Below are 57,671 nucleotides of genomic sequence, written 5' to 3' on the forward strand. Positions count from 1 at the left end.
CATCGTGTTTTACGGCAGAGCTGTATCATACCTTGAAAGTCACACACAATTAAGCCGACCAGTTGGTCGGCTATAATTTATTCCATTTCACTATCTAGAAATCAATCTTCGAAGTAAGTATAACCTTCAAGTCCGGCGTTTAACTCTTGTAAATACTGAGCTTTAATTGACTCTGGCAACGACAACGCCGCGACTTGCTGTGCATAGTTCTCAGATAGTACCGCTTTGTCATAATGAACAAAGCGCAGTACATCTTCAACACTGTCGCCCTTGATGGCATTAGTGAGTTTATAACCCTCATCACAAAGCTCAACGTGTACTGAGTCTGTGTCACCAAATAAGTTATGTAAATCACCCAATATTTCTTGATAGGCTCCCACCAAGAACATCGCAACGTGATATTGCTCTCCCGGCACATACTCAGGAATGGGTAAACTTGACTCGATACCCGCGCCCTCAACATAACTGTTGATTTGACCGTCCGAATCACAGGTAATGTCCTGAATAATCGCTCTTTGCGTCAACGGCTGATTGAGCTTGTCGATAGGCATCACCGGAAATAGCTGGTCAATACCCCACACATCCGGCAGTGATTGGAACAACGAGAAGTTCACAAACAGTTTATCTGCCAGCTTTTCATTGAGGTCGTCTAGTACTTCTCGGTGTGCTCTCGCATTCTCATTTAAGCACTCACGCACTTTATGAAGTGTCGTGAAGTATAGCTGTTCAAGCTGCGCCCACTCTTGCATGCTGATCAAACCATGCACGTATTGGTCGTGTGCGTCGCTGAACAAATGCATAGCGTCATGATAAGTTTCTAAAGCCATGCGAGGGGTTAGTTGTGACAACGAATGCCATAACTCTTGCAACACCAATGGGCTGGTATCTAGTGGTTGCACCGGTTCGACTTGATTTGGCGCTTTTTCTACGTCAATCACATCCGTGATCAGCATCGCGTGATGGGCAGTTAATGCTCGGCCAGATTCAGTAATAATATCCGGATGCGGAATGTTATTAAGCTCCGCAATATCATGAAAAGCATGCACCACATTTTTCGCGTATTCCGCCACCGTATAATTCATAGAGCATGAACTACGAGAACCTGAGCCTTCGTAGTCCACTCCGAGGCCACCGCCAACATCAACGATACGCAGCGGAACACCTAGTTGGTATAGCTCAGCATAGTGACGCGCACACTCTTTAAGCGCACGTTGAATATCGCGAATATTGGCAACTTGCGAGCCGATATGGAAGTGTACCAACTGCATTAAGTGCAAACGATTATGCGACTTAAGTAGCTCAACCGCTTGCAGCACTTGGCTAGCAGTAAGACCAAACTTGCCTTTTTCACCACCGGTATTTTGCCACTTGCCCTTACCAACTGAATTAAGACGAATACGAATACCAATCGACGGTTCAATGCCTAAATCGTCGATTTCCTGTAATAAGGTATCCAGTTCAGAGAGCTTTTCAACGACTATGTTTACTTGATGGCCCATCGCTTGACCAATGCAAGCTAAGCGCAAGAACTCACTGTCTTTGTAGCCGTTACAGACAATGGTAATAGGTTGGTGTGCCACACCCAAAATTGCCATCAACTCAGGCTTAGAACCGGCTTCAAGACCAACAAGACCGCTCGGGTGAGCCAATAACTTACTGACAACCGAGCGCTGCTGATTCACTTTTATTGGGTAAACACAGGTGTACTGGCCTTGGTAATCACGTTGAGTTCGTGCGGCAGTAAATGCTTGAGTCAAGGTATCGACACGATGTTTTAAAATGTCGGTAAAACGTACCAAAACCGGCAAAGTTAGCCCCTGCGCTTTAAATTGCTCAGTTAACTCTGAAAGAAGAATTGGTGGCTTAGTGCGATCACCATCAGGAAACGCCACTAACTGGCCCTGTTCATTGATATCAAAATAGCCGTCACTCCAGTGAGTAACGTTATAGATAGAACGTGCTGTTTGCAGACCCCAAGTCATTGCTGCTCTCAATTAATTCTTTATAAAGCTTCATTCTAATACGCGAGGCAAGTCAATGCGACCTAAAGTTGCGTTTTCATTAGCTTACAAACCTTATAAATCGGCCATGGTTGATTAGAACTAATATGAGGCAAAGTACAAAATGTTGACTAAAATTGATTGAGCAAAGGCGCAAGCACTGGCAGAATTGCCTTAATTTTTATCAAGTGTGAACACAATCATGGCAAACTTAGAAGCAAACCGTTGGTTTACAGAAATTAGCGACCGCGATGGCAGCGCTTTTTCACTTAGAGTCAACAAAAAATTAGACGAAATCCAATCACCTTTTCAAAAAGTAGAAATGTTTGAAACGACGGATTTTGGTAACCTGATGATCATTGACGGTTGCACTATGGTGAGCACGCGTGAAAACTTTTTCTATCACGAAATGATGAGTCACCCGGCGCTATTCTCGCACCCAGCACCTACAAATGTTGTGATCATTGGCGGCGGCGACTGTGGCACATTGCGTGAAGTATTAAAGCACCCTGGCGTTGAAAAAGTAACTCAGATTGATATCGACGAAGTTGTGACGCAAATGTCTTTGAAATACTTCCCTGAGCTTTGTGAGTCTAATAACGATCCTCGCGCAACTGTAATGTTTGATGATGGCATCAAATTTATGCGTGAAGCCGAAGCAGAGTCTATCGACGTTATCATCGTTGATGGCACCGATCCTGTAGGCCCTGGTGAAGGTTTATTCAACCACGCATTCTACAAGAGCTGTTTAGCAGCGCTTCGCACTGGTGGTATCATGATCCAGCAAAGTGAATCACCACTGATGCACATGCCGTTGCTACTAGAAATGCGCGATGCAATGTTGGAAGTAGGCTTTGTTGATCTGCAAACCCTGCCTTTCCCACAGCCGATCTACCCAAGCGGTCTGTGGTCAGCAACGATGGCGCGTAAAGATGAAAAGTTTGCCGGATTCCGCGAGCAAGATGTTGATAACGCAACATTTGATACTGAGTACTACAACACAGGTATTCATAAAGGAGCATTAGCAACACCTAACTTTATGAAGCGTGCTTTCGAAAAGTAGACCGAATCAAAACATAAACTTAATTGTTAAAGTGTAGTAGCTCATATCTGCTCCTACAGCCTTGATGGTTCGGTTAATATTTCACCTGACCTGAAGTTATGAGCGAACAACAGACGTTCGCTCTAGCTCGTTTTTGGACAAAAACGTTTTCGGTCGCCGGCTGTATTAGATGACTTTCGCATAAAAATTTCTATGGGCTAGCGCCGCCAGCACGCGCGGCTTTGTAGTGAAGGTGAAGCCGCAACAGAAAAGCCGTCGCTGTGCCTGACCTTGTTATGACTACTTCGCTCGCTTGATGACACATGTTTCAGACCTAACAACGACATTGGTAGCTCGTTTTGCCATAACTGCTCAAATATATCTTTTTGCAAAGGCAACAACTTTAGAGCGCCTTGCCCAGAGATGAGCCAATAATTACTCCAAAACTCATGATAAGAGCTGCCGCAACAAATGCCGCTAACACAATCAGGCCCGTTTTCTGGGCTTTTGGTACTGAGCTCCACCAATTTTTAATTTCATTAATCATAAATCTTCCTTAAAACAACCGCACGCGAAGTTACTTAGCCTTAACATTTTAGTATTTATGCGACACGCAGTTTGTGTTGCATAATCACTTGTTGGACTGAGCCGCTACCTGCTCGGTGTGACAGAGTTGGTGTTGTTTATGCTATAGCTTACTTAGAAAAAATAGGCTTTTTGGAGGCTCTCACTTTCCTAGCTAGTGTTATGTAAGCTTTCCCTGCATTGCTCAGCGCTTATTATGTATTCATTACACCTAAATTTGCCTTAATAAGCAATTATATTTTTTACTCGTACAGAGGCAGCTAGCCTGAGCAATTAAGCAGGTTAACTAATTGATTTTGAGCAGCTATCGAGCTGCTAACTCGTTCGGTCTACTTTGGTCGTTGTTGCATCTAACTTGAATGCGCCAATTAGCCGCAAGATACCTGCTCGACAATGCTGCAAGGCCAATGCTGTATCAGCGTCACGTTTTCTGTCTTCGCCTTCTCAACTTCACCTGTGTGTGATTCTTGTGACTTTATTAATGCTAACTTTCGCTTGCGACATGCATTAGCTACTCATTTACTACAAAGTGGTGCAGATATTAGAACCGTGCAAGCTCAACTTGGTCATTCCGATGTGAAGACAACGCAAATATATACTCATGTTTTACAGCAAGGCGCAAACGGTGTTGTTAGCCCTTTGAGCAAAATTTTCTAGCTTGTTTTGGTGTAAATCGCTGAGGTGTAAATCGCTGACACCCACCACTAATTTGCACCTTCCAAATATACCGCCTACGCTTTAATTCTGCACTCAAAGGATTGAGGAAACCAAACTATGGCAACTGCCCGTAAAAGACAAATCAGTTTAACCGACACCAAATACTACCACTGTATCTCCCGTTGCGTAAGGCGTGCGTTTCTGTGCGGTGAAGATAAATTTACCGGAAAATCATACGAACACCGTCGTGATTGGGCTGAAGAAAAGCTATTGATGTTGGGGTCTGTGTTTTGTATTGATGTCTGTGCTTATGCGGTGATGAGTAATCACACTCACATTGTTTTATATGTTGATGATAAAAAAGCTAAGCGCCTGTCGGATAAAGCGATTGTAATACGGTGGCACAAGTTGTTTAAGGGCAATTGGATAAGCCAAAAGTTTACTGAAGGTGAGCCACTCAATGAGTCGGAGCAGTTGATACTCAATGAGCATGTCGCCAAATACAGAGAAAGGCTCGCAGACATTAGCTGGTTTATGCGAGTACTCAACGAAGATATCGCCCGCCGAGCAAATAAAGAAGATAATTGCGCAGGTCGATTTTGGGAAGGAAGATTTAAATCCCAAGCATTACTGGATGAAGCCGCACTGGCTGCTTGTCTCGCTTACGTAGACTTAAACCCCATTAGAGCCAAAATCGCCGCAACGCCTGAAACCTCAGACCACACCAGCATCAAAAAGCGCATCGACCACGCTAAACGGGGTAATCAACCAAAAAGTCTACTACGTTTTGCTGGCAGCCCACGAAAACGTATGCCTAAAGGCCTGCCTTTTGAGCTCAAGTCTTATATCGAATTGGTTGAACTCACAGGCCAATGTATTCGCGCCGACAAACGAGGCTATATTTTTGAGTCACAACCCATACTCACTCGACTCAATATAGAGCCTGAGAACTGGATAAAACTCACTACGCAGTTTTCTCGGGTATTTCACGGTGCCGTTGGTCGAGAGCGAACAATAACCGCTTACTGCGAAACACTGCAAAAACGACGACGGACAAACCTAACAAACTGCGAGCGCTTGTTGGCTTAGCAAAACTCACATTCTCAATTCTAGAATTTCTTACTGTTGTATTTGCAGCGCGTTGTCGTGCGCGATAACCCAGTTTTAGTGTAGAGATACGCTTGAGCGCTAAAAAATAACCTATCGATAAACGTTTTTGACCAAAATTATTGGAGTGTTTACATGCTTTTTTACTTCACTTCCTCAACTTTGATGTTAATAGTGATGGGTGTCGCTTATTTTCCTAGGTTGTCGAATATCTCGACTACCTTGTACTTAAACGTAATGTGTCGCCTAAAACACAAGCGACAGCGTTAAATGCATTATCTTTTCTGTATAAGCAAATAATTAAACAGGATTTGTGTCCTAATCTTGTAAATCGCTGACACCCAACACTAACTTGCAATGGAAGTGCTTTCATACTTTTTTACTTCATCTCCTCAGCTGTGGTGTTAATAGCGATAGGTGTCACTTGTTTTTCTTGTTTTCATCACTACAACACAAGTATTCATAAGGGGGCATTAACGACACCTAACTTTATGAAGCGTGCTTTCGAAAAGTAACGCACTGCCGAGGAGCATATTTTGCTCCTCAGTAATTTTATTTCCTTGCTCCGCAAAGCTATATTTATCTTCTAATTTAAAAGGGAGATTTAATATGCAGATAGGACTAAGAACATTCATACTTTCGTTTGCCTTGATCACGCCAGCCGCTCACAGCAAACCTCAAGTGGAAAGCCCAGCGCCAACCAAAGAAGAGCTCATATTCAATTCAGGCCATATAACTTCAGTGGATCAGATGAGCCCTAATCACGCCAAAATCACATATAAATTAGCAAAGCAACTCATCGCCAATCCAAACATTTCTAAAACTGAGGAACTGATTAGGCTCTCTGAAAAAGTCTCATTGACTGAGAAAAAGATAGCAGAAGAATCCATCAAGATATGTCAAGACCTCATCGACTATGACATTTCCGATACGCGCGCTGCAGTTTATGCGTTTTTCTCCAAATTCGAACGCTTAGAAACGTTTAAAAGTCGTATGTATATCGAAGCATTGCAAGGGGAGAGCAAAGCCGTTCTTAATATGGTAGAAAACTCCCACCACAAAGAGTTTGTTATATTAACTCCCGAAGTAATCTTAGATGATTCACCCACGTCATGGTTGCTTGACCATAAGAACTTTTGCCGTAGCAAAATTATAACGATGAAACAAAACCTAACAACGCATTGATAAAGGGCTTAATTGCCCTTTATTTTTTCTAAAAACAACCGTTTTTGTTCTGGGGTTGCTTGATGCCACCAATAGTCCAACATGCCAACCACATCTGGGTGTGCTGACTTAGGCGCCGCTGGCGTTACGGCTCTTGTGGCAGTGCTTGGCGTTGAATAACGTGGTGCAGTGGGTGTTGATGGCTCACTTGCTATCGCTGTCGCTACTCTTGGTCTTTCTTGCGTCACCACCAGTGTTGTCGCTAACGATTCATTGGGTGCTTGCAACATAATCAACGGCTGATCTGCAAATGCCTTTGCCGCAACCACATTGTCAGGTCGGTTAAATTCAACCTGATACTCGCCGTCTTGATCGATACTTATTTTTGCCCAAAATGGCTTCGACTCTATGGTTTCGTGGTCGTCATAGCCCACTTCATACAAATCGGTATAACGCATTTTGACCGCATACTCCCCTTTTGCTAAGTCCAGCTCTCGTACTTTGGAGAAGAATGAGTGTTCAATGGTTTTATCATCAACTTGCAAGGGAATAATTTCTTCAGGAAAACTTAGCAACGCAGCCTGTGAAAGCGGTGACAACAGTAAAACAGCGGTCGCAAGCGTATATTTTAAGCGCATCTATTCACTCCTTCGTGAGTACCAAATCATTTTATACCAATTGTATTAAGTAAATGAGCTATTTTGAAGCGGGGAAATAGCTTTAGTAGCAAGGCAAAAATTTTGCTATTTAGTTGTTCTAAATGAGAAATTTTTAACGAAGCTAATATGATATTTCACCCTTCAAATTGATTGAAGAATTAATTCAATTGGTATTACTTTCATGAGATTACTGCATACCTGCGTATATCTCTACCCTTTTAATTGATGTGCAGTGGGATAACGCATTAAATCTATTGAGTCTCCTTGAGAGTTAGCTATGCTAGAGCAATTCAATATGCCAGATAAGGAAGGACCATGAGTTCAGAAACTATTTTTACCAAAATTATTAATCGAGAGATCCCAGCAGACATCATTTACGAAGATGAACAAGCACTCGCGTTTAGAGACATTAATCCACAAGCGCCATTTCACGTCTTAATTATTCCTAAAACAGCAATTGCGACCATCAACGACGTAACGGAAGAAAATGCTCACCTTGTTGGTCATTTATATGTTGTTGCCGCCAAATTAGCGAAAGAGCACGGCTTTGCGGAAGATGGATATCGCGTGGTGATGAACTGTAATGATCATGGTGGTCAAACTGTCTATCACCTTCACCTACATGTATTAGCTGGAAAAGAAATGGGCTGGCCGCCTTATCAAAATACGAAAAAAGTACCAGTTTAGATTATTCTCTGTTAAGCAATGTAAATAAGTAAGTTATTAACAGCAATTGTTAAAAGCTTACTTATTTCAACAAATTACATTTAAATACATATTCTGTACATAATTTCGATTTATTATTTCACTTTGTTATATAGCGGATTTCTCTATCTTGTACTAAAAATTCTAATACAAAAGGTCTGAATCCCATGTTAGCATTGAGAAATCGGAAAAATTAGAGTGTGTCCAAAAATGAGCAGTAGTGCTTTTTTGTTATTAGATAAAGAACCGGTTAACACCATTGGTATCAATGTGTTACAACCTTTGTTAAAAACCCAAGGGTTGGATGTTACTATCGGAACTGATATCTCAGATGTGCCTGAAGGCACTCGATTACTTTTCATCGAAACCGCAGTGAACGATTCTTGGGGTCAATTAAAAGAACAACTAGTCAACCTCAAAGTTAAATGCGATATCGTGCTATTCAACTTAGATGAAAACCCGGAGCTTGCCAATCGTGCGCTGCTAAGCGGTATTCGTGGTGTATTTTACACGACAGACAACGCCGACGTGCTAATGAAAGGGATCCGTTTGTTGCTTGAAGATCAACTGTGGTATCGCCGTGACGTGATGTGTAATGTGTTAAATCGCATGTTGCAATTCAATAAGGATGCATTACATAAACTAACCGAAGGTGATATCGAACCTGTTAAGCTCACTAAGCGAGAAAAAGCAATTATCGCGCTAATGAGTAAAGGCGCGAAAAACAAAGAGATCGCTGAAGAGCTAAATATCAGTCCACATACGGTGAAAACGCATCTGTACAGTGCATTTCGTAAGACCAAATGTCGTAACCGTATCGAACTCCTTTCATGGGCTCAGCAGAATATTCCTGACGAAATTCGCTAAGCTTCATATGTCTTTAACCTGCTGACGCAAGTCGGCGGGGGAAGACAGCGCTGACATCGTGATATCGAAGCTTCTGTTTCATACGGGCTTTACTGCCTCAACGAATACCTCTATGCTAAGTTTTTTCGCAACAAAAAGCAGTTTTAGGTAAATGCTCGACCCAAAAACCCTCTACCTAACCAGCCTCGTCATGACGGCAATGATGGCACTCCTTACCTTTTTAACGTGGCGAGCGAATAAAAGCACTCCCGGAACGCTGCTCTATATTTTTTACCCTCTGGTTTTGCTTTGTGCGATTTCTTCCTTTGCACTACACGGCTATTTTGACAATTGGGAAACCATTCCCATTGCTAATACCTTGCTATTCACGGCCTCCATCATCCACTGTATGGCGATAAGGCAGTTTTTAGGGGTTAAAGGCCCATCCTTTAAAGTGTTTCTCGGCGTTACAGCAGGGCTTTTCATCTTGTTGATGTACAGCAGTATTTTCTCTCCTAGCCTGAGAGACAGGATCCTTATCTCAGACTTACAACACTTAGTTGAAGCGACACTCCTGCTCTATTTCTTTATCCGCTTTGCACGAAATAAATACCCTAACGGCAGCATAGTCTATATCACCATTCTACTTATTATATTGGTGATATTTACCGGCAGAACCCTATTAATGGGAGAAGTGACGCATTTCACGCTTTTCAAAGAGAACTGGTTTACCATCACTATTTTCTTCAATGGCGTCCTTGCTCCTATTTTTTATGCCACCGGCATGGCGCTGTTATGTAACGAGCAAAGAGAACAAAACCTTAATAAACTTGCATTAAAGGCACAACAAGACCTTGAGCTGCGCGGTATGTTTTTATCAACGATCAGTCATGAGATACGAACTCCGCTTAACGGTATCTTGGGCAGCGCCCAACTTGTATTGGGACGCACCAGAGATAGTCGCAACAAGGCCTACTGTGAGGCTATCGTAAACTCTGCAGAGTCGCTAAATTTACTGATTGATAAAGTACTAGACTACGCCAGTTTGGAGCAAAGTGATGAAGCCTTGTACGAAGAGGATGTTGAGCTTAGAAGTTGGCTACAAAACCTTTGCTTATTGCTCAGCCCGCTTGCAGAGCAAAAGAGACTACACTTTGAACTGGTGTACGAACTGCCCGATCAGGTGTGCTATTACTTTGACCAACAAAAGCTGAGGCAAATTCTTATTAACCTTGTTGGTAATGCCATTAAGTTCACCGACAAAGGGGAAGTAAAGCTCAAAGTTGAGATTTTAAAAGACCAACAAATTGAGCATAAAGTGCGCTTTAGTATCACGGACTCAGGGCCAGGTATTGATAGTGAAGATATTAATAAGCTGACCGAGCCATACGTACAAAGTAGTGCAGGTAAAGTTAAGGGTGGTACGGGCTTGGGGCTTGCCATTACCAGTCGCCTACTCAACCGTCTGAATTCGCAGCTAGATATTCAAAGCGAGCTTAACAAAGGCAGTACATTCAGTTTTGATTTACTACTAAACATTGGTGAACTGAGCTTAGTAGAGCAGCGCCCGCAGCACGATAACTGTATCACCGGTCTGAAAGTACTGTTGGTAGAAGACCTGGATCTCAACCAAAAAATCGCTATTGAGTTTATGGCAGAAGATGAGCATAAGGTTAAATTGGCAACCAATGGTAAAAGCGCCATCGAGATGCTAATACAGCACCATTTCGATGTGGTGTTGTTAGACATGAACTTACCCGATCTTTCCGGGCAAGAAGTATTAAAGCAGCTACAAAATTGTGAGCATAAAAACAAACGAACCCCTTTCCTAGCCTTTACTGCTAGCCTCAGTCCAGATGAGGTAAAAGAATACTTGGCACTCGGCATTCGCGATATTGTTGGCAAACCGATAAAGCAAGAGAAATTACGCCAAGCGCTTAGCGAGTCTCAGTCTCCCAAAAAAGCCAATGTCAGCGTCGAGTTGCCCGATATCCTATACGATGAAACGGCTGTAAATGCCCTAAAGTCTGGATTTAGTGAAGATGAAGTCTCTTCGATTTACAACGAGTTTGTGTTGTCGGCTCGTAATAAACTCATCCATATTCAGCAGCTATTAGAGCAAGACGAAGATCAATGTATTAGACAGCTTCATCGTCAAGCCAGCACCGCGTTACAACTCGGGTTTAACCGCTATGGTTCAAATTTGAAAAAAGCAGAGCGCCGCTTATTGGATGGCAAATCCTGCCATGATGAACTCACAGAAGCCATGACGCTATGGCAAGACAGTCTCGCTGCATATCTCCACTTTGTTCGTAAAGAGGCGATAGGTTAAGCGTCATTAAACGCATGTTGTTCGACATCATAATAAAACTTGTTCATGCTTAGTAAGCATATACATTAACGCTAATTTAACCGAGGCAAACTGCTCGCCTTGGGCAATAACTATAAAATTAAGGGAACATCTATGTCATTTTTTAAATCACCATTAGCCATTGCTATTGGTGCTGCTGTGATTGGTTTGGCTCAGCCAGCCAGCGCTGATGATGCCGTTACAGCCACGCAAAAAGAAGAGAAGTCAACCAAAGGCTGGGATGTGCTCAACCCACCAGGTGAAAAGCAAACCATCACCATCGATACCAACGAAACCACATGGAGTAACTTAGATGTTAGCCCTGATGGTAAAAGCATCGTCTTTGATATGCTTGGCGACCTTTACATCATGCCAATTGGCGGTGGTAAAGCAACAGCCTTAACATCCGACATGGGCTGGAACATTCAACCTAAGTTTTCGCCTGATGGCAAGCACATCGCATTTATCTCCGATCGCGCAGGTGGCGATAACCTGTGGGTGATGGACGTAGATGGCAAAAACCTGCGTCAGGTATCAAAAGAAGTGAATAATATTGTTCACAACCCTGCATGGTCGCCTGATGGTCAATACATTGCAGTTAAACAAGGTCAAGTAACGGGGCGTACCATTCCAGGTGGCTCTATTCGTATGTATCACATCAGCGGCGGTAAAGGCGTGTTGGTTCGCGAGCGTCTACATGGTGCAAAATCGCAAAAGAACGTTGCAGAGCCCGCTTTTTCTCACGATGGCAAGAAAATCTATTACTCAGTTGATGCGACCTCTGGCGTGCGCTGGGAATATAACAAAAACTCGCTCGACGCTGTATTCGAAATTCGTAGTTGGGATTTAGCAACCGGTGAAGAAGAGACAGTGATCCGTGGTGCTGGCGGTGCTATTCGTCCAACCGTCAGTCCTGATGGTAAATCTATTGCGTTTGTTAAACGCGAAGATAACGGCAACGAAATGATCGGTTCCTTATATATTAAAGATTTACACTCTGGCGTCGAAACTCGTGTTTATGCCGGCCTTGATCGCGATTTACAAGAAGCCAATGGCGCACATGGTAACACACCTTCTTTTGCTTACACGCCGGATGGTAAATCCCTCGTTTTTTGGGCGAAAGGGGTATTCAACCGCGTCAATATCGCATCGCACGAGGTCAACGTCATCCCTACTCGCGTTGTCGCTGAAAAACAAATCACACCGGCGCTACGCTTTGCGGTAGATGTCGCGCCTGACACTTTTAAAGTCAAACTTGCACGCTGGTCTCAAATTTCTCCTGATGGTGAAACTGCACTATTCCAAGCGCTTGGCTACCTTTACGTAAAAGACATTGCGTCAGGCAAAGTAAAACGCCTCACTAAGCAAACCGACCACTTTGAGTTCTACCCAAGCTACTCTCGCGATGGCAAGTCTATCGTTTACACAACTTGGAGTGATAAAGACTTAGGCGCAATACGTGTTGTGTCTGCAAACGGTGGTAAAGGTAAAGTGATCACCCAAGAACCTGGTCACTATATCTCACCTAGCTTTTCACCAAATGGCAAAAACGTGCTATTTAAAAAGGTAACTGGTGGCTACTTGCTAAGCGGTGACTGGTCAATGCATCCAGGGATTTATCTAGTTAATGCCAACGGCGGTGAAGCAAAACGCATCATTAAACGCGGCGACAATCCGCACTTTGGAGCCGACTCTGAGCGCATTTACTTCTCCACCATGAGTGATGAAACACATCGCGAACTAAAAAGTGTTAACCTCAATGGTCAAGAAGAACGTAGCCACTTCAAAGGTGATTACGTCTTTGACTTTAAGGTCTCTCCAAATGGCCAATATGTTGCATTTATCGAGCATTTCAATACGTTTGTTGCACCTTTTACCAGTACAGGTAAGACCTTATCCATTAACAAGGGTGAGAAAGCTTTCCCAGTTAAGCAAGTGTCAAAGTACTCTGGTGATTTCCTAAATTGGAAAGCGGACAGCAGCGCGCTAACTTGGGCATTTGGTCCCACACTTTATCAGCGCAAACTGACTGACACTTTCGCTTTCGTCGATGGTGCATCTGACAACACCGACGAGCTAACCGCTGAAGGTATCGACTTGAGTTTTGAGCAAAAAGCAGATAAGCCTGAAGGTATGATTGCGTTAGTCGGCGGTAAAGTAGTGACTATGCGTAACGCTGAGAACGAACAAGAAATCATCGACAATGGTGTGATCCTAATCAAAGAGAATCGCATCGTTGCAGTCGGTAAGCAAGGTGAGCTAGACGTTCCTAGCACAGCTAAAGTAATGGATATTAGCGGTAAAACCGTGATCCCAGGCCTTATCGATGCCCACGCACATGGCAGTTACGGTAGCTATAACCTACAGCCACAGCAAAACTGGAACCAGTATTCTAATCTTAGCTTTGGTGTGACGACTATCCATGACCCATCAAATAACTCTGCCGAGGTATTTTCTATGGCAGAACTACAAAGAACGGGTTTAACGGTCGCGCCACGCACCTATTCTGTTGGACGTATTTTATATGCTGGCCACGCGCCGGGTTATAAAACACCAATCAGTAACCTTGAAGACGCAGAGTTCCACGTTAAACGCCTAAAAGACGCTGGCGCTATTTCAGTGAAGAGTTACAACCACCCTCGCCGTGAGACACGTCAGCAAGTATTGGAAGCGGCGAAGAACATGGAAATCATGGTTGTGCCTGAAGGTGGTTCAAAATTCCAACACAACATGAACATGATAGTCGATGGTCATACTGGTGTTGAACATGCCCTACCGATCCCGAATATTTACTCTGATATCGAACAAATGTGGGGACAAACAAATGTTGGCTTTACGCCAACTTTCGTTGTTGCCTATGGCGGTATCTCTGGCGAAGAATACTGGTATCAACACACTAATGTGTGGGAAAACGAGCGCTTAATGAGCTTCGTTCCTGAGTATGTGGTAAAGCCAAGATCAATTCGTCCAAGCAAAGCACCTGAACGTCACTATAACCATATCAATGTCGCCAAAACCGCAAAACAGCTTCGCGATAAGGGTGTGACTGTGCACATTGGTGCTCACGGCCAGCGTGAAGGTCTAGCTGCACATTGGGAATTATGGTCTATGGCACAAGGCGGATTTACACCTTGGCAGGCGCTTCGCAGCGGTACAATCGACGGTGCAAGATATCTAGGTATGGACCGTGACCTTGGTACGATCGAACAGGGAAAACTCGCCGATCTTGCCATCATAGATGGTGATGTGCTGTCTAACATCCGTGATTCAGAGAAAGTTGCCTACACCGTGATCAATGGCCGTATCTACGATGCGGCCACCATGAATGAAATCGGCAACTATGACAATAAACGTCAGCCTTTCTTCTTTGAAAATGGCGCACAAACCCAAATGCATCCAGCAACTGCTGAGTATATGGAAGAAAAGGCCCATACCTATCATTGGAAACACTAATACGTAGCACGATTGAAGCGTGAAACGTTAAGTTCACAAGCCCGGCTATCTAGATAGCCGGGTTTTTTATTTTTTGTCTAGATCTTAATCAATACTGTTCTATGCTGTTATAGGTACTTCCATAGCAACAAGGAATTAGGTTATGTCTGGGTTTTCGCAATTTTTTAACTCTCTTAATTTAACTAAAAAGCTGATTTTTGCATTTCTAATCGTCGCGCTCGTGCCGTTGATAGTAATTATTTCCATCGCACTTAATACCGCATCGAATGCCATGACAGCGCAAGTATATTCACAACTTGGTGCCGTTAGTGAGATCAAAAAAAGCGCGGTTAATCGTTACTTTAAGACCGTTGAGGATAAACTCGATGCCTTTACGGCAAACCCATTACTTCCTGTGATTGCACAAGAGTTTATTACCAGCTTTCCTAGCGCTCAGGCCGATATTAACTATGCCAAATTATCTCGATTTTATGATGAAGTGTTCGTACCTAAATTCAATCAAGAAAACCCCGAAGATACGAGCACAGCAAGGCTAATTGGTAACATTTCAGAGTCTGGGCTTGCGCTGCAAGCCCGCTACTTAGCCAGCAACCCCTACCCAGTTGGTGAAAAATACAAATTTATTGAAACCGGTCACTTAGATAGTTATGACCTTGCTCACCGCAGTTACCATCCATATATGCTTAACATCGCCGACATTTATGAGTTTTACGATATCTTTATCATTGACCCAAGTAATGGAAATATTGTCTATTCTGTATTTAAAGAGGTTGATTTTGCTACGTCACTAGAAACGGGTCCTTATGCCAATAGTAATCTAGCTTCTCTTTATCGAGAACTGAAGGACTCAGCGGATCCAACAATCAGCGCTTTCGCAGACTACAAACAATACCTCCCCTCCTATAATGCACCCGCTAGTTTTATTGCCAAACCTATCGTGGTGAATGGCCAAACCGTTGCAATTGTAGCTGCACAGCTATCTATTGATGCCATCAATGCCATTATGACCGAGCGAGAAGGCTTAGGAGAAAGTGGTGAAACCTACCTAGTCGGCCCTGAGGGTCTGATGCGTTCAGACTCATTCTTAGATCCACAACATCATTCCGTGGTGAATTCATTTCGATACCCTGAGCGCGGCAAGGTAGCTACGCTTGCTGTCTCTCAAGCATTAAATAATCAATCTGGACAACAGGTTATTGAGGACTATAACGGCGAGGCCGTGTTATCTGCCTATACACCAGTGGAAGTCTTTAATACCCGTTGGGCACTGCTTGCCGAAATTGACGAAGCGGAAGCATTTGCTTCTATCACCTCGCTCTCTCAATACCTGATGATTATTTTAGCGGTCACTATAGTGTTAGTACTGATCGTCGCCTATTGGTTCTCAAAAACGCTTACCAAACCTGTTCACGAGTTGGTAGAAACCATGAAATCAGTTGAACAAGAAGGCAACTTTTCATTGCGTGCCCCCATTCGTAGTCATGATGAAATAGGTAACAGTGCACAGGCATTCAACTCACTACTAGATGCCTTACAGCTTTCTATCACAGAGGCTAATCGCGTCATGAATCAAATGGCCTCGGGCAAGTTTGACGACCGCATCAAAGTACCGTGTCGGGGCGAGCTAGAAACCCTAAAAGAAGCCACTAACCATTGTGCTAATACGTTAAGTCGAGCGATTTCCGAGCTGAATGAGATTTCGATTGATATGGCTAATGGTCGCTTCGATACCAAACTTAATGCTCCCATGTCTGGCGATTTAGACAAGCTCAAAAATAATATTAACGATTCTTTGGCATCGATTAATTCGACTATGAACGGTATTGTTCATGTGATGACCAATATTGAGCAAGGTAACTTTAAGGAACAAGTCACCGTGCCCGCTAAAGGCAAGTTAGCGCAACTTAAAGATTCGGTAAATAATTCCGTTCGCAGCCTTAGCTGTGCAATTGACGGTATCAGCACGATTATGTCTGCACTACGCCAAGGCGACTTTTCTGCGCAACTTGATGCCCCTCTCGCAGGCCAATTAGATACCTTAAAACAAGATATCAACTCCAGCATGGCAAACCTAGACAGAGTAATGAAAGAAATAGGCACTGTGATGGCTGGCGTCAGCAACGGCGACTTTAAACAACAAGTGGACGTAGCAGCAACGGGCCAACTCGCGCAACTTAAAGATAATATCAATGCTTCTGTGACCGCCGTTGATGTTGCTATCTCGGAAATTTCTACGGTGATGATGGCTATTAGCCATGGTCGATTCGACCGCACCATTCAATCTGCGATGTCTGGCCAGCTTGATAATCTCAAAGGTGATATCAACCGTTCAGTCGAGAACCTCAATCAGGTCATCGAAGAGCTCGGCAGCGTAATGGGCGCAATGTCCGAAGGAGACTTTAGTCAAAAAATAGAGTTGCCACTACAAGGTCAACTGCAACAACTTAAAGAGAATGTAAATGACTCGACCTTACAAGTATCCGACGCTATCTCCGAAGTGAGCAGCGTGTTGGCCAACGTTGCTCAGGGTAACTTAAGTAATCAAGTAAATGGTGAATATTTTGGCGTGTTTAAGTCTTTGCAAAATGACACCAATACCACAATTAAAAAACTCACCAGTGTAATCGAAGGGATCCAAGCTGCTGCAAATTATGTTGCTCAAAGTGCCGGAGAAATAGCGGCGAGTAACACTGAAATCAGCCAACGCACAGAAGAGCAAGCTGCAAACTTAGAAGAAGCCAGTGCCAGCACCGGCAATATGTTAGATGAACTCACTAAAGTTTCAAACCAATCTGGTGATGCCGTAGGACTGGCAACAAACGCAGAAAACATAGCCAAAGAAGGAGGCAGTTTATCTGCCCAAACCGTAGCCGCAATAATTGAGGTGAACAAAGCCAGTAAAGACATTAATGAGATTGTATCGGTGATTGATGGACTTGCGTTTCAAACCAACCTGCTGGCACTCAATGCTGCCGTTGAAGCGGCACGAGCGGGAGAAAATGGCCGTGGCTTTGCAGTCGTTGCAAACGAAGTACGAGAGCTGGCAGGGCGTAGCGCCGCCTCTGCAAAGCAAATCAAAGAAATTATCTCAAACAGTAATCAGAAGGTAGAGCAAGGGACTGAACTTGCCAATAGTTCCGGTGAAAAGCTGCAACAAATCGTTGGCGCCGTGAGTGATGTAAATAACAACATCATTAAAATCAATGAGTCAACTTCAATGCAGCAGCAAGCCATTAAAGAAGTGGATTTGGTGGTGCAAAGGCTGACAGATCTTATTCAAGAAAACTCTGCAATTACCGAAGAAACGATGGCAGCAGCGAGACAAATGGCTGAGCAAGCCCATGAAATGCGTACCCAGTTGAGCTATTTCCGTTTATCAAAAAATGATTACAGCGCCACAGGTAGAGAAGGTGAATTGCTTGTGCATCGATATAATGCATCTTAGGGCCAGTTGAGTTTCGAGTTAGAGCATGCCCAACTAAGCCTCTTAGTTGGGCATGCTATGCCTGTACCAATGTGTATTATGCCAATGTAAATTTATCCGCATCGAGGTGGGCTGGAAATTTAGCTTTATACTGCTGCAAATCGCTCAGTTTTAGCTTTACGGTAATAACCTCAGCTTGGTTATCTACTGCCGAAACAATGCTATTACCATTGAAATCAATCGCTTTAGTACCACCATTATGTGCAGTGCCATACCCGTCTTCACCTACGCGATTTACCGCAAGCACAAAGCACTGATTCTCGATTGCGCGAGCAGCCAGTAAGGTATCCCAATGATTTCGGCGTGCCGCTGGCCAGTTTGCAATATTAATCATAACCTCATAATCATTCTGATTACGCTGAAATACTGGAAAACGTAAGTCATAGCAGATCTGCGGTAAGAATTTAATGCCTTTTAATTCGAACACTTCACGGTGCTCACCAGCAACGACAAAATCGCCTTCATTACCCAAACAGAATAAGTGTCTTTTGTCATAATGAAGTATCTTTCCATCCGGCTGGCACCACACCATACGGTTGGCCTTTTTATCTCCTTGCGGAACCAGTATGCTGCCCGCTACAACAGCTTCAAAGCGCTGAGCATATTGCTGTAAAAACTCGATGGCTGCATCAGCATAGCGCTCAACATCCGGCTCTTTTACAGCGAACCCGGTAGCAAATGTTTCTGGTAGCAAAATTAAATCGCTTGGCTCGACATTTTCTAGCAAACGTTCAATATGGGTAAAGTTGGCCTCAGGTGAAAGCCACTGGATATCTGTTTGAACAAGGGTAACGGTTAAAGTTGACATAAGCGTTTTGCAGCCTCTTCTAATGTCTGGTTTTCCTTAGCAAAGCACAATCGTATGACCTTGTCTTCAGGTGCTTGTTGGTAAAAAACGCTGAGTGGCACTGCCGCAACCCCAACCTCTTCCACCAGATAGCGACAAAAGGCAACATCATCAAGCTCAGAAATTTCACTGTAATCCAAAAGCAAAAAATAAGTCCCTTCACTTGGTAATAGCGTAAATCGGCTTGACGCTAACGCCTTAACCAGTACATCGCGTTTTTGTTGATAAAACCCACTCAGTTCATCAACGTGCTCAGGGTGTTCAGCAAGCATATCTGTCAATGCAAGTTGTGCCGGAGTGAAGCTTGAGAACGTTACATATTGATGGATCTTTCTAAACTCAACAGTCATTTGCTTTGGCGCCACACAGTAACCCATTTTCCAGCCTGTACTATGAAAGGTTTTACCAAAGCTAGAGATCACAAACGCACGCTCAAACAATGCTGGATCAGTTAATGCGCTCAGATGAGGCAAATCATCAAAGGTAATATGCTCGTATACTTCATCACTGATCAATAACAAGTCATGCTGATTTAGTAGCTGTTTTAGTTGCTCTAAATCTGACGGCTTCAGCGTTTTAGCCGACGGGTTATGCGGTGTATTGATGATAATAGCACGGGTATTTGGGTTGATACTCGCTGCGACTTGTTGCCAATCAATTTGGTAATGCGGCGCAGTCAATGCAATATGTACGGCTTTTCCGCCAGCAAGCTCAATTGCAGGCTCATAAGAGTCGTAAGCCGGATCGAATACAATAACTTCATCCCCTTCAGATACTATTGCCTGAATTGCCACGAAGAGTGCTTCCGTTGCACCCGAGGTCACCGTGATCTGTTCTTGTCCTGAAACACGCACCTGATAACGACGTTCAATTAATGCCGCAACTTGTGCTTGCAAGCTCGGTACGCCGGCAGAAGGCGAATACTGATTTTGACCTTCACCAACGTAGTGGCTCAGTTGTGATTTTAGGTAATCAGGTGCATCAAACTCCGGAAAGCCTTGCGATAAGTTGATCGCACCATGCTCGTTCGCTAATGCCGTCATTTGGCTAAATATACTAATTCCAACCTGAGGTAACTTACTTTTCACTGCAACACTCTCTTTCTTATGGTGCTAATCGTGAGTGGATGCTATCATTGCTCAAAATAGATGTATAGCCGTCCAAACGCATTTAATTTATAGGTGTTAACTATGCACACACAAGCCGCAAAACTCGCGCTTATCGACGCAGGAGCTTGGGTTGCTCAGCAAGGCTGGGTTCCCGCGACTGGTGGTAATTTCTCTATCAAAACAGACTCTGGCTTTGTTGTCACGGCCAGCGGCTTTGATAAAGGTAAATTAACATCAGAACAATTTCTGGAATTAGACACCACAGGCACCATCATTGCCGGTAATGGAAAGCCTTCAGCCGAAACCGCATTGCACCTAAAATTATATGATTTATGTGCGGGTGCACAGTGTATATTACACACGCATTCCGTAGCTGCGACTGTGTTATCACGGCTTATTCAAGGCGATCAATTTCAGATCCGTGGTTATGAAATGCAAAAGTCACTGTCTGGCATTCAATCCCATGAAGAAACCCTATCCATTGCTATTTTTGATAACGATCAGGATATAGAGCGACTAGCACAGCGGGTGGCGCAATCTCATCAAACTACACCAGTTGTACACGGTGTATTGATCCGAGGTCACGGGTTATACGCCGTGGGCCGCACAGTGCAAGAAACTCGTCGTCATATTGAGGGCTTAGAGTTTTTATTTGCCTGCGAATTAGAACGCATTAAATTGGAGGGGCGCCAATGATCAAAGCCATTTTAACAGATATTGAAGGGACAATTACCCGTATCTCATTTGTTAAAGAGATACTATTCCCGTATGCCGCTGCGCATTTACCGCAATTTATTCGCGACCATCAGCATGACACCGCCGTTGCCGAGCAAATTAGTGCCGTCAGAGCAGAATTGGATAATGCCAACGCTGATATTGATACCGTGATTGCCGCACTACTTGAGTGGATCGCCGCAGATAAAAAAATCACGCCATTAAAACAGCTACAGGGTCTCGTTTGGCAGTTTGGCTATACAAACGGCGATTTTACCGGACATTTGTACGAAGATGCCTACCAGTTTTTAACACAACAAAAAGCGGATGGTCGCAATCTCTACGTGTATTCCTCGGGTTCAGTGAAAGCGCAGCAGCTACTTTTTGCGCACTCAGCCTATGGTGATATTCGCCCGCTATTTAGCGACTACTTTGATACTAAAGTGGGTGCCAAGCAGGAGGTCTCGTCGTATCAGAACATTATTGCAGCCCTACCGTATGAAGCAGAGCAAATACTCTTTTTAAGCGATATCGTTGCCGAGCTAGACGCGGCAAAGGCCGCTGGCATGCAAACATTACAACTGTTTAGAGATGCACAAGCAACATCACCTGAACATCCAGTTATATCAAGCTTTGACCATTTTGATGAAGGGGCGTTTTCATGAGTCAACTGACTATCTACCAGGTACAGAATCCAAGCCAAGCTTTACAACAAGAGCAAGACGCAAACATCATCGCATCTTTGCTCGCAGAGCAAGGCGTACGCTTTGAACAATGGCAGACTAGCACCGATATCACAGCTGAAATGTCACAAGACGACATTATTAATGCCTACCTGAGCGATATTGAAAGATTAAAGACGCAAGGCGGCTATCAAACTGTCGACGTGATTTCACTTGCAAAGGGCAACCCTAGTGCCTCGGAGTTGCGACAAAAGTTTCTTTTTGAGCATACTCATAGCGAAGATGAAGTGCGTTTTTTTGTTAAAGGACAGGGGTTATTTTGCCTGCATTTAAACGACAAAGTTTATCAAGTTTTATGTCAGCAAGGCGACTTAATCTCAGTGCCAGAAAATACGCCTCATTGGTTCGATATGGGTAGTGATCCAGAATTTACTGCCATTCGCCTGTTCAATAATCAAGAGGGCTGGGTTGCGAAAAGCACGGACTCTGACATTGCAAAGCAGTTTCCCTTACTTGATTAATCCAAGTCTGAATACTCACAGTATTAACGAAGCACTGTGAGTACTTGCTTACTCATGCTAGGCTCACAACCTTCAACAAAATACACACCAAATTCCATCATCAGATTTTACCTCATGACTCATTTCAATATTTGTATTACAACAGCAAGTAAACCAACATGGCACTGACATAATAGGTAAACTCTTGGAGAGGCCTGACTTTCAATCTACGTTTCCGTTGATATGAACGTTTTCACTTATCAAAACTAAGTCCTTAAATGCGCATACTCTCCCTAAAACGCGTTGACTTTTTGTACCTAACTGCAAGAAAGCTTCCTTATCAACTAATCGGCTCGAAATTTGATTAAAATACAAAATTATTTAATTTCTTTGAGCGCGCTGATGAGTAAGTTTATTGATGTTTGCTGCTGATGCTGTTTCAAAAGTAAATACATCACCGTTATCGCTGTATACCCAAATAACACAGATTTATACATGTATGGAAAGTAGTTTAAAAATACAGAGAGAGCAAGATACAAGAAAACAAACCCTGTGACTTCAATTTTTTTCTTCCGTTCAACCTTATTTGCTTGTTCTAATTGCTTAATAATTTCATCTAATTCTATTGATTTCGATTCTTGTTTTTCCATAATAATACCTTTTAAAGTTTGATTCGCTTATTGTTTTCTTGGTTTAGGTTAAATAAGACGACACTATAGTTTAAAGCTCGGAAAGGCCGAAATAATTTCTTTGTATAGTATCGGGTTGCTATTTTGATACGCAGCAACCCTTTGTTTGTGACTTGATTCAATAGGGGCTCCCGCGTAGAGCAGCTGAGAGATATAGAAAAAGCTGTCATTCAAACTCATATTATTCCCAGCAGCTAACTCCATGGCACTTGCCCCATTTTCAACCTGCTCTAGTGCGAAGTCTAAGGCATCTAGCCCATAGGGATCTGGCTTGACTGAAACCTTATGTCTCAGCAAATATGTCATGATTTTTGGAGTGCGTAATAAAACGGCATAGAGCAACGCATTGCGACCTAGTGGGTCAACAAAATGTAAATCCAAGTCATATTTAACGAGCGCCTTAATTAGTGGAAGGTTGTGCGTTCGCACTAAATTTAATATTGTTTGGGGACCTAGCCGTGCCCCTTTTTCAAGTAATCTAGTTATTTCATCGATACTGGCATTTGTCGAAATGGCCATGGTCAATAAAGCGTTTAGCATTTCTTGCTGCTCTATTTGCGCATTTTGTTCAGTCATGTGATCTGCAGCTTGCTGCCAATTACCTTTTTGTGCCAGCGTAAAGGCTTCTGTGATCGCCTCTTGTAACTTGGCTTGCTTTGCCTTTTCTTCATCGCTTAACTGCGCTTGTTGTTCGGTGTGTCTCGCCAGCAAAGCTTTTAATTGCTCATAACGATAATGGTCTACTGCCATTTTGTTCAGCAAATCAGGTTCTTGCCCTAAAACACGGACTATCATGCTTGGATCAGTATTCTGTTCAGTGACTGTAGTAACCAAACTCTCAGCTGACTGTTTTATCTCTTTAACATTAACGGCCTGTAACTGCTCATTATTTAGCTGTTCATATGCGTGCTCACGATTAAATACTAGCTGTATTTTTGCTCGCCCGACAGAGTGAAAGCAGGGATGGGCTTTAGACAACTTTTCAGGAGCTACTATGTCTGATAAAACGGCGCGATATAATTTATCGACACCCGATTCAATCTCATCTTGCCATTCTGACGGTATTGCATTTTCTACGTGTTGAAGCTGGGTCTTATATTGCGCGAGAGTACCATCAGAGAGCCAGTGAAGAAGCCTCTTACTACTAAGTTCGTTCGAAGGGCGCACCCCATTTGCTAGTAATAAAAGAATGATAGACTCTACTTCATCAGCTTTGTCTGTAGGTGCTGGTGAGAGTAAATCGAGGGCATTATTCGAAAATGGGTCAGCAATTACTGGACTTCCTTCTTTAAGCCAAAACGTAGTTAATTCAGAGTTAATTGCAGCAATAGCAACATTTGTTAGTGATGTATAATGCTCTAACTCATAGTCATACCAAACTTCACTCGGTGTTAGTCCGCTTGCATCGAGTAACTGGGCCATAAGGGTTGGAGCGATACCTAGTTGCGTGGCTGTAACCAAGTCTTGATATGTCACCAAAATACCGTTTGAGGTAAGCTCTGAAATAACGTTGGAATTGTCACCTTGAAGTTGCGTCAATATGAGACTCACTGGTGTGTCGTAGACAGAAACACGCTTGCTGGCTTGTATTTGATTTTGCTGATAGGCGGTTATTAACCCTTTGATGTCTTGACTTCTAAGGTAGGCCCAGAACATATCAGCCTGTCGCTGAGATAAAATACCATTAGCGTAGTGAGGGATTGCATCTACCGATTGGTAATACTTCGATTCAGGCCTTAGCATTCGACCTCTAAGTATACCTAGGCCCGCAGCTTTTGAAATATAATCTAGCTGGTTTTCGCCTAATCCCTGATGCTGCATAGAAGAAAACATATATTGAATACGCTGCTCAGCTAGAGCTTGCCAGCTTACCATATCATCAATATCACTTGCATAGTCATTACACATCACACTGAGCGTTTCTTCTGGCTGAGTTGCAACACTTCCCGAGCTTGTATGCTGATATTGTCCAATGTTATTTGACTGCAACGGCTCACGAGTTATTACATTTTCCTCGATGTTGTCAAAGGCGAGGTATGTCCAATAAAGGCAGAGCAGTGCTAACAATGTAGCGCTTGCAATTAAAAGTGACTTTTTACTCAATATTTTGCTCCTTGCATTAATATATATCGTCAGCACTGGTACGATGTATAGGCGCAAAATGTGCTCCTATACATCACCTTTGCTATGCTCTAGCACACGTTTTTTCTGATTGGCAATTTTGCTTGAACAATAACTGCCTGCATTATGTATATCATGCTCTTTTGCCATGTTGCATGCTGTTGCTGAAACAACACCTGCCATCCCACCTGCACCTAAAGAGATACCGCCAGCAGCAATACCCAATACTTCAGAAGCACCAATACACGCATGATGTAATTGACTAATAGTGTATTTACGGTCCGCCACACAAGTTCCTTTAGAGTCGAAACCTGCTAAGCATTTCTTTCTTTTTTCTTCATCGGTTTTCTGTTTTGATACCGTGCTTGCACCACCGCTACCACCACCCCAAGCGCCAGCGCTATTACTAGAGTTCCCCCCCTTCCCACGGATATAGTGTCCGCATTGGATATGGCTTATGACCTATCACGTCAATTCTTTCTACAGCAGTGACATTTTGGGTAGCTACGAGCACTATAAAGCTCAATACAAGCGTTTTTATTTTCACCTTATTTACTTGTTACGGTTTGTATGTATTTGACTAACTTTTTATAGGCGTTATAAGCATCAAACTTGACACACCAATACCTATAATAATTGAGTGGGTCTTCAACAATAGAGAGATGCCATCACAAAAATACACTTATAAAGAAGAAAGTAAAACTTCCAAAAAAAACAAAATAACAATTATTTTCAACACCTTATTACAAAAAATCATGAGCAAATAACAAATTGGTAAGAACTTGATAATCGGGTTTAGAAATTAAAATTTTTATAAAGCAATTCAAAGCATGGAGTTAAATATAACAACCTACTGAATTAACAAACACTTTAACGACTTAGACTTTCACATTACTGAATAAGACATAAATAAAAAATTTTTAATAGAACTTATTAGGCTACCACTTACCGCTATATCAATAAAAATTATCAAAGTAAGTTATTTATCCCGACTTTAAGGCCAACTTGATTAATTAAGTACCCTATTATGAGGTGATAAAACATTGTCGATAACACGGCTACCGCGTTCTATTGCCTCCAAGGTATCTACATCCATATAAGCAAGGCAAAATTTTTCTACTTAGTTGTTCTCAATCAGAAGTTTTTAACATAGTTAGCGTCAGGTTTGCTCCTTCAGATTGAGCAAGTATTAAGACAAATTGGTGTAACTCACAAATGCAACACTCTAACCAAAATAAAGCAACCAGCATCGTTTTTTAAATATAACGGTAACTGCTTAAGACCTATACACTTTACGGTCGATAGTTTACCCATTACATCGTGAACTCGATATCTATCTCACTTACGCATAAAATACTCACAACCTTCAACAAAATACACGCCTATATGGTTATCACGATAAGCGTGATTATATTTACCGAAGAAATCGGCTTGAAACTTAAACCCCGCGTCGTTCAACTCAAACAAAAGCTTATCCACAAGATCTCAAGACATTGTCAGCGGTGAAAAAAGCAGAGTATTAGTGTGCATGCCGGTAGGAATTTCAGCCTCAGAGGACGATATAACTAAGCTATCTGTCGCATCAATAAACAATTGTTCAAACACCTGAGGGGGGCAACTTGCAACTATATGGATGTAGGTTTTTTGCGGCTGAATAGAGTGGCAGCTGCATAAGGCCAGTACAACCACACCGATAATGAACCATCCCTTCATTAGCTACTTTACCTTACTTCAAATTCTCTATAGTAAAGCAGCTTGTCCCTAAAGCTGAAATGAAGGTTTTGTGACCATGCAATAATGGGAAACTATTAATTTCTAATGATATAAGCAATAACAGCTGAATATTATTTTGAAATCTTTGATAATATCGAAATTTGTATATCCGCCTTTTTGATTACTAACTTGGTATTTTCATGGTTTTTGAAGCAACACACTCAAAGTATATTGATATAGGATGTTGGCAACTTAATACGGCAACACAAACCATCAACAACAAACACGAGCGTAAAGAACTTGAGCCTCTGCTGTTTAAAACACTTATGTATCTCATTGGTAACCAAGAGCGGATCATTACGCGGCAGGAACTGGCTGAACATGTTTGGCAACTTAACTTTGTCGACGACAATACAATTAACCGAGTCATTTTCGAGTTAAGAAAGCAGTTGGCTTGTGATCTGCAACCTCAACCAACGATCAAAACCCACTATCGCAAAGGCTACAGTTTCACGATACCGGCACCTGAACCGATTGAGCTATCTAGTAAGACATCTGACACCACAGGAAACAGCGAAGCAAGCAAGTCTTACCGAGTGCGAATACTCTGTGGCACCTTAATTGCGCTCGCCGCTTTGATCACCGTGCTATATTTCGTCACAAAGCAAACTCTCCAGATAAAAAGTGCACCTCAGCCACAGCCACAGCCATCCGCTGAGATTTTCCATAATCAAATACTATCTTGGTATCGAGGTCATCATGGCAAACTGTATAACTCACCGGATCAACGTTACCTAGCCTATAATTTTAAAGCTGATACCAATGAAGTTGGGGCGTTAGGGGAGGTGAGGCTCATGGATCTTACCACCCAACATGAAAGAGCACTTAGCCTGCCGAATGGCAGCAACATTTTAGGTTGGTCGGCTGACAGTACATGGGTTTATTACTTATACCGATCTGAAGGGGAAAACCCTATCTGCGAATACCGCCGCCACCAGTTATCTCCAAAAACAGGCGCTCATGACCAGTTACTCTTTCGCTGTTCTGGCGGCCTAATTAACGCACTGTTTGATTTTGGAAAAGACCATCTGATATACAGTCGACGAGGCTATTTAGACGTACCAAACCTAGGTGCGATTTATAGCTATAATATGGAAAAACAACAAGAAACTAGGATCACAACACCGAATAACCATGGTTTTGGGGATCAGCTTTTAGCAATTATCCCTGAGTCACACCAGCTAATTTTTACTCGTAATATCGGTGATAAAGTCGAGCTACTGGTGACCACTTCAACAGGGCAAAAGACCTTAAAATTGGCAGAGTTCCCGCATTTGCTATGGGCTGCGAACTGGAATACTAAACAAAAAAGTGTGCTGTGGTTTGATCACAACACCAGTGAAATCAAACGCTATTCCATGCAAAGCTTAACGGAGCTGCCTGCCGTAAAAGTTGCGGTCGAGCCCACCTCGTACATTTTGCCAATGTCAGAAAACCAATTGCTCATGACGACCTACGGCTACGACCATGACAGCTATGTCATCGATCTTAATACGGGTAAATCAACCCTCTTTGCCAAACCGAATATTTACGAAGTAATTATGGCTTACCTTGGGGATAATGAATTTGCCTACAATGATTCCATTTTCAAAGATGTGGAATCTTACGGGGTCATGCATATAGACTCAAGCCATCGATATTCACCCATAGCGGCATTAAGTTCGGGCTACTCCATTATCGACTCAGATCCAAGCAATCAGCAAATTCTCGTCAAACATGTCGCCAACAAACAAACTGAAGTGAGAGATTGGAAGTCTCTTGATGTGCTAATAACTCTGCCCGATAACGAACAGAATGGTGGTACTCGGCTTGGCGGAAATAAGGTTGCTCAACTGCGGGCTCACAAGGTAACTGATGACAAAATTATTGAGGTTACTTTTCTGAATGACAAAAATAACAAAATCATTACGGTTGATGACATCGTGAGTATTGATTGGTACGACGACCATCACCTAGTAACCTTATCAAGTAACCGGAATATTTCGTTACTGAATATAGAAACGGCTCAAATGACCCCTTTGATATCCGGATCCGAGCTTGCAAACCGCACCAATGAAGTAAAAGTAAGACCAACGATCACCGCCTCCAATGGTGCAATCTACCTCTATAATCGGCAATACGTATATAAGCTTGACGCAAATCAACAAATAACAACCATCTTAGATATCAAAGCCAGCGTGAATGCCGAATCTAGCATTTACTACCTTGATGCTCATGCTGACAAGTTACTGATTTCTTACCTCACGAGATACCACAATGAGATAAAGTTATATCACCGCTAAGCAGGTAAAGCTTACCGACCGATAGGCTTATAACGAAAAATGGCGAGCTCTATAAGCTCGCCATGGTTGGGATCCTTTCTATTACACTAACCTACTGAATAGTCAGTTGCTTTACAGTGAAGCCTTTACCCTCAAGCTGCTTGCTTAGCGTGTTGGTGTCACCAACTACAACATAAGTCATCTCGGCTGGAGTAAAGTACTTGCTCGCCAGCTGATTAAGCTCTTTTTTGCCAACTGTTTCAATTGTTTTAGCTCGGACATCAACAATATCAGCATCAACATTATGGGCATGCATCATCGCAAAGAAGTTTAATTTTGCCGCTGGTGTTTCGTATTTCAGCGCATCTCTTTGCGCGATCGAATTTCTTGTGAATTGAATTTCTTCATCAGTTAATCCGTGCTCACTAATCTTGCTAAGCTCTTGTTGGATTTCTGTCAGCGCATCAGCAACGTTTGCTGCATTAATGCCTGAAGCGAGGACAAACTGACCGGCATCACCATATCCAGAGAAGTGTCCTCCGATACCATATGTATATCCTTTGTTTTCACGCAGGTTTTGATTCACTCGACTGTTAAAGCTGCCGGAGAAGGCAAAGTTCATGATTTGACTTTTAAAGTGCTCCGCAGCTAAATCTTCCGCAGCGGCATGGCGTGCAACACGGATCTGGACCTGAGGTGCATTCTCTTTATGTACCAAATACACGATATTACTATCGAGAGGAGCAAATTTAGGAAGCGCCATGTCCAGCTCACCTTTTCCTTGCCACTGTGATAGTGCACTAATTAATGCCGACATCAATTTCGACTGTGCAACATCGGATACAATTGATAATTTACTACCTTGTGGACGTATCTGCTGCGCATAAAATGATTTAACATCTGCAAGTTCAATAGTCGCAAGCTCTGCTTGAGACGGCAACCAAGGTTTACTGTAGTTTCCTTCTTGATACATCACCTGAGATAATGCGCTATCTGCCAGAAATTTTGCGCTATCGCGTTCAGATTTACTATATTCTGAAACCATGCTTTTAACTCGCGCGAAGTCCGACTCCGAAAACTTTGGTTGTAACAACTTTTCTGACAAGATATCTAGTGTCGCGATTAAGTTCTTACTTAATGTGGATAGCTTAATCTCAATATATTCAGACTTCGCTTCGAATGCGATCTCAGCACCTAATTTTGCCAATTGCTGTGCCAGCTCTGACGGCGTACTCTGTGTTGTAGCTTGACCCAACATTTCCACCGTTAAAAGTGCGACCCCTGCTTTATTTTCAGGGTCATATAAACGACCAGCAGGGATCTGAAGTAGCAATGTTGTGGTTGGCGTTTCGGTATCAAACGCTCCTAATACGTCTATGCCATTATCAGTTTTAACTTGCCATAAGTCTGGCAATGTAATTGCTTTTGCAACACCTGCCTGCGGTTTAATGCTGCGGTCAAAACTATCAGTAATCGAGGGAAGTTGTACTTCGTCTCGTACTTCCTCAGTTGCTTTAGGCTCATAAAACTTCGGCGTATAGTTGTCTTGCTGCGCGATAAGTTCTGGCTTTCCTTTTGGTACAATACTCAATACAACATTCGCCTTATTAGCAACATATTGCTCAAATACACGTTTTATATCTCCAACTTTCAAAGCTTTAACATTTTTAAGCTGTTGAGTTAGGAAACCTGGATTCTCATGGAAAGTCTCAAATTTAGCCAGCATAGAAACTTTACCCTCCACGCTCTGCAGCGCTCTCACAATCTCTGCTTCTCTTTTAGTGATAAAAAGATCAACATCTTCTTGGGTAATTTTATTTTGAATATAATCTGCAACTAACTCATCAATGCGCTTATCTAAGCTAGTCAGTGTCTCACCACTCACCGGATGAGGAAGTGCACCAAAAGCCATTTGACAAGATAGTTCAAAGCATTGATGCCATGCAAATGCCGCTACCGCTTTTTGTGTATCAACCAATTCGCGATATAACACTGAGCTTTCACCTTGCCCTGCAAAATAACCAATCGCATCTAACGCAGCTTCATCTTTATGCCCCATATAAACCGTTGAGTACACTTTTCTAAGCATCGGTAGTGATACATTATCTTCATAAGAAACGTAACGAGACTCAACTAATGTACCGGGTTGCTTTGCAGCATCTGAAACAGTCTCCCCTTTTGGAATAGAGCCAAAGTACTTCTGTACAAGTGGTAAAACCTCATCTGGAGTTACAGCACCACCAATAGTCAACGTCGCATTATTAGGCCCATACCAACGTTTAAAAAAAGCTTTCAAATCATTTGAATTCGCACGATTTAAATCAGACATATAGCCAATCGGCATCCATGAATAGGGGTGACCATAGTCATATAGCGCTTGGTGCAGCTTTTCTAAAGCTTGCCCATAAGGGACGTTGTCGTATCGCATCATGCGCTCATTTTTTACCGCGGCGCGTTGTATCTCAAACTTTTCTTGAGTAATACCTTGAGCAAAGAATCCCATACGGTCCGCTTCTAACCAAAGCATCTTCTCCAATTGATTTACTGGCACTGTTTGGAAGTAATTTGTTCTGTCTGTACTGGTTGTTGCATTTAACTTACCACCTGCTTCCGTCACTATTTTAAAGTGCTCTTCGTCAGCTACATGCTTTGATCCCTGGAACATCATATGCTCAAATAAATGTGCAAATCCTGATTTGCCCATTTCTTCACGTGCAGATCCAACATGGTAAGTTACATCTACATGAACTAATGGGTCTGAATGATCTTCATGAAGAATAACTGTCAAACCGTTATCGAGTTCAAACTTTTGATAAGCGATCCCAATATCACCGCCCTCAATGTTTTTTTGTTCCACTAATGTTGCACCAGCGTACTTTGACGCATCAGAAGATTGAAATTGACTACAACCGTTCAATGTTGCGGCCATTATGACTGCGATTGCAACTTTGTTTAAAAGCATAAAAAATCCTTACATTTATTTTATAATTTGGCGTTTATCTCGTATGGAACAAAGCTAGAAGCGTTCAGCGTTCCCCGTTGTTGGCAACAAGATTACAAGCCAAAGAAATTTAAGTCGCTTATCGAGTCATCATGAATTTATTTATTTTTATTAGCTTTAAAATCAAATATTTACAAAAATAATGAAATTATTTTTAGCCTTTGGAACAACAAATAGTGAAGTGTTAGATAACGATAACAATGCGAATATGTCGTTTTATACCTACAGCATTAAGCCTATAAGCCATTTCGGAGTACGGAAATAGCTCGCGAATTCAGATAATAAATCCATCAATCATGATTAAAGGGTGAGAAAGCATCAATTGCTTGTTGGTGGTACTCTGTAATCGCCAGAAGATAAGAGCAGATACCAAGTTAAGGCTTGTTTACGCAATGAGTTTTATAGGGTGATAGAAACAAGCTAAAAGTGAGTCATAGTACAATAGTATTCGATGTCATTATTTGGCTGAAATCGCCCACTCAACAGTGCATAAACGAAAACGACTTGCAGCTAAATGCACCAATCCCCCATTGCGTTTGTTGAGTTAGGATTAGAAAAAGGTGGAGCCCTGAATAGATAACGGGCACTCAATACGAGGCCCAGAAAATGTTCAGGGTTTAGACAACAAGCGGTTATATTCGATGAATTAGGCAAAAGCAGCCTAATTTTGCGAGCGATGCACTTCAAACTTGAATTCGCGACTGTCATCTTGTGAATACTTTCAATCATTTCAAAAGTAAACTCACCTTAATCGGCCTAGTCGAAAAATGCGTAACACTTACCATTTTATGAATCATAATCAATAAATTACCTTGCTTCTTCCTTATTTTTATCAAAGTGTCCGACTGTTTGCTTATTTACCGTTCTATATCCGAAAAAACATAACAAGCCAACTAGCAACCAAGTAATACCAATGGATAAGACAATGTTGCTTGTTTTGTCAGGATGGCGAAAATACAATTGAATAGGTAAAACGCCTCGGATAATGCATACAAACGCAATTAGATAAATACAAAACCTCGATAAAGGAAGTTTGCGCAATAGCCCTGCACCAGATAATGCATACAACCCAAGCACCATGAATATCGCAGACACTAGAGTTGTTCCGATTGGGGCTAGTAGAGTCCCTTTCATTGCAGACTCGATAATCTCGGGAGGAGCCATCTGTGATGAATAACACTGAGGTCCAAAGTAAATACAAGAAAGATGCGCTAGTGCCGTGCTGAAGAAAATAGTAGCTCCTATAGCCAATAAGATAACACCTTTTTTAGCACTCATAATATTTCACCCTTTCTTATTAATAAAATTTAAAATAATCAATATAAAAATTAAAAAATATCCACTTATATACACTTTACTTTTCCAACCTACTTCCAGAAGGATGAAAAACATAAAAGTAAATACCTACCCCACCTACACAATATGCTATAAACACTACAATTAATGGAAACAAATTATCACCATTATTGTAGTTCGGCATCATAAAAAATAGAAAAGTAGCAATTGAAAGTGCAAACAAAAAATAAAAGGTCATTTTAGATTTTCCTTTATCTTCCACACTCTTTCTTTTAGAACTACCTTTAATCATGTATAACCCCTATTACCGTTGAATCAACATTGTAAGACGATGTTTATCTTTAGTTGTCCAGCCGTTATTGATACCATTTCAGGCCTCTCCGCTCGTTGAACACACTCTGAGTTCAAGCCCAGGCACCTTTAAACTACACTGTCAATTATGGTTTGTGTATTGATTCCCTTAAACTGAATGATCTAACACCTTTTTAGGGTCTTGTTATCATATAGTCATGAGCACCAAGTGCAGAACACGGTCAGCTTCTCCAAATAATCACACTAGCATATATTCCTACGACGTCTTTTCCCATTTGATTAAGTTTCGATTTCATAGCTTACTTTGCTGTAATACTTTCGCGCTTAGTTTTTTAACTCTCGCAATATTTCTTTTTTCTATGTTTATTAATTCTTGGTCATCTCCCTCTATAGACAACTCCAACGCTTTTCTATATGCAAGCTTAGCCAAGTCATACTCTCCTCCTTTTTCATATGCTTCACCCAAACTATCAAATCCATTTATCGAATTAGGAAAATAGCCAACAACAAACTTTAACAGCTCAATAGCTTCTCCTACTTCATCACTATTTAAACGATCGTAAGCTAATGATATTAAGATAGATTCATCTAAATCATCAGCTTTAGACGTTGAACTCGAAATAGCTGACAATCCTCCTTTCATCCAATTCCCATATATATGAAATGATTTCCTACTCAAAACAGAATCAGGGTAGTAGTGATTTGAAAGGTTCAAAAGTAGATTCGCCATACTGTAATCTTTTGTTCTAGACATACAGAATGAAGCCATTCCTAGGAGAGAGTTTTCTCTTGGTATAATAGGGTAGCCTATTCTTTTTGATAAATTTTCATAATGCAATATAACATCTTCAAAAGAACGACCAGAAATAAATTCCTCAGTAAGAGAAAGTCCATTATATAACCAACTCAAACCCTGAATCATCCCACTCAAACTAGTTGTATTGTGATCAGAATATTTCAAAATTTCAGCTCCCCAATACAAATTACCTGAGACATTACTTTTGAATATATCAACGACGTGGTTAAATTCTTTTGTAATTAGAGAGTGCTCTAGCCCTCCTAAAGAGAAATAGATTGCTCCCTCATTAACTCTTGAATTAGTGAAGTACAGCTTTAACTTCTTACTAAATTGCTTAGCATGGTGAAATGCAGGACTAATTGCAATGTGTCCATTGTAGCCAGTAGGGTTTTGCAAAAACAAGTATGATACAAATAGGCCAGCCATTGAGTGCCCAGCTATAAACTTGGTATTGTTTATCCTGAACTTTTCACTTATAAATTGCGTGACTTCATCTCTTATAAATTTTTCGTGCTTTTTTGCTAATTCGGAAATGGTATATGACTCTGAGTTTAGAAAAGGAAGGTTCTCATTAAAGTAATTATCCTTACTAGGTAGCCCAACCACAATCATTTCATGAATTTGATTTTTTGATGCAAGGAAGCTTGCAATCTCTGTCGCCAATATATGGTTTTTCTCTGCATTTAAAACATATAAGACAGGGTACTTCCTTTTTTTATCCAACGCGTAACTTTTAGGCAAACTAACTAGTATTACTCTATTTTCGTTATGTGAAGCTGAGTAGTAATTAAACTTTTCACTTACCACTTCGTAATTTGAAAATCCCTCATTTGATATAGCAACATTACAAGATAGAATTAATGACATTATAAAAACAACAATATATTTCATTTAAAAACCTTACACAATTATCTCTTGAGAACCAACCCGAAACCACAAAGATTAAAATTAACACACCACCAACTAAAAATATAAAAACAAGGTTAAAATCACACTTTACCTTTATACGACCTTAAATAAAATCCAACTAGTATCAAAATCATTAAACCAGGGAAAAAACACTGCTTTAATAAGATTTTCTGATAAAGCTTTTTTGCCTGCTTGTTATTAACCTCAATAGATAAGGCTTTTTGTAGGTTTTCTTTTGCACCTTCTTTATTACCTCTTTCAATCTGTATTTTGGCCAGGTTTACATAAGGTATTGGCGAGTTAGGGTTCATCTTAATGGCTTTTTCAACCCAGCTTTCCGCGATTAATAAATCATCATATTTAGCAGCTGTTGCTGCTTGTATAAAAAACAACTTAGGTGTTTTAATGTCAATTAGCTCACCAACATCATTTACTTCAATTTCTAGTGGCTCATGGAGATCAGAAATAATAAAGCGATTATTATTCAAGTAACTAAGTTCAAATTTTCCCGTTCCCCAATCAACAAATAAAGTCTCATTTTTGAAGTTGATGCTAACTAAAAGCCCATTATCTAAAGCAATGCTTGCATTATTAAATCGATATAGTTCAGGGATCTGTTTTTTATCAGCCTCTTGTTGTGTTTCAGTAATCAAACTCGGTTTCGAATGCTGTTGACCCTTCGAAATAGCAATAATGCCGCTGAGCATTTTATGAATTGACTTGGCAGAAACCGTGTGTTCCAAATATGTATCAGTACGTAAAACCACCACCATATCTAGAGAAGGGTAAACAGCTAAAGTATGCCCTCCATTCCCTCTGGCACTAAAACTACCATCTTCTTCAACCCACCACATAAGGCCGAAATAAGGAGGGTATTTATCACCCATATTCGTGTTGCTTATAGCGCTAGTGCTTTTAACAACCCACTCATGAGGAATCAACTGTTTGCCATTCCAAACCCCACCTCTAGCATATAATAAACCAAACCTAGCTAAGTCGCGGGATGACATCCTAATCTGAAAAGCTGAATGTTCAGACTCAGCCTTTACATAATATCCGTCTGTAACTCGGTAATCTTGCATCTGTAAAGGGGCTGCCAATTGAGTTGCAATTGACCCAAGAATTTCCTCTCCAGTAATTTTCGAAAACAGAGTACCTGCAACATTAAAATCCCAATTGTTATACCACCAATACTTGCTTGGCTTATAACTACCTCTAGCTGGCTTGTTTAATCTCATTTCATTATTTTCGGCGGCTGCAGGAAGGTAGACTCCAGACCGAGACGATATAACATCAAAAACCTTTGCTGATAGTTCTTGATCAGTCAGCAATGAGTTATCATTGCAGTTTAGATCTGCAAGGCTTGCTTGAAAGTTGATAGAACTAGAGTGAATCCCATATAGTGCACTCAATAAGCTCTTTCTAATCGAATGTATAGGAAACCTTCGGTCATTCTCCCCCCAATCTATAGCAATGGCGCCATCTTTAACTACTAAAAGCGCTGAGAAGGACTTCTTATTGTAAAACTTTTTAATTTTATCTAATCGCTCTGAAGTAAAGCCAGCCTGTTCTGGAGATTTGTAATGAAGCCAAGTAACAGCTGGGTATATTTCAGCAGCAAACAAATAACTTGAAACAAAAAAGCTAATAAAAACAAAACCAAAAAAATTAAATATTTTAGTTTCAAACATTGCACAAGCCATCATTAAAGCCCCAAATAAAAAACACTTTTATTATAAAAACTTGCACATACCAAAACCTAACTGACTACCATCTCTTTCTAAATATCCATATTTTTTGTAGAATGTCTCTTTACCATTTGCGGAAAAAAGTCCTACTGTAGCTCCAGCGTTTGCATTTTCTGATAAATACACCTCAATTTTTTCCATTAATAAATTTCCAACTCCCATACTTTGATATTTAGGGTCGACAATTACGTCTTGAATGTAATAAAACATAGCTCCATCACCAATCACTCTTCCCATTCCTATAAGCTTTGAATCTAATCTTGCAACGACATGAAACAAGGTGTTTGCCAATGCTTTTGAAGCTGTCTTTGTATCTTGTTTTTCCCAACCTACGATACATCGTAAATCAATAAACTCCTTTACTTTTGGCGCGTTATGTTGGATTTTCACATCTAAAATCGATCTTTCTTTCATAAAAATATAATCGCTCACTTAATTTTATAAAACCAAACACAAAAGCAGAATTTTAAATTCATGACGAGCCACCTACTTCACTTAAAAAGGACTAACACATTTAAAAATCAACTTATCTCAACACCACACTAAAAATAAAAATTATAAATTCAACAAAGTTAGATCTATAAACTACTTCCTTTCCCTAAAACAAATTCTTCCCATAACAATTTCTGACTTTTAGTAGCTAAGCTATCTCTGAGCAGTTTCCTACCATTATATTTCAGCCCCATTAATTTCGCGGCGTCATAAAATGGAATAACATTAGGAACTGTTACATAATCCTTAAACTCTAAGGCCATTGATTCTCCATATAATTTACTTACTGATTTATATAGCTCATTCAAATTCATCTCTTTTCCACCTCTTGGATAGTTTTGTAGTAAATATCTCCACAGCTCATCTAAATTTCGTCTCCCTTCACTTTTGGCTCGGATTTTGAAATCAAGAGTAAGAGCTGCAATCATGCCTCCCCAATAAACAGTGGTAGATTTATCAGACTTATCAGCACCAGCACTAATCAGAGTTAACTTTCCATCGGCTTCAGCTTCATATTCTTTCATTCTATATAAAATACCATCTAAAAATTCAGACTCATTTTTTATACCTATTCTTAATAGTGCAATTTGAGAAGCATACTCAGCTCCAAACCCCTCATTAAACCATTCATATAATGCGGACTTATCACCTTTATCATCAACTTCTAACTGATTGAATGCGAAACCGTGAAACAGCTCATGAGCAACTAGCCGTGAAATACCCAAGGGGATTTTTCTACTTTTATCTAAAAGTTTTTTGTCAGCTGGACCTACCGATATTGATATTGCTTTGCCCATGACTTCCCCTCCTCCATCATTACGATCTGAAACTATAAGAACCATTCTAGATTTTAAAGGTGATTGATATTGAGCTCCGTAATATTGAAAAAATTGGTCAACTTTCTGATTTATATCGTCAACCATTTTACGAGTATATTCACCTGAAAAAGCCGTTCTTAGTTGTACATTTCCTGCTTTAAAAGAACCTTGAGTATGCTCACCCGCAAAGAATGCTGAGTTTTGCAGATCACTCGTCCCCTCCACGTAGAATTCAGTTGTACTATCATTAACACTTTCCCAAGGAGTAGTAATGGCCCAAGAATTGGGGGTTTCAAATTTTATATTTACTTTTTTACTTGGCTTCCCTGCAATAAATAGAGCACGTCCAGCCCACATTACACCATCTTCTGTTGCATAAGCAGCTCCATTATCACCAAATTTTATCTTAGGAATTACTGTGTCGTGTCCTAAAACGACATCATATGACAAAGTAATCTTTCCATTTTCGTATCCAATTAGTTCCCATTTACTATTTTCAACCTCAGAAATCTGAATAGTTTCTCCATCTGAATTTAATACTGTGAGGTTTCTTACAAATCCTCCCCAGCCATTTTTCAAACCATGAACATTTTGCTCATTCATGGAAATAACATGACCATGTGGGAAAAGAACTGCTTTAACTTTCGCTATTCTGGGGTTGTTCTTAGTGATAAAAACAGTGTAATGATCAGCTAATGCTGGAGGTGAAAAAAGCAAGGAGTAAAAAGCAAAGGAAAGTGTAACGGCTATAGTTTTGAACATATAAAACCTACAAAATAGTGTTTATCTTACGACTAGCATTGAAGCAGCCTTCAATTAGCATTGGAGACGGCTGGTGCACTTGGTAGTCAAATCGAATTTACAACACTATCCGTTTTTTAATTAGTTCTGTCTTCCCAAATCATGATTTGGGACTAAATAGGACCGGTTAACTCACTGTTTTTGTGAACTTCGGTATTTACTAGGAGTCATTCCTACCGTAGATTTGAATGTACTATAGAAAACAGATTTTGAGTTAAAACCTGAATCAAAAGCTATTTCTAAGATACTTTTGTGAGATTCTTGTGGCAGAACAATTTGTTTCTTAACTTCATTGACTCTCATGTTGTTAATGAATTCACAAAAGTTATAACCTGTAGCAAAATTTATAGACCAAGAAACGTCTTTCAACTTAAAACCTGTTTCATTCGCAACTTCTATTAGTGATAACCTTGGCTTTTTATAAAGCTCTTTTTCTAATACTACTTTTGTAATATCTTCACATAATTGTTGTGCTAATTTTAAGTTAGATTGTTGTTCACATTCTAAAACTTTCACCTTCAAGTCTTCATAGGGAACCATATCATCAAATAGCTCAGGTTGATGAGCAGTTTTAACTACTAGAAAACACATCAAAAGCAGCGCCACCAATACATCAATAAAATACCAACCAGCCTTTATCTCAATGGCGTTAAATGGCTGCAAATTTAACCTTAAAAGATCTACTAGAGCAAAGATAAAGAAAACATAAATTATCTTGTTAACCCAATCTAACTTTAATGACAGTGCATCAGAGCGGACGGCCATTGATATGGAGTGATATCGCTTTATTAGCTTTAAAGAAGCAATTAAGTAGGTAATTTGACTAAATGTCGCAATCAAAATAATAAGCTGGACATGTTGCGTGAAGGGTAATGCTAAAATTGCAGGTGCCACATGCAGAAACTTTAATTTAGAAGCTATAGGCTTTTCATTAATTATCCATCTAACTAAAAAGTAGACTATTGGCCCTTTAATTAGTGTAAAAATGGGAGTTACTATATACCCATCTTGACCTCGTGTTTCTTCATATAAATTAAATATCATTAAGATAGAATAATATATGAAAAGAAATAAGACGCCTCGATATCTATCCATTTTCCAGACTAAAATCACTCCTAACACCGAAACCACTGTAAAAGCTATTTGCAAGATGTTTACTGGCTGCAACTGAACGGTTTGTGAAAACATCGATTCCCTTATTAATTTATATAATCGGTAGTGCCTATTGCGCTCTATTACAAGAAAATTAATCTGCATCGTGAGCATTTGAAGCTGTCATAATGAATGGCTAAGCTTTGGATAAAGCATAACCGATTATGTGTGATTTCACCTAGCATGTGGCGTGATTTTGAACTGTTCTTGAATTTAAAAAGCTTTGCTCAGTTCGAATAAGATAAGTATTGAAGGTGTTAGTTGAGAAATATGATAGCCAGCATCAATTGCTGGCTATTATTGTACTTTATTACTATAACTGCATGGGCTTTTCTAAGAATGCCAGCACTTTCTTAAAGTATTTCAGACGATGTTCCGGTTTATAGAAACCATGCCCTTCATCTTCAAGTAAGTAATACTGATAAGGCTTATCAGCCTTTTTCAGTGCATCAATTAAAGATTCCGCTTGTTCAATTGGCGCTCTTTGGTCCTCACCACCATGTACGATAAGGACTGGAACCTTAAGCTTCTCGACATTATAGCTTGGAGAAAATTCCTTTAACTGCTTTTCATCGGTGCCAAGTACACGTTCTAAATATGCGACCCCTGAACTACGCTGAGCAATATCACCTTCTTCAAACATCAGTGGTAAATCATATACGCCAACCACACCTACAGCACATTGGAATAAGTCTGGTTCTAATATTGCGCTTTGCAATGCCGAATAACCACCGAAGCTCGCTCCCATAATACAAATCCGATTTTTATCAGCGATACCTTTAGAGATTAAGTCACGGGTTCCATCAATGATGTCATATTGAATTTCTTTGCCCCACTTTCTATAGCCAAGCTCTTCAAATGCATCTCCATAACCACCTGACCCTCGAAAGTTAATTTGTAATACAGCCATACCTCTGCTCGCGAGCATTTGCACTTCAGGGTCAAACTGCCAATAATCTCTTGGTCCATGAGGTCCACCATGCGGCATAACAATCAAAGGAAGGTTTTTCTTTTCTTTACCTTGTGGTGTGGTGAGGTACCCGTGAATAGTAATTCCATCACGTCCTTTAAAACTGATGGCTTCCATCGTTGACATACTATTAGGATCAATCCAACTACGGTTTGCGACTAATAACCCAAGTTGATTTTTCTTGCTATCAAATAGATAGTAATTTCCAGGATTAATATCACTACCAGCAAAAACGATAACTCTGCTGCCATCTCGAGTACCACTTACTATGCGGATCTGATTCCCCGGTATTGAAGCTATAAGCGACTTTAGTCGTTGGCTCCATATTGAATCTTGATCTACGAACGCATACGTCGGATAATCCGGATCGAGCTCAATTGCGAAAGGAGTTTGATTAACCGGATCACGCCATATTTTAGATGGATCAACTAATTTGTCTTGGAAAAAATGCTTGAGCTTGCCAGTTTCCAGTGTCAGTTGATAAACCCCTCGCGGCTCTCCTGCTTTTGCAGCGGATAGATACGCCAATTTACCCGATTCATCAAAACCATGTAGCCAATAGTCATCAAGATCTTGTGCTAGTGTTAACTCTTTCCAGTCACTATCTTTTGTATTTTTTATAAATACAGATGTGTTACCATTATCATCAGTCGAAGCAACAGCTCTCACCTCCCCTTGATGATCTGTCAAAAAACGCCCCATCCTACGCGGAGATATAGAGACTTTTCGTCTAACACCTGAATGGACGTTGACTTCGTATACCACAGTTACTGGCTCCTTAGAGCCTGACCACGGATAAGTCACGATCAGCATTTTATCTTCATCATTGACCAAAGGGTCAAGGATGTAGGAAGTGCCATACAGAGGTGTCGCTTTTTTCAGTCGTGATCCGGTTTGAATTTCACCTTGATATCCAACTAAGTATCTCCCTCGGCTACCGTCAACATTTACACCAAATAATTCGCCATGATACTCAGGGTGATCTCGCCACCCTCGGATATACTCTTTCTCAAGTACTACACGGTTGTCGTTAACCCACTCATAACGACCAACTTGGGCATTACCGTTGAATCTCACAGCATGAATAACCTTAAATCCATCAAGCTCTAGAAAACCCAAGATACTTTTTCCTTCAGCTTTAGTGATAAAGCCTAGGTATTCACCGTTTGGTGATATTTTTACACTTGAAAACTCACTACCTTTGCTAAACGCCTCCAACGGTATGTCTTGCTGAGCAAACACAGCTGTCGCCATCAAGGAAAGAATTAAAATAAGTAACTTTTTCATCCTGTTATAACTTCTCCATTATTATTAAAAATAGTCATCACTTTAATGGGTACATTGTAACAAGAGTTTAGTAACTTAGGTAGTTGTATAATTTACAAATGTTTAACTTTGTAAAAATTCTCCCTTGGCAACATCCTCAGCCGTAAATAATCCCGTATCCAACACCCACCCAGTGATCAAACTCGCTGGTGTAACATCGAATGCAGGGTTATATACCTCAGCATTGTTGGGTGCCCATTGGCAATCACCAAAGCTGCCACTGACACCAGTTACTTCGCTTTTGGCACGTTGTTCAATTGGAATGGCTGCGCCATTTGGACAGCTGCTATCTAATGTTGTGATCGGGGCAACCACATAAAAAGGAATATTATGGAAATGGGCTAACACTGCTAGATTATAAGTGCCGACTTTATTCGCAAAATCACCGTTTGCCGCAATCCTATCTGCCCCCACAAAGATTTTATCGACTTTACCCGCCGCCATTAAACTCGCAGCCATATTGTCACAGATTAGCGTGTATGGGATTTGCCATGCATCTAGTTCAAACGCGGTGAGCCTACCACCTTGTAACAGTGGCCTAGTTTCATCAACCCAAACATGAATGTCACCATGTTGTTTTGCAGCATGATGAATTACGCCAAGTGCGGTGCCTACACCTGCCGTTGCCAGCGCGCCAGTATTGCAGTGGGTAAGAATATTGTCTCCCGCATTCACAAGCTCTGCACCTATGTTTGCCATACGCTCGCATAGCGCAGTGTCTTCTTCAAATAACTGTTCAGCGGTTGTGATCACTTGTTGTTGCCAATCATTCGCTTGTAACGCTTCACGCAATCTCGCCATGCAGTGCATTAAATTCACCGCTGTAGGACGCGTTGCTTCAAGTTCATCTATCGAACGAGCAATTGTGTTTTTGTCTTCTCCCTGTTCGGCAAGATAACCAATTAACAAACTTGCCGCTAAACCAATAAGCGGAGCACCGCGAACCTTAAGTGTCAGAATTAGCTCGCTCATCGTCGCAACGTCGCGGCATTCATGCCACACCTGTTGATGTGGCAGTAAGTATTGATCCAATACCTGTACCACGCCCGATTCGAATTTAAGACTACGTGCAATTAAGGTTTTCATGACATCCCGCTCTTTCAAAGTGTACTAATGATATTTTACATCAAGATCTAAAGAAGTATAGACATCTAAACATTTAAAAATATAGAATGCTAATAGCAAATATCCACAAGGTGCAGAAACATGTCGAGCTACATTGAATTTGATGCAGAAAAAGTTATTGATTACATTACTAATTTAGGAAGTTTCTTTGATAAAGATGCAACCTTATCTTGTTATGAGTTTGGTGATGGCAATCTGAATTTGGTTTTCCGCGTGCAAGATACGCAAGAAAATAGCATCATCGTCAAGCAAGCTTTGCCTTACGCTCGATGTGTGGGTGAGAGCTGGCCACTGACGTTAGACAGAGCCAGAATTGAAGCTAGTGTGTTACAACGCCATGGTGAGATCTGCCCAGATACCACAGCAAAAGTGCTGCACCACAATAAAGAGCTTGCGGTAACTGTGTTGGAAGATCTTGGTCATCTACGCATTTTGCGCGGTGAATTAAACCAAGCAAACACCTTTGCAAGACTCAGCAAAGACGTCGCAAATTACCTAGCAAAAACCAGCTTTTATCACTCAAGTTTTTACTTAACACCGAGTGAAAAGAAAGCCCTAGTCACCGAGTTTACTAATCCTGAGCTGTGCGCAATCACTGAAGATTTGTTCTTCGACGACCCATACCGCGATGCTGAAAGAAACAACTTTCCAGCCGCATTGCAATCGTCTGTGGAAATGCTAAGAAACAATAAGACGTTATTAGTTGAAGTGGCAAAGCTCAAAGCCCAGTTTCTCAATGCACCAGAAGCCTTGCTCCACGGTGATATCCATACTGGTAGTATTTTCGTCGATGCCAAGCACACTAAGCTAATCGATCCAGAGTTTGGCTTTTTTGGCCCCATTGGCTTTGATTTAGGCTCATTTATCGGCAATTTATTGCTCAACTACTGTGCCCAACATGCTCGCATTAACGCTCTGCCAAAACGTCGAAATATGCAAGTGTATTTACTCGATAGTATCGCCACCACCCTATCTAACTTCTATGTAACTTGGCTTGAACTGGCAAAAACACAAACACGCGACCTGTCATTGCAAGCAGATGGCTACGCGGAATACTTCCTCACTAAGGTATTGCAAGACGCGGTTGGTTATTGTGGGTGTGAATTGATCCGCCGCACCATTGGTCTCGCACATGTTGCGGACATAGATGCGATTGAAGATGAAGATGCACGCTTAGCGGTACAACAGCGAGCACTGCACTTAGGTGAACAGCTCATCATTAATGCCAATAAATGCCGAACGACTGATGATGTGTATCAGCTAATTATTAGTTTTGTAAACTAAACTAGCTTAGGCTAATAAAATGATAAAAGCCCAAGGTTACTACTTTGGGCTTTTTTATTAAATGGATAATCTCGATTACTTACGTGCTTGATTCATCGTGGTTTCAATATATTTGTCGATTTGGTCTTCAAGCACAAACAATGGTACAGAACCATGACGTAAGATTTGATGGTGGAACTCACGGATATCAAACTGATCGCCCAGTGCTTTTTCTGCTTTGCGACGTAGCCGCTTAATGGTTAGTTCACCAATTTTGTATGACAGCGCTTGAGCCGGCCAAGAGATATAACGATCAGTCTCCGTTTTAACATTATGTAAGGACAATGCAGTGTTGTCTTTCATAAAGTTCATCGCTCGCTCGCGGCTCCAACCAAACATATGCATGCCAGTGTCTACAACCAAACGAGCCGCTCGCCACATCTCGTAGGTTAAGCGACCAAAATCACTGTAAGGATCTTGATAAAACCCGGCTTCGATACCCAAAAACTCAGAATATAGCCCCCATCCCTCACCAAAAGCAGAAATATATTCGTTACGACGATATTCCGGTAGATAATCAAGCTCGGCATTCAAGGAGATCTGCAAATGGTGACCAGGCACGGCCTCATGTAGAGTCAATGCTTCTAATACATACAACGGGCGCTTATCCAGAGCGTAGGTATTTACCCAATAGTAGCCTGCATCAGTATCGCTACGTGCACCAGAGTAACGCCCGGTTGTATATTTAGGTGCAATGCTCGCAGGCACTGGAGCGACACCGTATGGCTTTCTTGGTAATGTATGGAATAGCTTAGGTAGCTGGGCATCCATCTTCTTTGCTATATATGCAGCTTCTTTAAGCAACGCTTCGGGGGTTTTAGCATAAAACTGTGGATCGGTTCTTAAGAACTGCACAAAGTCAGCAAAAGATCCCTTAAAGCCTACTTTTTTAATGATTTTTTCCATTTCTGCACGGATCCGAGCCACTTCTTTAAGACCAAGCTCGTGGATCTCTTTTGGCGTCATATTCGTGGTGGTGTAGTATTTCGCACGATTCGCATAAAACGCTTCACCATTTGGTGTCGAAGAAATTCCAATTTCAGTTCTAGCCGCAGGACGATACTCATTGACAAAGAAATTAAGGTAATTTTGATATGCAGCGATCACATCTCCTTGAATAATCTTTTTGGCACGCTGTTGCAGGGTTTTAAATTCGGTATCAGGTAAACCCGCTTGGTTTTGTGTAAACGGGCCATAAAACTCAGATTTTGTCACATCATCAACGATATAGGCTTCGATAGAACTTTCATAACCTTCAAGCACCGCTTTCGGCTGAGTCAGACCAATCGCCATACCTTCTTTCATCCAGTCGATATTTTGCTTGAAATAACGAGGAACCTGCTGCAAACGTGCTAAATATAGCTCGTAACCAGCACGTTTCTTAAAGTCATGACTCGAGATCATAAAAGACAGACCGGAATGAAAACCATATTCAGAGGTGAGCGGCATATAGTGACTATGAAAACGATATTCATCGACGCTATTCTGCACTTGTGCACGCAAAATAGTGAGATTGATTTGATTTTCCTCACTTAGCGCTGAAGTGTCGATATTGTCGAGCTGAGCCAAAAACTGTAGACGCTGCTGATTTGTGGTCGCCAACTTTTCTGCACTGAGGTTTGGTAGCAGAAACTCTACTTTTGTATCACTGCGACCATAGGCATTGTTATCACTTCTAAATTTCATAACGCTGCCAGCTATTTGAGTAAACTCAGCGTTATTGTCACTTCCGGTAATAGCACAACCTGATAAGGCGACGGTTAAATAAACGGCGACGCTTGAACGCTTAGTCCACAGCTTTAATTTTGGTGATAACACGCTGACTTCCTCGATACGTTGTTGTTACTCAGCTCGCGATAAAATAGCCAAAAAATAATGATTATCCATCGCTCTGAGCTTTGTTATGGTGAAATGAACTTTCTGCTAGTCAAAGTAGGAGAGTCCCGTAACAGATGCAACTTAATTCGACAGAATCACGAATATCTCAGATCGAATACAATTTACTCAACCTAGTAAAAATTGATGAGAAAATCAGCAATTCAACAAAAAAATGTAAATTTTCTATTTCAAAGACAAATTTTTTACTTTTAAATTCGGACGATACAGATTAATGTAGGTCTAGTGCAATTAGGACAAGAGTTACACCGATGGAGTTGGTGGTAGTTCATTAACGTTTGATAATTAATTGTTGTGGTAAATGAAATGATGTTCCATGATCCCATGGCTGTTGCCCAAGAAAAAATGACACAGGTGTGCCTGTTTTTAGAGCAACATCATTTGCCGCCCACGCCTTTAAATTATCAGGTTGCTTATACCCATATTAGCGCCACGAACAAAGATCTCGACTGTGCCATCAACAAAACCATCAAAGCGCACACAAAAATAGACTGTGTATTCATTGAGCAACTCTACTATCAGTTTCTAGATCAAGGACAAAAAACACAATCTGAATTGCTTGAAGGTGTTGATTCTTTGGTGACTGAATTACACGAAAATGCAGAAACCTCACAAAAGCAGGTTATTCGCTTTGCCCAACAAGTCAGTCAATGTGTGCATAATTTAGATGAACACAACATTCAAAAGAGTAAGCGCGCACTATCAACACTCACCAAACAAACTGAGCTATTGCTAAAACAGCACAAACAATTTAAACAAGCGTTAATAAAATCGCGTTTAGATTATGAACGTAATCAAAAGTTACTACTCGACTTACGTAAACAACACTTGTTAGACCCACAAACGGGTCTTTATAAGCGTCACTATCTTCATCAAAAAGTGTCCCTATGGCAATCACAGCAAAAATCTGTCTGTGCGCTTTCTATCCAAGTTGATAACCTTGACGAGTTTTCAACGCGGTTTGGTGACGTTGTGGGTGAAGTTGTGCTTAATCGTATCGCCAATAATATCAAACGTTATGTCGTTGAAAGCGGCTTACCGGGTCGCACAGGTAAAAAAGAATTTACGGTTATCCTTGCTGATGTAGATTTAGATACCGCGAGTGTTATCGCGGAAAAAGTGCGTAAAGGTGTTGAACGATTAAAGTTTGTCAGCGCGAAAGGGAAAATTCCACTACCCAATGTCTCTCTGGCCCTTGGAATAGCCCAACTTGCACCAGAGCAAGACTTTAATATGTTGGCAAAACGCGCAGGTTACGCTGCACAGAAGGCACATTCTCTCGGCCAACACTGTTATATTAGTCACTGATCCGCAATATCCTCTTTTGTTTGCATTTTCAACAATACAACACGGATAAGAAATTGCACCTACGGCTACCAATCAAGTACACTAGCAAGCATAGTTGCAGAGTAATGATGGAACCCACATGAAAGAGTCACAAGACAATACTACCCACTTTGGATACAAAACAGTCGAGACCGACGAAAAAGCCTCTATGGTTGCAGACGTATTTCATTCTGTAGCTGCAAAATACGACATCATGAATGATCTGATGTCATTCGGTATCCATCGTTTGTGGAAGCGTCAAACTATTGCCTGCTCAGGTGTACGCGCTGGTCACAAAGTACTTGATCTTGCTGGCGGTACGGGTGATTTAACCGCAAGATTTAGCGAATTAGTTGGTGATAAAGGACAAGTTGTTTTAGGCGATATTAACGACTCAATGCTTAAAGTCGGCCGCGAAAAATTACGCGACTCGGGACTTGTTGGCAATATTGAATACGTTCAAATGAACGCAGAAATGCTGCCTTTTGACGATAATACTTTTGATGTCATCACTATTGCCTTTGGTTTACGTAACGTAACTGATAAAGATAAAGCATTGCGCTCAATGTACAGAGTACTAAAGCCAGGTGGACGCTTACTGGTACTTGAATTTTCAAAGACAGATAACGAGGCGCTGGCAAAGTTGTATGATATGTATTCATTTACACTACTCCCAGCCATGGGCAAATTAGTTGCAAATGACAGTGAGTCTTATCGCTACCTTGCAGAGTCTATTCGCATGCACCCAGATCAAGAAACGCTAAAATCCATGATGGATGAAGCCGGTTTTGAACAAACTGACTACCAAAATATGACCGGAGGCATCGTCGCCCTTCATCGCGGCTTTAAATTCTAGGAGTTGCTGTGTTAGCTTCATTACTTGGCGCCGTACTTGAGACGGCTTTAAACAAAGGCCTTAAACTCTCACCTGAGCTAAAGCATGTGCTAAGTAAAGGCCAACACAAAGTACTCAGTGTTGATATTCGAGATCAAAATACTTGTTTAGCTGTGACTTACACAGGCATTAACATTCACGTACTATGCCCTTTTGATGGCGAAGCCGATTGTTCAATTAGTGCCGATTTACCAACCTTGCTTGAACTCAAAGACCCAAGCCAACTCACTGCGCTTATTCGTCAAGATAAGCTCGACCTTGAAGGGGATTTGGCACTAGCACAACTATATAGTAGTGCGTTGGCAACACTTGATATTGATTGGGCGGAGCACCTCGCCAAATATGTCGGTGATGCACCCGCACAAGTTGCCGTAGATGCTTTTCATAAGTTAGCGCATCGCGCAAAGCAAGATGGGCAGGTAGCCAAGGCAACACTAACTGGGTTATTTCAAGATGAGTTGAAAGTTGCACCCCATCCGCTCGAGTTTCAACAGTTTAAGCAGCAAGTGAGAACCCTAAACAATCAAGTCGAAAGTTTAAATCAACGCCTCAGCGCATTACTTCAGCAAAACAAAGGAAATTAGGTTGTCTTTACTTCGCTTGCATCAGATCACCAAAACATTTTTAACCTATGGTTTAGACGAAATCGTCCCTGCGCATAAGCAGCCTTGGTACGGTAAACTCGCTCGAGCGAGTTTGTTTTGGCTGCGCAACAAACATAAAGACAAACCAATAGGCACTCGTCTGCGCCTGGCGCTACAAACATTGGGGCCGGTATGGATCAAGTTCGGCCAGATGCTTTCGACCCGTCGAGATTTACTGCCACCAGACATTGCCGAAGAACTTGCATTTTTGCAGGATCAAGTTCAACCATTTGACCCCGCGATGGCACAAAAGCTCATTGAACAAGCGCTAGAAATCGACGATATTCATGAATACTTTGCTGAATTTGAATCAAAACCGCTGGCTTCAGCCTCAATAGCGCAAGTGCATGCTGCCAAGCTACAACACAAAGAAGATCTGAAGGATGTCGTGATCAAAGTTATTCGTCCCGATATCGAAAAACAAATCCATGCCGATCTCTCTTTAATGGAGCGTTTCGCTAAAATCGTTGTCAATTTACTCAGCGAAGGAAAACGTCTGCGCCCAGTGGAAGTTGTTAGGGAATACAAAAAAACCTTACTCGACGAGCTAGACTTGATGCGAGAAGGCGCGAACGCAATTCAACTCAGACGCAACTTTGAAGACTCAGATTCACTGTATATCCCTGAGGTATATAGTGATTATTCACGTAAAAACGTGCTGGTGATGGAACGCATCTACGGTATTCCGGTTTCAGACACCGAAGCCTTGTTGGCGCAAGGCACCAATATGAAATTGCTGGCCGAGCGCGGCGTGGAAGTCTTTTTCACACAGGTCTTCCGTGACAGTTTTTTCCATGCAGATATGCATCCTGGCAATATTTTTGTCGCTCGTGAAAATCCTCATAACCCTAAGTACATTGGCATAGATTGCGGCATAGTCGGCACCTTAAACCGTGAAGATAAAAGGTATTTGGCCGAAAACTTTATCGCCTTTTTTAATCGTGATTATCGTCAGGTGGCACAGCTTCATGTGGACTCTGGCTGGGTTCCTGCAGATACCTGCGTAGAAGAGTTTGAGTTTGCCATTCGCACCGTATGCGAACCTATTTTTAACAAGCCGCTTGCAGAAATCTCTTTTGGCCATGTGCTAGTGAATTTGTTTAACACGGCAAGGCGCTTCAACATGGAAGTGCAACCACAATTAGTATTATTGCAAAAAACCCTGCTGTATGTAGAAGGTCTAGGGCGTCAGCTTTATCCGCAGTTAGATCTGTGGAAAACAGCAAAACCATTTTTAGAGCATTGGGTACAAGAGCAAGTAGGCCCTTTCGCGGTGGCGAAAAAGCTATATGCAAACTTACCATTTTGGGCTGAAAAAATGCCTGAACTGCCAGATTTGATTTATCAAAATCTCAAGCGCCGCCCACCTCCACCTGTCACACAAAAAGCTGATACTACTACAAAGCCGCTGTTGTTAGGCTTAGCAGCGAGTAGTTTTGCAATAATATCGGGATTGAGCTTTATTTTTGACAAACCTGTCGCAAGTAGCCTACTTGCGATTATTGCCGTGCTAGTATTTATTGGCGCATGGCGTAAAACAGGGTGATTTTTTGCTCGCTAGGCGTATAATCATTATTCATAAGCAGTAAGTATCAATGGAGTTATTATGGGATTCGGTGGGATCAGTATTTGGCAATTACTTATTATTTTAGCCATCATTGTTTTGTTATTTGGAACTAAAAAACTACGCGGTATTGGTAGTGATTTAGGCGGTGCAGTTAAAGGCTTTAAAAAGGCGGTATCGGATGAGCAAACTGCGACCGACTCTGAGCCAGAAAAGTTAAAAAATACAACAACTGAGCAAGCACAACCTGTATCAGAGAAAGAAAAAGATAAGGTGTAATTCAACATGGGTATGTGGGAGTTAGTGGTCGTTCTTATCGTCGGTCTAATTGTACTTGGCCCTGAACGTCTTCCCGTTGCAATCCGCACCGTAGCGAGATGGATAAAAACGGTAAAGTCTGTCGCTAATTCAGTCAAAGCTGAAGTAAGTGAAGAGTTACGCGTTCACGAGCTACATAATAATTTAAAGAAAGCGGAACAACAGGGAATGCAGGATTTGGCCCCCGAACTCAAGCAATCCGTTCAAGAATTACAGGAAGCGGCTGAATCAGTCAGACATTCTTATAAATCAACCGAAAATAATAAAAATAAAGACTAATCAATCTACCAGTTAGATAGTTAGAATGGGTTCTAGTTTTGGATATTTAGACATCCAAGCAGTACCTTTTCTCTTATCCAATTGACATTATATTCGTACGAGTCAAGTTACATGACAGAATCAGCCCAGAGTGGATTTATAGCTCACCTTGTTGAGTTAAGAAACCGCTTAATGAGAGCGTTAATGAGCGTTTTCGTTATCTTTGTTTCCTTGGTGTATTTCGCCAATGATATCTATGCGTTTGTTGCGGCGCCGCTAGTAAATAGCTTGCCTAGCAATACAACAATGATCGCAACAGATGTTACAGCACCGTTTTTTGCCCCCTTTAAACTAACATTATTCGTGTCGTTATTCGCTGCAGTGCCATTTATTTTACATCAAGTGTGGGGCTTCATCGCACCAGGCTTATATAAGCATGAAAAGCGGATGCTTATACCGATATTACTTTCTAGTGTACTACTATTTTATGGCGGGATTGCCTTTTGCTACTTTGTTGTCATGCCTATCATTCTCGGTTTTTTTACCAGTGTGGGACCGGAGATGATGACATTATCACCAGATATTAGCAGTTATCTTGGCTTTATCCTGAAGCTATTTTTTGCTTTTGGCATCGCCTTTGAAATTCCCGTTGCCATCATGCTTATATGTTGGAGTGGTATGACAACCCCTGCGAGTTTAAAAGAGAAACGGCCTTATGTTGTCGTTGGTGCTTTTGTCATCGCAATGTTTTTAACCCCCCCTGATGTTCTATCTCAAACTTTATTGGCACTACCTATGCTACTCTTGTTTGAGTTGGGGCTCATTCTAGCCAGATTTTATAGCACTAAACCACAACAACAGGAGTCAGAAGAATGAAAAAAACCATGATACTGTTTGCAGTTGGCTTTACCTCTCTTTGCGCTGCAAAGCCGATCAATACACAGGCTCTACAAGCTTGTACCCTGATTGAGAATGATTTTAAGCGGCTCATGTGCTATGACAATGTGATTGCAAATAAACCAATTACTGAAGCGCAGTCTGGCAAAGCAATCGCAAGTAAAAATAAGGTAAGTGAAGCGCGAAGCGTTGAAAAAATAGAGTCGAAAGAAGATGGTTTTGGCTTAGAGTATAAAGTTAAAGCGGCAAGCGAAGAAATCGAAGAAATTACGGCTAAACTAGTTAAAATCTCTACCCAAGGCCGTAATAAAATGGTCTTCACTCTAGACAATGACCAAGTATGGCGACAAGTTTCATCAGAGACCTTTTTTGCCAACGAGGGCGACACATTAATTATTGAGCGTGCTTCTTTCGGCTCATTTTTGATGAAAAAAGCGGGTTCAAACCGCACAACACGAGTTAAACGAGTTAACTAATGGACAAGATGATCGATGCTGGTGTAAACCTCACCAGCTCGCAATTTTCATCCGACTTGGCCGAGGTAATTACTAGAGCCAAAGAAGCAGGCATAGAATCTATGCTAGCAATTGGCTGCGATTTAACAAGCAGCGAGCAAAGTATTTCACTCGCTGAGCAATACCAACTTTATTGTACAGCAGGTGTCCACCCACACGATGCCAAAGATGCACCTGACACGCTCTACGATGACCTCCTCACTCTTTTAAAAAGTAGCAACAAGGCTATTGCTGTTGGTGAATGTGGCTTGGACTTTAATCGCGACTTTTCACCAAGGCCAATACAACAAAACGTGTGCTTGACGCAACTGCAGCTAGCAGAAGCTATTAACTACCCAGTGTATCTACATGAAAGAGATGCGCACGATGCGCTATTTGCGCTACTGCAAGAAGTTAAAGTTCAAGGAGTACTACACTGTTTTACTGGTGACCGTACCGCACTGCGCCATTACTTAGATTACGGACTAATGATTGGCATCACAGGCTGGGTTTGCGATGAACGTAGAGGCACAACGCTGCAAGAGCTCATTCAATACATACCTCTTGACCGTTTACTTTTGGAAACAGACGCGCCGTACCTACTACCAAGAACAATTAACCCAAAACCTAAATCTCGCCGCAATGAACCAATGTACTTATCCTATGTAGCTGAGCAAATAGCACGCTTAAAACAATGTCCCGTTTCAGAAGTTATATCCACAACCACTACCAATTTTAAACAATTGTTTGTGAGGTAAAACCAATAATGCGCATTGTGTTATCTTTACTTTTATTGTTATTCAGCTCCGCCGCATTTTCTACTGTGACTATTTCTGAGTCATTTAAGGTAGAGCACCAAATAAAGTTAAGTTATACACTGAGTGAAGACGCCTCTTTAGCTAAATTGCTTGCAGCCCCAGCCGAATGGCATGAAAGCATTCAAGTTCCAAAAGGCCTCCGACCTGTTGAGAAATTTTTATGGTTAAAGATTACAATACACAACGCGAATAATGCTCTCACACCGGTGTTAGTCAGTATAAACAATAACCTCATTGATGCGGTGACCGCTTATCATGTTAAACCAAACCATCCTATATTTACTCTTGATATGGGTGATGCGCTACCACTGATAAGACGACCACTTAAATATGAGTCGTTAGTCATTCCACTTGAGCTACAGCCACAAACGCAAAGCCATTTATATTTGCAAATCAATGATGATGGTGTGTTCAATGCACCTATTGCTATCTGGGAGCCTAACGAATACCTTCAATTTAAGAGTAAATTTAATCTTATTTTTGGGATTTTAGCAGGCTTTGTATTAGCACTCGCTTTAACTAATGCCACACTTTATTTTGTTACCAAAAGAAGTTACTTTCTATGCGCAACTTTATTCATCGCTATAATCTGGCTATTTAACGCTCATATTTATGGCTTTGGCTACCGCTACTTGTATTCTACTTGGCAGTGGTTCCAGCAGTATGGCCAAGGTGTCATGACTTTGCTGCTCAGTATACTACTGTTGCCTACTGCTAGTTATTGCGCAGAAAGAAGGTTACTCGCTCACCCTCTGCTTACACGTAAAAGAATCATTGCGGTCATAGTGAGTTTGTTCGTAATAACCGCTTTTCTGCCAGTTTCTCAGTCACTTTTATTAGCTCAAAGTATAAGTTTTATTATCGCACTAATGCTTATCTACATACTTACCCGATTTAGCGATAAAAACCGCAATATCTTAATTGCGATTGCACTTTGCCACTTTATTGTGATCAGCTACCCATTTACAGTTGAACTCGGTGTTCAGTCTGGAAGCTTTTTAAATCACTTGGGGTACTTTGGTATTTTTGCGATAGAAGCGACTTTACTCAGCTATTTACTAGTACGCCTTTACATTTTTCAAAGAGACGAAAAACTGGTTAAGCAACAACAACGATTGGCGCATACCCAAGCTGAAGATGCCTTATTAAAAGAGAAGCTCAAACTCCAAGAACAAGCACAATATGATTTAGAATCCAATATTGAGGAGCGCACTTTTGAGCTACAAGTCACGTTACGAGAACTCGAAGATAAAAATCGAGAACTAGAACGGATGAACATGGAAGACCCACTCACTAAAGTGAAAAATCGTCGTTACTTCGATAAGCGCTTACAAATGGAAGTACGACGCTCAAGACGGGAACAGACAGTACTGAGCCTCGTCATTTTTGATATCGATCACTTCAAAAAAATTAACGATAAATATGGCCACTTGGCTGGTGATCAGGCTATTTGCGAATTTGCCAATTTAATTAAGTCACACTTGCGGCGACCGCATGACGAAGTGTTCCGTTATGGCGGTGAAGAGTTCATTTTACTTCTCCCAAATACAGCTGAAGATGGCGCACGTGAAGTAGCTGAGCGATTAAGAATCGCAACCCAAGAGCTCAATATCAAACTTGGGGAAAACACATTAAATATGACCACTAGCGCTGGTATATACAGCGCTGTGGTTTGCGATCCGCATAACCCACAACTTTATACGGACAATGCAGACAAAGCCTTGTATCAAGCAAAACAACAAGGCCGTAATCGCGTTGTTACTTTCAAACCTAACCAGGAGAACTAACGTGGCTCAATCAGGACTCGATCTTTTCCCCCTTACTCGTATGCGTAGAATGCGCCGCGATGATTTTTCAAGACGTCTAATGAGCGAAAGTACGCTAACGGTTAACGATTTAATCTATCCAGTGTTTGTGCTTGATGGTGAGTCTAAACGTGAAGCGATCCCATCTATGCCAGGTATTGAGCGTTTATCTATTGATCTATTAGTTGAGGAAGCCAAACAATTAGTAGAGCTAGGTATTCCTGCTGTCGCCTTGTTCCCGGTAACACCAGCAGAGCAAAAAACATTGCTCGCTGAAGAGGCATACAATCCAGAAGGAATTGCACAAAAAGCCATCCGTGCAATCAAAGCAGCATGTCCCGAGCTCGGTGTGATCACTGATGTTGCACTAGACCCATTCACAGTGCACGGTCAAGACGGTATCTTAGATGAAGATGGTTATGTCATGAATGAAGAAACCGTGGAAGTACTAGTCAAACAAGCGCTTTCGCATGCAGAGGCAGGTGCCGATATCGTCGCCCCTTCCGATATGATGGATGGCCGAATTGGCGCTGTTCGTGAAGCACTTGAAGAGTGCGGCTTTATCCATACTCGTATTATGGCCTACTCTGCCAAGTATGCATCGAGTTATTATGGCCCTTTCCGCGACGCGATTGGCTCTGCGGGCAACCTTAAAGGTGCAGACAAGAAAACCTATCAAATGGATCCTGCTAATTCTGACGAAGCATTACGTGAAGTGGCTTTGGACTTACAAGAAGGTGCTGATATGGTGATGGTAAAACCAGGTATGCCATATCTAGATGTTGTCAGACGCGTTAAAGATGAGTTTGGAGTACCAATATTCGCTTATCAAGTCAGTGGTGAATATGCGATGCATAAGGCTGCAATTGATAACGGCTGGTTGGCTGAGAAGCCTGTTGTACTGGAGTCTCTCCTAGCATTTAAGCGTGCTGGTGCAGATGGTATTTTGACTTACTTTGCAAAGCAAGCTGCTATTTGGCTTAACGAGAAGTAAACGTCATTATTTGGAGCAGGTGAAATTTTCACCTGCACAGCTTCAACTTACCTAATCAAGCTTTCTGCTTTTAAAAGCTCATCACCATTCATTTTCCAACTAAAGAAGCGAATAATACGACCGTCATCAAGATACACTTCTGGGATACTTAAAACACCTAAGGAGCGTAACCTAATCGCCTGAATATGTTCCGCATGGATATAATGAGTCTTACCAAAAAAGTTATAGCTAACTCCCGCTTTATCTATATGAAGAAAACGCTTTCCAGTTAATGATAGTGCCAATGTTGTTAGAGTAAACAACAGTAAAATTAATGTAACTATTTGCAATAATGATGAGGGAATAGCCAAGATAGAAAACAGCTCATTACCAAGCCAGATCAACGACAAAGTAAGCACGTAGAAAAGCCAGTTTATTTCCAACTCTAGGGTTCTCATTGAGTATCTCCTTTATTTACCCAACCACAATCAAATTTGAGCCCTCGACGCAATAACGTGACCCAATTTATTGAAGAAAAGCTAATGATAAAGTGCCAATGTTCCTAAAGCAAGAACTTTAAAATTAATAAAACATGAAATAATCGTGACGACTTTTAGACAGGGCATTAACGCAGTAACGCATTGAATTTAAAAATAAAAAAGGCCGCCAAAGGCGACCTTTTTATGCAAAATAAGTAGTTAATTACTTAGCTGCTTTTTTCTCTTTCTCAGCTGCGATTACCGCGTCAGCAACGTTTGCTGGACATGGTGCATAGTGTGAGAATTCCATTGAGAACTGACCACGACCAGACGTGATAGTACGTAGGTGACCGATGTATCCGAACATTTCAGATAGTGGTACTTCACCCTTGATACGAACGCCCATTGCGCCGGCTTCTTGGTCTTTGATCATACCGCGACGACGGTTAAGGTCACCGATTACGTCACCTACGTTGTCTTCTG

The 57,671-nt window shown here is 41.4% G+C and carries 47 protein-coding genes and 2 pseudogenes (1 of these 49 cut by a window edge); 26 read left to right on the top strand and 23 right to left on the bottom strand.

Annotation, left to right across the window (positions count from 1 at the left end; genetic code table 11):
• Nucleotides 1-101 precede the first annotated feature (101 nt).
• The gene (gene speA, locus PNC201_RS17025) at nt 102-1,982 is read right to left on the bottom strand and encodes a biosynthetic arginine decarboxylase (RefSeq protein ID WP_045964779.1); all 1,881 of its coding nucleotides are present in this window, start codon (nt 1,980-1,982) and stop codon (nt 102-104) included.
• A 220-nt stretch (nt 1,983-2,202) separates the two neighbouring features.
• On the opposite strand from speA, the gene speE reads away from it, so the two are divergent.
• Nucleotides 2,203-3,063, top strand: coding sequence for a polyamine aminopropyltransferase (gene speE / locus PNC201_RS17030; RefSeq protein ID WP_102057696.1), 861 nt, complete (start codon nt 2,203-2,205; stop codon nt 3,061-3,063).
• 382 nt (nt 3,064-3,445) lie between these two features.
• Here speE and PNC201_RS23295 read toward each other — a convergent pair whose 3' ends face one another.
• Both PNC201_RS23295 and PNC201_RS23740 read right to left on the bottom strand, forming a co-directional pair.
• Complete coding sequence (locus tag PNC201_RS23295; RefSeq protein ID WP_158299133.1) at nt 3,446-3,589, bottom strand: hypothetical protein; 144 nt, start codon at nt 3,587-3,589, stop codon at nt 3,446-3,448.
• Between the two features lie 353 nt (nt 3,590-3,942).
• Nucleotides 3,943-4,142 (bottom strand): annotated as a pseudogene (locus PNC201_RS23740) (IS91 family transposase); the annotation flags it as partial.
• Between PNC201_RS23740 and PNC201_RS17040 the strand changes: the two are divergent.
• The 4 genes and pseudogenes from PNC201_RS17040 to PNC201_RS17055 all read left to right on the top strand — a co-directional run.
• Nucleotides 4,123-4,284, top strand: a pseudogene (locus PNC201_RS17040) (tyrosine-type recombinase/integrase); the annotation flags it as partial. The pseudogenes PNC201_RS23740 and PNC201_RS17040 overlap by 20 nt on opposite strands.
• A 117-nt stretch (nt 4,285-4,401) precedes the next feature.
• Nucleotides 4,402-5,373 (top strand): transposase, encoded by a 972-nt coding sequence (locus tag PNC201_RS17045; protein WP_102057698.1) that lies wholly within the window; start codon nt 4,402-4,404, stop codon nt 5,371-5,373.
• Between the two features lie 257 nt (nt 5,374-5,630).
• Nucleotides 5,631-5,729 carry a hypothetical protein gene (locus tag PNC201_RS17050; protein ID WP_233525188.1) on the top strand — a complete coding sequence of 33 codons (99 nt, stop codon included), beginning with the start codon at nt 5,631-5,633 and terminating at the stop codon, nt 5,727-5,729.
• A gap of 271 nt (nt 5,730-6,000) precedes the next feature.
• A complete protein-coding gene (locus PNC201_RS17055) occupies nt 6,001-6,576 on the top strand; it encodes a hypothetical protein (protein ID WP_102057699.1) in 576 nt (191 codons plus the stop codon).
• An 8-nt stretch (nt 6,577-6,584) separates the two neighbouring features.
• Here PNC201_RS17055 and PNC201_RS17060 read toward each other — a convergent pair whose 3' ends face one another.
• Nucleotides 6,585-7,193 carry a DUF2057 domain-containing protein gene (locus PNC201_RS17060; protein WP_102057700.1) on the bottom strand — a complete coding sequence of 203 codons (609 nt, stop codon included), beginning with the start codon at nt 7,191-7,193 and terminating at the stop codon, nt 6,585-6,587.
• Between the two features lie 336 nt (nt 7,194-7,529).
• On the opposite strand from PNC201_RS17060, the gene PNC201_RS17065 reads away from it, so the two are divergent.
• The 5 genes from PNC201_RS17065 (at nt 7,530) to PNC201_RS17085 (ending at nt 18,013) form a co-directional block, all read left to right on the top strand.
• Nucleotides 7,530-7,901, top strand: coding sequence for a histidine triad nucleotide-binding protein (locus tag PNC201_RS17065; protein ID WP_102057701.1), 372 nt, complete (start codon nt 7,530-7,532; stop codon nt 7,899-7,901).
• A 228-nt stretch (nt 7,902-8,129) separates the two neighbouring features.
• Nucleotides 8,130-8,786, top strand: coding sequence for a helix-turn-helix transcriptional regulator (locus PNC201_RS17070; RefSeq protein WP_010606850.1), 657 nt, complete (start codon nt 8,130-8,132; stop codon nt 8,784-8,786).
• A 151-nt stretch (nt 8,787-8,937) separates the two neighbouring features.
• On the top strand, nt 8,938-11,097 hold the full coding sequence (locus PNC201_RS17075; protein ID WP_010606851.1) for an ATP-binding protein: 2,160 nt from the start codon (nt 8,938-8,940) through the stop codon (nt 11,095-11,097).
• A gap of 132 nt (nt 11,098-11,229) precedes the next feature.
• Nucleotides 11,230-14,568 carry an amidohydrolase family protein gene (locus tag PNC201_RS17080; protein ID WP_102057702.1) on the top strand — a complete coding sequence of 1,113 codons (3,339 nt, stop codon included), beginning with the start codon at nt 11,230-11,232 and terminating at the stop codon, nt 14,566-14,568.
• Between the two features lie 142 nt (nt 14,569-14,710).
• The gene (locus PNC201_RS17085; RefSeq protein WP_102057703.1) at nt 14,711-18,013 is read left to right on the top strand and encodes a methyl-accepting chemotaxis protein; all 3,303 of its coding nucleotides are present in this window, start codon (nt 14,711-14,713) and stop codon (nt 18,011-18,013) included.
• A 76-nt stretch (nt 18,014-18,089) separates the two neighbouring features.
• Here PNC201_RS17085 and PNC201_RS17090 read toward each other — a convergent pair whose 3' ends face one another.
• Together PNC201_RS17090 and PNC201_RS17095 are read right to left on the bottom strand one after the other, a co-directional pair.
• On the bottom strand, nt 18,090-18,860 hold the full coding sequence (locus tag PNC201_RS17090) for an amidohydrolase (protein ID WP_102057704.1): 771 nt from the start codon (nt 18,858-18,860) through the stop codon (nt 18,090-18,092).
• A complete protein-coding gene (locus PNC201_RS17095) occupies nt 18,848-19,987 on the bottom strand; it encodes a methionine aminotransferase (protein WP_102057705.1) in 1,140 nt (379 codons plus the stop codon). Before PNC201_RS17095 ends, PNC201_RS17090 begins: the two co-directional genes overlap by 13 nt.
• 102 nt (nt 19,988-20,089) lie before the next feature.
• Here PNC201_RS17095 and PNC201_RS17100 point away from each other — a divergent pair, with 102 nt between their 5' ends.
• The 3 genes from PNC201_RS17100 to PNC201_RS17110 are packed head-to-tail and all read left to right on the top strand — an operon-like array spanning nt 20,090 to nt 21,926.
• Entirely contained in the window at nt 20,090-20,704 is a 615-nt protein-coding gene (locus PNC201_RS17100) for a methylthioribulose 1-phosphate dehydratase (protein ID WP_102057706.1), read from the top strand.
• Nucleotides 20,701-21,387, top strand: coding sequence for an acireductone synthase (gene mtnC / locus PNC201_RS17105; RefSeq protein WP_102057707.1), 687 nt, complete (start codon nt 20,701-20,703; stop codon nt 21,385-21,387). Before PNC201_RS17100 ends, mtnC begins: the two co-directional genes overlap by 4 nt.
• Nucleotides 21,384-21,926, top strand: a complete 543-nt coding sequence (locus PNC201_RS17110; protein ID WP_102057708.1) for a 1,2-dihydroxy-3-keto-5-methylthiopentene dioxygenase — start codon at nt 21,384-21,386, stop codon at nt 21,924-21,926. The genes mtnC and PNC201_RS17110 overlap by 4 nt, the downstream gene beginning before the upstream one ends.
• 356 nt (nt 21,927-22,282) lie before the next feature.
• Here PNC201_RS17110 and PNC201_RS17115 read toward each other — a convergent pair whose 3' ends face one another.
• The 4 genes from PNC201_RS17115 to PNC201_RS23635 all read right to left on the bottom strand — a co-directional run bounded on the left by PNC201_RS17115 (nt 22,283) and on the right by PNC201_RS23635 (nt 26,182).
• The gene (locus PNC201_RS17115; protein WP_010606859.1) at nt 22,283-22,555 is read right to left on the bottom strand and encodes a hypothetical protein; all 273 of its coding nucleotides are present in this window, start codon (nt 22,553-22,555) and stop codon (nt 22,283-22,285) included.
• A 63-nt stretch (nt 22,556-22,618) separates the two neighbouring features.
• Nucleotides 22,619-24,697: an ankyrin repeat domain-containing protein gene (locus tag PNC201_RS17120; protein WP_102057709.1), complete on the bottom strand. Its 2,079-nt coding sequence runs from the start codon at nt 24,695-24,697 to the stop codon at nt 22,619-22,621.
• 66 nt (nt 24,698-24,763) lie between these two features.
• Entirely contained in the window at nt 24,764-25,003 is a 240-nt protein-coding gene (locus PNC201_RS17125) for a hypothetical protein (protein WP_102057710.1), read from the bottom strand.
• A gap of 1,050 nt (nt 25,004-26,053) precedes the next feature.
• A complete protein-coding gene (locus PNC201_RS23635; RefSeq protein WP_267895180.1) occupies nt 26,054-26,182 on the bottom strand; it encodes a hypothetical protein in 129 nt (42 codons plus the stop codon).
• A 446-nt stretch (nt 26,183-26,628) separates the two neighbouring features.
• Between PNC201_RS23635 and PNC201_RS17135 the strand changes: the two genes are divergently transcribed.
• On the top strand, nt 26,629-28,770 hold the full coding sequence (locus PNC201_RS17135; RefSeq protein WP_102057711.1) for a winged helix-turn-helix domain-containing protein: 2,142 nt from the start codon (nt 26,629-26,631) through the stop codon (nt 28,768-28,770).
• 91 nt (nt 28,771-28,861) lie between these two features.
• Here the strand turns inward: PNC201_RS17135 and PNC201_RS17140 are convergent, their stop codons facing one another.
• The 10 genes from PNC201_RS17140 to mtnA all read right to left on the bottom strand — a co-directional run bounded on the left by PNC201_RS17140 (nt 28,862) and on the right by mtnA (nt 43,459).
• Nucleotides 28,862-31,711, bottom strand: coding sequence for a M16 family metallopeptidase (locus PNC201_RS17140; RefSeq protein ID WP_102057712.1), 2,850 nt, complete (start codon nt 31,709-31,711; stop codon nt 28,862-28,864).
• Nucleotides 31,712-32,557: 846 nt separating this feature from the next.
• Nucleotides 32,558-33,028 (bottom strand): hypothetical protein, encoded by a 471-nt coding sequence (locus tag PNC201_RS17145; protein WP_102057713.1) that lies wholly within the window; start codon nt 33,026-33,028, stop codon nt 32,558-32,560.
• A gap of 76 nt (nt 33,029-33,104) precedes the next feature.
• On the bottom strand, nt 33,105-33,338 hold the full coding sequence (locus tag PNC201_RS17150; protein WP_102057714.1) for a hypothetical protein: 234 nt from the start codon (nt 33,336-33,338) through the stop codon (nt 33,105-33,107).
• 312 nt (nt 33,339-33,650) lie between these two features.
• Nucleotides 33,651-35,048 carry an alpha/beta hydrolase-fold protein gene (locus PNC201_RS17155; protein ID WP_102057715.1) on the bottom strand — a complete coding sequence of 466 codons (1,398 nt, stop codon included), beginning with the start codon at nt 35,046-35,048 and terminating at the stop codon, nt 33,651-33,653.
• A gap of 98 nt (nt 35,049-35,146) precedes the next feature.
• The gene (locus tag PNC201_RS17160) at nt 35,147-36,757 is read right to left on the bottom strand and encodes a serine hydrolase (protein WP_158299134.1); all 1,611 of its coding nucleotides are present in this window, start codon (nt 36,755-36,757) and stop codon (nt 35,147-35,149) included.
• A gap of 42 nt (nt 36,758-36,799) precedes the next feature.
• Entirely contained in the window at nt 36,800-37,228 is a 429-nt protein-coding gene (locus tag PNC201_RS17165; protein WP_010606869.1) for a GNAT family N-acetyltransferase, read from the bottom strand.
• A gap of 164 nt (nt 37,229-37,392) precedes the next feature.
• The gene (locus PNC201_RS17170) at nt 37,393-38,886 is read right to left on the bottom strand and encodes a M61 family metallopeptidase (RefSeq protein WP_102057717.1); all 1,494 of its coding nucleotides are present in this window, start codon (nt 38,884-38,886) and stop codon (nt 37,393-37,395) included.
• Between the two features lie 171 nt (nt 38,887-39,057).
• Nucleotides 39,058-40,113 carry a helix-turn-helix transcriptional regulator gene (locus PNC201_RS17175; protein ID WP_158299135.1) on the bottom strand — a complete coding sequence of 352 codons (1,056 nt, stop codon included), beginning with the start codon at nt 40,111-40,113 and terminating at the stop codon, nt 39,058-39,060.
• Between the two features lie 277 nt (nt 40,114-40,390).
• On the bottom strand, nt 40,391-42,334 hold the full coding sequence (locus tag PNC201_RS17180) for an alpha/beta hydrolase family protein (RefSeq protein WP_010606872.1): 1,944 nt from the start codon (nt 42,332-42,334) through the stop codon (nt 40,391-40,393).
• Between the two features lie 102 nt (nt 42,335-42,436).
• Nucleotides 42,437-43,459 (bottom strand): S-methyl-5-thioribose-1-phosphate isomerase, encoded by a 1,023-nt coding sequence (mtnA, locus tag PNC201_RS17185; protein ID WP_102057719.1) that lies wholly within the window; start codon nt 43,457-43,459, stop codon nt 42,437-42,439.
• 120 nt (nt 43,460-43,579) lie between these two features.
• On the opposite strand from mtnA, the gene mtnK reads away from it, so the two are divergent.
• Entirely contained in the window at nt 43,580-44,782 is a 1,203-nt protein-coding gene (gene mtnK / locus PNC201_RS17190) for an S-methyl-5-thioribose kinase (protein ID WP_102057720.1), read from the top strand.
• Nucleotides 44,783-44,857: 75 nt separating this feature from the next.
• On the opposite strand, the gene PNC201_RS17195 is transcribed toward mtnK, so the two are convergent.
• A complete protein-coding gene (locus PNC201_RS17195; protein WP_102057721.1) occupies nt 44,858-46,639 on the bottom strand; it encodes a DUF885 domain-containing protein in 1,782 nt (593 codons plus the stop codon).
• Between the two features lie 384 nt (nt 46,640-47,023).
• Here PNC201_RS17195 and PNC201_RS17200 point away from each other — a divergent pair, with 384 nt between their 5' ends.
• From PNC201_RS17200 to hemB, 11 genes are all read left to right on the top strand, one after another.
• Nucleotides 47,024-48,025 (top strand): GGDEF domain-containing protein, encoded by a 1,002-nt coding sequence (locus PNC201_RS17200; RefSeq protein ID WP_102057722.1) that lies wholly within the window; start codon nt 47,024-47,026, stop codon nt 48,023-48,025.
• A 118-nt stretch (nt 48,026-48,143) separates the two neighbouring features.
• Nucleotides 48,144-48,899 (top strand): bifunctional demethylmenaquinone methyltransferase/2-methoxy-6-polyprenyl-1,4-benzoquinol methylase UbiE, encoded by a 756-nt coding sequence (ubiE, locus tag PNC201_RS17205; protein ID WP_102057723.1) that lies wholly within the window; start codon nt 48,144-48,146, stop codon nt 48,897-48,899.
• An 8-nt stretch (nt 48,900-48,907) separates the two neighbouring features.
• On the top strand, nt 48,908-49,522 hold the full coding sequence (locus PNC201_RS17210; protein WP_102057724.1) for a ubiquinone biosynthesis accessory factor UbiJ: 615 nt from the start codon (nt 48,908-48,910) through the stop codon (nt 49,520-49,522).
• 1 nt (nt 49,523) lies between these two features.
• Nucleotides 49,524-51,128: a ubiquinone biosynthesis regulatory protein kinase UbiB gene (gene ubiB / locus PNC201_RS17215; RefSeq protein WP_102057725.1), complete on the top strand. Its 1,605-nt coding sequence runs from the start codon at nt 49,524-49,526 to the stop codon at nt 51,126-51,128.
• A 60-nt stretch (nt 51,129-51,188) separates the two neighbouring features.
• A complete protein-coding gene (gene tatA, locus PNC201_RS17220) occupies nt 51,189-51,425 on the top strand; it encodes a Sec-independent protein translocase subunit TatA (RefSeq protein ID WP_010376470.1) in 237 nt (78 codons plus the stop codon).
• A 6-nt stretch (nt 51,426-51,431) separates the two neighbouring features.
• A complete protein-coding gene (gene tatB / locus PNC201_RS17225; RefSeq protein ID WP_010606879.1) occupies nt 51,432-51,743 on the top strand; it encodes a Sec-independent protein translocase protein TatB in 312 nt (103 codons plus the stop codon).
• 111 nt (nt 51,744-51,854) lie between these two features.
• Nucleotides 51,855-52,598 (top strand): twin-arginine translocase subunit TatC, encoded by a 744-nt coding sequence (gene tatC / locus PNC201_RS17230; protein ID WP_010606880.1) that lies wholly within the window; start codon nt 51,855-51,857, stop codon nt 52,596-52,598.
• Nucleotides 52,595-53,095, top strand: a complete 501-nt coding sequence (locus tag PNC201_RS17235; RefSeq protein WP_102057726.1) for a hypothetical protein — start codon at nt 52,595-52,597, stop codon at nt 53,093-53,095. Before tatC ends, PNC201_RS17235 begins: the two co-directional genes overlap by 4 nt.
• Entirely contained in the window at nt 53,095-53,871 is a 777-nt protein-coding gene (locus PNC201_RS17240) for a TatD family hydrolase (protein ID WP_102057727.1), read from the top strand. The genes PNC201_RS17235 and PNC201_RS17240 overlap by 1 nt, the downstream gene beginning before the upstream one ends.
• An 8-nt stretch (nt 53,872-53,879) precedes the next feature.
• A complete protein-coding gene (locus PNC201_RS17245; RefSeq protein ID WP_102057728.1) occupies nt 53,880-55,718 on the top strand; it encodes a sensor domain-containing diguanylate cyclase in 1,839 nt (612 codons plus the stop codon).
• Between the two features lies 1 nt (nt 55,719).
• Complete coding sequence (gene hemB, locus PNC201_RS17250) at nt 55,720-56,730, top strand: porphobilinogen synthase (RefSeq protein ID WP_102057729.1); 1,011 nt, start codon at nt 55,720-55,722, stop codon at nt 56,728-56,730.
• A 47-nt stretch (nt 56,731-56,777) separates the two neighbouring features.
• Here the strand turns inward: hemB and PNC201_RS17255 are convergent, their stop codons facing one another.
• Complete coding sequence (locus PNC201_RS17255; protein ID WP_102057730.1) at nt 56,778-57,167, bottom strand: hypothetical protein; 390 nt, start codon at nt 57,165-57,167, stop codon at nt 56,778-56,780.
• A 244-nt stretch (nt 57,168-57,411) separates the two neighbouring features.
• Nucleotides 57,412-57,671, bottom strand: partial view of an elongation factor G gene (gene fusA / locus PNC201_RS17260; protein WP_095728810.1) — the 3' end only. The gene runs 1,828 nt beyond the window's last position; only the last 260 of its 2,088 coding nucleotides appear in the window; its start codon lies beyond the right edge, outside the window — the gene reads right to left on this strand; the stop codon is at nt 57,412-57,414.

It is taken from the genome of Pseudoalteromonas sp. NC201 (genome assembly GCF_002850255.1).
Lineage (GTDB): Bacteria > Pseudomonadota > Gammaproteobacteria > Enterobacterales > Alteromonadaceae > Pseudoalteromonas.

What these genes read in the sequence shown, in the direction of transcription:
- speE (WP_102057696.1), top strand. Translation starts at nt 2,203, where the DNA reads ATGGCAAACTTAGAAGCAAACCGTTGGTTTACAGAAATTAGCGACCGC.
- PNC201_RS17055 (WP_102057699.1), top strand. Translation starts at nt 6,001, where the DNA reads ATGCAGATAGGACTAAGAACATTCATACTTTCGTTTGCCTTGATCACG.
- tatB (WP_010606879.1), top strand. Translation starts at nt 51,432, where the DNA reads ATGGGTATGTGGGAGTTAGTGGTCGTTCTTATCGTCGGTCTAATTGTA.
- PNC201_RS17115 (WP_010606859.1), bottom strand. Translation starts at nt 22,555, where the DNA reads ATGGAAAAACAAGAATCGAAATCAATAGAATTAGATGAAATTATTAAG.
- PNC201_RS17240 (WP_102057727.1), top strand. Translation starts at nt 53,095, where the DNA reads ATGGACAAGATGATCGATGCTGGTGTAAACCTCACCAGCTCGCAATTT.
- PNC201_RS17085 (WP_102057703.1), top strand. Translation starts at nt 14,711, where the DNA reads ATGTCTGGGTTTTCGCAATTTTTTAACTCTCTTAATTTAACTAAAAAG.
- PNC201_RS17200 (WP_102057722.1), top strand. Translation starts at nt 47,024, where the DNA reads ATGATGTTCCATGATCCCATGGCTGTTGCCCAAGAAAAAATGACACAG.
- mtnA (WP_102057719.1), bottom strand. Translation starts at nt 43,459, where the DNA reads ATGAAAACCTTAATTGCACGTAGTCTTAAATTCGAATCGGGCGTGGTA.
- PNC201_RS17100 (WP_102057706.1), top strand. Translation starts at nt 20,090, where the DNA reads ATGCACACACAAGCCGCAAAACTCGCGCTTATCGACGCAGGAGCTTGG.
- PNC201_RS17070 (WP_010606850.1), top strand. Translation starts at nt 8,130, where the DNA reads ATGAGCAGTAGTGCTTTTTTGTTATTAGATAAAGAACCGGTTAACACC.
- PNC201_RS17065 (WP_102057701.1), top strand. Translation starts at nt 7,530, where the DNA reads ATGAGTTCAGAAACTATTTTTACCAAAATTATTAATCGAGAGATCCCA.
- PNC201_RS17145 (WP_102057713.1), bottom strand. Translation starts at nt 33,028, where the DNA reads ATGAGTGCTAAAAAAGGTGTTATCTTATTGGCTATAGGAGCTACTATT.
- PNC201_RS17170 (WP_102057717.1), bottom strand. Translation starts at nt 38,886, where the DNA reads ATGTTCAAAACTATAGCCGTTACACTTTCCTTTGCTTTTTACTCCTTG.
- PNC201_RS17075 (WP_010606851.1), top strand. Translation starts at nt 8,938, where the DNA reads ATGCTCGACCCAAAAACCCTCTACCTAACCAGCCTCGTCATGACGGCA.
- PNC201_RS17180 (WP_010606872.1), bottom strand. Translation starts at nt 42,334, where the DNA reads ATGAAAAAGTTACTTATTTTAATTCTTTCCTTGATGGCGACAGCTGTG.
- PNC201_RS17045 (WP_102057698.1), top strand. Translation starts at nt 4,402, where the DNA reads ATGGCAACTGCCCGTAAAAGACAAATCAGTTTAACCGACACCAAATAC.
- PNC201_RS17140 (WP_102057712.1), bottom strand. Translation starts at nt 31,711, where the DNA reads ATGCTTTTAAACAAAGTTGCAATCGCAGTCATAATGGCCGCAACATTG.
- PNC201_RS17255 (WP_102057730.1), bottom strand. Translation starts at nt 57,167, where the DNA reads ATGAGAACCCTAGAGTTGGAAATAAACTGGCTTTTCTACGTGCTTACT.
- PNC201_RS17165 (WP_010606869.1), bottom strand. Translation starts at nt 37,228, where the DNA reads ATGAAAGAAAGATCGATTTTAGATGTGAAAATCCAACATAACGCGCCA.
- PNC201_RS17110 (WP_102057708.1), top strand. Translation starts at nt 21,384, where the DNA reads ATGAGTCAACTGACTATCTACCAGGTACAGAATCCAAGCCAAGCTTTA.
- PNC201_RS17150 (WP_102057714.1), bottom strand. Translation starts at nt 33,338, where the DNA reads ATGATTAAAGGTAGTTCTAAAAGAAAGAGTGTGGAAGATAAAGGAAAA.
- PNC201_RS17080 (WP_102057702.1), top strand. Translation starts at nt 11,230, where the DNA reads ATGTCATTTTTTAAATCACCATTAGCCATTGCTATTGGTGCTGCTGTG.
- PNC201_RS17160 (WP_158299134.1), bottom strand. Translation starts at nt 36,757, where the DNA reads ATGTTTGAAACTAAAATATTTAATTTTTTTGGTTTTGTTTTTATTAGC.
- tatA (WP_010376470.1), top strand. Translation starts at nt 51,189, where the DNA reads ATGGGATTCGGTGGGATCAGTATTTGGCAATTACTTATTATTTTAGCC.
- PNC201_RS17155 (WP_102057715.1), bottom strand. Translation starts at nt 35,048, where the DNA reads ATGAAATATATTGTTGTTTTTATAATGTCATTAATTCTATCTTGTAAT.
- mtnC (WP_102057707.1), top strand. Translation starts at nt 20,701, where the DNA reads ATGATCAAAGCCATTTTAACAGATATTGAAGGGACAATTACCCGTATC.
- tatC (WP_010606880.1), top strand. Translation starts at nt 51,855, where the DNA reads ATGACAGAATCAGCCCAGAGTGGATTTATAGCTCACCTTGTTGAGTTA.
- ubiE (WP_102057723.1), top strand. Translation starts at nt 48,144, where the DNA reads ATGAAAGAGTCACAAGACAATACTACCCACTTTGGATACAAAACAGTC.
- PNC201_RS17245 (WP_102057728.1), top strand. Translation starts at nt 53,880, where the DNA reads ATGCGCATTGTGTTATCTTTACTTTTATTGTTATTCAGCTCCGCCGCA.
- PNC201_RS17090 (WP_102057704.1), bottom strand. Translation starts at nt 18,860, where the DNA reads ATGTCAACTTTAACCGTTACCCTTGTTCAAACAGATATCCAGTGGCTT.
- PNC201_RS17235 (WP_102057726.1), top strand. Translation starts at nt 52,595, where the DNA reads ATGAAAAAAACCATGATACTGTTTGCAGTTGGCTTTACCTCTCTTTGC.
- speA (WP_045964779.1), bottom strand. Translation starts at nt 1,982, where the DNA reads ATGACTTGGGGTCTGCAAACAGCACGTTCTATCTATAACGTTACTCAC.
- PNC201_RS17175 (WP_158299135.1), bottom strand. Translation starts at nt 40,113, where the DNA reads ATGTTTTCACAAACCGTTCAGTTGCAGCCAGTAAACATCTTGCAAATA.
- mtnK (WP_102057720.1), top strand. Translation starts at nt 43,580, where the DNA reads ATGTCGAGCTACATTGAATTTGATGCAGAAAAAGTTATTGATTACATT.
- PNC201_RS17060 (WP_102057700.1), bottom strand. Translation starts at nt 7,193, where the DNA reads ATGCGCTTAAAATATACGCTTGCGACCGCTGTTTTACTGTTGTCACCG.
- PNC201_RS23295 (WP_158299133.1), bottom strand. Translation starts at nt 3,589, where the DNA reads ATGATTAATGAAATTAAAAATTGGTGGAGCTCAGTACCAAAAGCCCAG.
- PNC201_RS17135 (WP_102057711.1), top strand. Translation starts at nt 26,629, where the DNA reads ATGGTTTTTGAAGCAACACACTCAAAGTATATTGATATAGGATGTTGG.